The organism is Nocardia sp. NPDC051900 (assembly GCF_044452545.1).
Classification (GTDB): domain Bacteria; phylum Actinomycetota; class Actinomycetes; order Mycobacteriales; family Mycobacteriaceae; genus Nocardia; species Nocardia sichangensis.
The window spans coordinates 1-56,465 of sequence record NZ_JBITBU010000012.1 but is presented as its reverse complement, the minus strand read 5'-3'; the positions used below and the strand labels follow the sequence as shown (position 1 = coordinate 56,465).

57 protein-coding genes are annotated in these 56,465 nt (G+C 68.2%); 30 read left to right on the top strand and 27 right to left on the bottom strand.

All coding sequences use genetic code 11. The features are described from left to right. Nucleotides 1-10 precede the first annotated feature (10 nt). The 13 genes from ACIA5H_RS21470 (at nt 11) to hpf (ending at nt 13,027) form a co-directional block, all read left to right on the top strand. On the top strand, nt 11-529 hold the full coding sequence (locus ACIA5H_RS21470; RefSeq protein ID WP_355077151.1) for an NUDIX domain-containing protein: 519 nt from the start codon (nt 11-13) through the stop codon (nt 527-529). Between the two features lie 187 nt (nt 530-716). Next, nucleotides 717-1,976: an alkane 1-monooxygenase gene (locus ACIA5H_RS21465; RefSeq protein WP_397077147.1), complete on the top strand. Its 1,260-nt coding sequence runs from the start codon at nt 717-719 to the stop codon at nt 1,974-1,976. Next, complete coding sequence (locus ACIA5H_RS21460) at nt 1,973-2,146, top strand: rubredoxin (RefSeq protein ID WP_355077148.1); 174 nt, start codon at nt 1,973-1,975, stop codon at nt 2,144-2,146. Before ACIA5H_RS21465 ends, ACIA5H_RS21460 begins: the two co-directional genes overlap by 4 nt. Then, the gene (locus ACIA5H_RS21455; RefSeq protein ID WP_355077147.1) at nt 2,143-2,325 is read left to right on the top strand and encodes a rubredoxin; all 183 of its coding nucleotides are present in this window, start codon (nt 2,143-2,145) and stop codon (nt 2,323-2,325) included. The genes ACIA5H_RS21460 and ACIA5H_RS21455 overlap by 4 nt, the downstream gene beginning before the upstream one ends. A gap of 40 nt (nt 2,326-2,365) precedes the next feature. Next, the gene (locus tag ACIA5H_RS21450; protein ID WP_355077145.1) at nt 2,366-2,986 is read left to right on the top strand and encodes a TetR family transcriptional regulator; all 621 of its coding nucleotides are present in this window, start codon (nt 2,366-2,368) and stop codon (nt 2,984-2,986) included. Between the two features lie 191 nt (nt 2,987-3,177). Continuing rightward, nucleotides 3,178-4,314 (top strand): alkane 1-monooxygenase, encoded by a 1,137-nt coding sequence (locus ACIA5H_RS21445; RefSeq protein WP_355077143.1) that lies wholly within the window; start codon nt 3,178-3,180, stop codon nt 4,312-4,314. A gap of 105 nt (nt 4,315-4,419) precedes the next feature. Next, nucleotides 4,420-5,898, top strand: a complete 1,479-nt coding sequence (gene ahcY, locus ACIA5H_RS21440; protein ID WP_355077141.1) for an adenosylhomocysteinase — start codon at nt 4,420-4,422, stop codon at nt 5,896-5,898. 136 nt (nt 5,899-6,034) lie between these two features. Then, nucleotides 6,035-6,682: a dTMP kinase gene (locus tag ACIA5H_RS21435; protein WP_397077146.1), complete on the top strand. Its 648-nt coding sequence runs from the start codon at nt 6,035-6,037 to the stop codon at nt 6,680-6,682. A gap of 78 nt (nt 6,683-6,760) precedes the next feature. Continuing rightward, on the top strand, nt 6,761-7,438 hold the full coding sequence (gene mtrA / locus ACIA5H_RS21430; protein WP_039800350.1) for an MtrAB system response regulator MtrA: 678 nt from the start codon (nt 6,761-6,763) through the stop codon (nt 7,436-7,438). Next, a complete protein-coding gene (gene mtrB, locus ACIA5H_RS21425) occupies nt 7,435-9,435 on the top strand; it encodes an MtrAB system histidine kinase MtrB (RefSeq protein ID WP_397077145.1) in 2,001 nt (666 codons plus the stop codon). The genes mtrA and mtrB overlap by 4 nt, the downstream gene beginning before the upstream one ends. Then, entirely contained in the window at nt 9,432-11,255 is a 1,824-nt protein-coding gene (gene lpqB / locus ACIA5H_RS21420; RefSeq protein WP_379254922.1) for an MtrAB system accessory lipoprotein LpqB, read from the top strand. The genes mtrB and lpqB overlap by 4 nt, the downstream gene beginning before the upstream one ends. A gap of 218 nt (nt 11,256-11,473) precedes the next feature. Beyond that, a complete protein-coding gene (locus ACIA5H_RS21415) occupies nt 11,474-12,118 on the top strand; it encodes a ComF family protein (protein WP_397077144.1) in 645 nt (214 codons plus the stop codon). Nucleotides 12,119-12,418: 300 nt separating this feature from the next. Then, nucleotides 12,419-13,027: a ribosome hibernation-promoting factor, HPF/YfiA family gene (hpf, locus tag ACIA5H_RS21410; RefSeq protein ID WP_379254973.1), complete on the top strand. Its 609-nt coding sequence runs from the start codon at nt 12,419-12,421 to the stop codon at nt 13,025-13,027. Here the strand turns inward: hpf and ACIA5H_RS21405 are convergent. From ACIA5H_RS21405 to ACIA5H_RS21390, 4 genes are read right to left on the bottom strand one after another with little or no spacing between them, the layout of a single operon-like run. Continuing rightward, complete coding sequence (locus ACIA5H_RS21405; RefSeq protein WP_397077143.1) at nt 13,003-14,160, bottom strand: MAB_1171c family putative transporter; 1,158 nt, start codon at nt 14,158-14,160, stop codon at nt 13,003-13,005. The genes hpf and ACIA5H_RS21405 overlap by 25 nt on opposite strands. Further along, nucleotides 14,157-14,681: a hypothetical protein gene (locus ACIA5H_RS21400; protein WP_355077130.1), complete on the bottom strand. Its 525-nt coding sequence runs from the start codon at nt 14,679-14,681 to the stop codon at nt 14,157-14,159. The genes ACIA5H_RS21405 and ACIA5H_RS21400 overlap by 4 nt, the downstream gene beginning before the upstream one ends. Nucleotides 14,682-14,728: 47 nt before the next feature. Further along, entirely contained in the window at nt 14,729-15,166 is a 438-nt protein-coding gene (locus ACIA5H_RS21395; protein ID WP_379254927.1) for a hypothetical protein, read from the bottom strand. Between the two features lie 10 nt (nt 15,167-15,176). After that, nucleotides 15,177-15,878 carry a helix-turn-helix transcriptional regulator gene (locus tag ACIA5H_RS21390; protein WP_355077127.1) on the bottom strand — a complete coding sequence of 234 codons (702 nt, stop codon included), beginning with the start codon at nt 15,876-15,878 and terminating at the stop codon, nt 15,177-15,179. A 305-nt stretch (nt 15,879-16,183) separates the two neighbouring features. Between ACIA5H_RS21390 and ACIA5H_RS21385 the strand changes: the two genes are divergently transcribed. Further along, nucleotides 16,184-17,476, top strand: a complete 1,293-nt coding sequence (locus tag ACIA5H_RS21385; protein WP_364432462.1) for an acetyl-CoA C-acyltransferase — start codon at nt 16,184-16,186, stop codon at nt 17,474-17,476. 32 nt (nt 17,477-17,508) lie between these two features. Here the strand turns inward: ACIA5H_RS21385 and ACIA5H_RS21380 are convergent, their stop codons facing one another. From ACIA5H_RS21380 to ACIA5H_RS21350, 7 genes are all read right to left on the bottom strand, one after another. Then, nucleotides 17,509-17,679 (bottom strand): hypothetical protein, encoded by a 171-nt coding sequence (locus tag ACIA5H_RS21380; protein ID WP_356967360.1) that lies wholly within the window; start codon nt 17,677-17,679, stop codon nt 17,509-17,511. 136 nt (nt 17,680-17,815) lie between these two features. Beyond that, nucleotides 17,816-18,436, bottom strand: coding sequence for a 5,6-dimethylbenzimidazole synthase (bluB, locus tag ACIA5H_RS21375; RefSeq protein ID WP_356967412.1), 621 nt, complete (start codon nt 18,434-18,436; stop codon nt 17,816-17,818). Between the two features lie 103 nt (nt 18,437-18,539). Further along, nucleotides 18,540-19,796 (bottom strand): fatty acid desaturase family protein, encoded by a 1,257-nt coding sequence (locus ACIA5H_RS21370; RefSeq protein ID WP_397077142.1) that lies wholly within the window; start codon nt 19,794-19,796, stop codon nt 18,540-18,542. Nucleotides 19,797-19,895: 99 nt separating this feature from the next. After that, the gene (locus ACIA5H_RS21365; RefSeq protein WP_379254932.1) at nt 19,896-21,332 is read right to left on the bottom strand and encodes a fatty acid desaturase; all 1,437 of its coding nucleotides are present in this window, start codon (nt 21,330-21,332) and stop codon (nt 19,896-19,898) included. Between the two features lie 45 nt (nt 21,333-21,377). Then, the gene (locus ACIA5H_RS21360) at nt 21,378-22,532 is read right to left on the bottom strand and encodes a ferredoxin reductase (protein ID WP_397077141.1); all 1,155 of its coding nucleotides are present in this window, start codon (nt 22,530-22,532) and stop codon (nt 21,378-21,380) included. Between the two features lie 125 nt (nt 22,533-22,657). Then, the gene (locus tag ACIA5H_RS21355) at nt 22,658-23,203 is read right to left on the bottom strand and encodes a DUF6912 family protein (protein WP_379254974.1); all 546 of its coding nucleotides are present in this window, start codon (nt 23,201-23,203) and stop codon (nt 22,658-22,660) included. A gap of 10 nt (nt 23,204-23,213) precedes the next feature. Further along, the gene (locus tag ACIA5H_RS21350; protein WP_397077140.1) at nt 23,214-24,635 is read right to left on the bottom strand and encodes a wax ester/triacylglycerol synthase family O-acyltransferase; all 1,422 of its coding nucleotides are present in this window, start codon (nt 24,633-24,635) and stop codon (nt 23,214-23,216) included. A 392-nt stretch (nt 24,636-25,027) separates the two neighbouring features. On the opposite strand from ACIA5H_RS21350, the gene secA reads away from it, so the two are divergent. After that, complete coding sequence (secA, locus tag ACIA5H_RS21345; RefSeq protein ID WP_379254935.1) at nt 25,028-27,892, top strand: preprotein translocase subunit SecA; 2,865 nt, start codon at nt 25,028-25,030, stop codon at nt 27,890-27,892. Nucleotides 27,893-28,169: 277 nt separating this feature from the next. Here secA and rsgA read toward each other — a convergent pair whose 3' ends face one another. The 3 genes from rsgA to ACIA5H_RS21330 form a co-directional block, all read right to left on the bottom strand. Then, nucleotides 28,170-29,051 (bottom strand): ribosome small subunit-dependent GTPase A, encoded by an 882-nt coding sequence (gene rsgA, locus ACIA5H_RS21340; RefSeq protein WP_397077139.1) that lies wholly within the window; start codon nt 29,049-29,051, stop codon nt 28,170-28,172. Nucleotides 29,052-29,167: 116 nt separating this feature from the next. Beyond that, nucleotides 29,168-30,460, bottom strand: a complete 1,293-nt coding sequence (aroA, locus tag ACIA5H_RS21335; protein ID WP_379254938.1) for a 3-phosphoshikimate 1-carboxyvinyltransferase — start codon at nt 30,458-30,460, stop codon at nt 29,168-29,170. Between the two features lie 404 nt (nt 30,461-30,864). After that, entirely contained in the window at nt 30,865-32,373 is a 1,509-nt protein-coding gene (locus ACIA5H_RS21330; RefSeq protein WP_355077108.1) for an aldehyde dehydrogenase family protein, read from the bottom strand. Between the two features lie 165 nt (nt 32,374-32,538). Here ACIA5H_RS21330 and ACIA5H_RS21325 point away from each other — a divergent pair, with 165 nt between their 5' ends. Next, complete coding sequence (locus ACIA5H_RS21325; protein ID WP_356967377.1) at nt 32,539-33,318, top strand: SOS response-associated peptidase; 780 nt, start codon at nt 32,539-32,541, stop codon at nt 33,316-33,318. A 328-nt stretch (nt 33,319-33,646) separates the two neighbouring features. Here the strand turns inward: ACIA5H_RS21325 and ACIA5H_RS21320 are convergent, their stop codons facing one another. Then, the gene (locus tag ACIA5H_RS21320) at nt 33,647-33,946 is read right to left on the bottom strand and encodes a hypothetical protein (RefSeq protein ID WP_379254941.1); all 300 of its coding nucleotides are present in this window, start codon (nt 33,944-33,946) and stop codon (nt 33,647-33,649) included. 72 nt (nt 33,947-34,018) lie between these two features. Further along, on the bottom strand, nt 34,019-34,513 hold the full coding sequence (ybaK, locus tag ACIA5H_RS21315; protein WP_397077138.1) for a Cys-tRNA(Pro) deacylase: 495 nt from the start codon (nt 34,511-34,513) through the stop codon (nt 34,019-34,021). Between the two features lie 297 nt (nt 34,514-34,810). Between ybaK and ACIA5H_RS21310 the strand changes: the two genes are divergently transcribed. Next, the gene (locus tag ACIA5H_RS21310; protein ID WP_051021205.1) at nt 34,811-35,443 is read left to right on the top strand and encodes a sigma-70 family RNA polymerase sigma factor; all 633 of its coding nucleotides are present in this window, start codon (nt 34,811-34,813) and stop codon (nt 35,441-35,443) included. 20 nt (nt 35,444-35,463) lie between these two features. Then, on the top strand, nt 35,464-35,730 hold the full coding sequence (gene rsrA / locus ACIA5H_RS21305) for a mycothiol system anti-sigma-R factor (protein WP_355077366.1): 267 nt from the start codon (nt 35,464-35,466) through the stop codon (nt 35,728-35,730). A gap of 99 nt (nt 35,731-35,829) precedes the next feature. Here rsrA and ACIA5H_RS21300 read toward each other — a convergent pair whose 3' ends face one another. Further along, nucleotides 35,830-35,904, bottom strand: a complete 75-nt coding sequence (locus ACIA5H_RS21300; protein WP_022597109.1) for a 50S ribosomal protein bL37 — start codon at nt 35,902-35,904, stop codon at nt 35,830-35,832. A gap of 90 nt (nt 35,905-35,994) precedes the next feature. Here ACIA5H_RS21300 and ACIA5H_RS21295 point away from each other — a divergent pair, with 90 nt between their 5' ends. Both ACIA5H_RS21295 and ACIA5H_RS21290 read left to right on the top strand, forming a co-directional pair. After that, on the top strand, nt 35,995-36,210 hold the full coding sequence (locus ACIA5H_RS21295) for a biotin/lipoyl-binding carrier protein (protein WP_355077100.1): 216 nt from the start codon (nt 35,995-35,997) through the stop codon (nt 36,208-36,210). A gap of 22 nt (nt 36,211-36,232) precedes the next feature. After that, complete coding sequence (locus ACIA5H_RS21290) at nt 36,233-37,747, top strand: sensor histidine kinase (RefSeq protein ID WP_397077137.1); 1,515 nt, start codon at nt 36,233-36,235, stop codon at nt 37,745-37,747. 527 nt (nt 37,748-38,274) lie between these two features. Here ACIA5H_RS21290 and ACIA5H_RS21285 read toward each other — a convergent pair. Next, complete coding sequence (locus ACIA5H_RS21285) at nt 38,275-38,529, bottom strand: WhiB family transcriptional regulator (protein ID WP_011211115.1); 255 nt, start codon at nt 38,527-38,529, stop codon at nt 38,275-38,277. Between the two features lie 256 nt (nt 38,530-38,785). Then, complete coding sequence (locus ACIA5H_RS21280; RefSeq protein ID WP_379254946.1) at nt 38,786-39,730, bottom strand: diacylglycerol/lipid kinase family protein; 945 nt, start codon at nt 39,728-39,730, stop codon at nt 38,786-38,788. A gap of 193 nt (nt 39,731-39,923) precedes the next feature. On the opposite strand from ACIA5H_RS21280, the gene ACIA5H_RS21275 reads away from it, so the two are divergent. Further along, nucleotides 39,924-40,343 (top strand): hypothetical protein, encoded by a 420-nt coding sequence (locus tag ACIA5H_RS21275; RefSeq protein ID WP_039800324.1) that lies wholly within the window; start codon nt 39,924-39,926, stop codon nt 40,341-40,343. On the opposite strand, the gene ACIA5H_RS21270 is transcribed toward ACIA5H_RS21275, so the two are convergent. The 5 genes from ACIA5H_RS21270 to ACIA5H_RS21250 all read right to left on the bottom strand — a co-directional run bounded on the left by ACIA5H_RS21270 (nt 40,322) and on the right by ACIA5H_RS21250 (nt 45,446). Further along, nucleotides 40,322-41,029: an endonuclease V gene (locus ACIA5H_RS21270; RefSeq protein WP_397077136.1), complete on the bottom strand. Its 708-nt coding sequence runs from the start codon at nt 41,027-41,029 to the stop codon at nt 40,322-40,324. The genes ACIA5H_RS21275 and ACIA5H_RS21270 overlap by 22 nt on opposite strands. 5 nt (nt 41,030-41,034) lie before the next feature. Further along, on the bottom strand, nt 41,035-41,559 hold the full coding sequence (locus ACIA5H_RS21265; protein ID WP_397077135.1) for a GNAT family N-acetyltransferase: 525 nt from the start codon (nt 41,557-41,559) through the stop codon (nt 41,035-41,037). Next, on the bottom strand, nt 41,556-42,161 hold the full coding sequence (locus ACIA5H_RS21260; protein ID WP_355077093.1) for an acid phosphatase: 606 nt from the start codon (nt 42,159-42,161) through the stop codon (nt 41,556-41,558). The genes ACIA5H_RS21265 and ACIA5H_RS21260 overlap by 4 nt, the downstream gene beginning before the upstream one ends. A gap of 279 nt (nt 42,162-42,440) precedes the next feature. After that, nucleotides 42,441-43,667: a hypothetical protein gene (locus ACIA5H_RS21255; protein WP_364439042.1), complete on the bottom strand. Its 1,227-nt coding sequence runs from the start codon at nt 43,665-43,667 to the stop codon at nt 42,441-42,443. Nucleotides 43,668-43,694: 27 nt separating this feature from the next. Further along, a complete protein-coding gene (locus ACIA5H_RS21250) occupies nt 43,695-45,446 on the bottom strand; it encodes a DEAD/DEAH box helicase (RefSeq protein WP_397077224.1) in 1,752 nt (583 codons plus the stop codon). 408 nt (nt 45,447-45,854) lie between these two features. Between ACIA5H_RS21250 and ACIA5H_RS21245 the strand changes: the two genes are divergently transcribed. The 3 genes from ACIA5H_RS21245 to ACIA5H_RS21235 are packed head-to-tail and all read left to right on the top strand — an operon-like array spanning nt 45,855 to nt 48,552. Further along, a complete protein-coding gene (locus ACIA5H_RS21245) occupies nt 45,855-46,712 on the top strand; it encodes a hypothetical protein (protein WP_397077134.1) in 858 nt (285 codons plus the stop codon). 55 nt (nt 46,713-46,767) lie between these two features. Next, complete coding sequence (locus tag ACIA5H_RS21240) at nt 46,768-47,823, top strand: alpha/beta hydrolase (protein WP_397077133.1); 1,056 nt, start codon at nt 46,768-46,770, stop codon at nt 47,821-47,823. A gap of 27 nt (nt 47,824-47,850) precedes the next feature. Beyond that, nucleotides 47,851-48,552 (top strand): ferritin-like fold-containing protein, encoded by a 702-nt coding sequence (locus tag ACIA5H_RS21235; protein ID WP_379254957.1) that lies wholly within the window; start codon nt 47,851-47,853, stop codon nt 48,550-48,552. A 1-nt stretch (nt 48,553) separates the two neighbouring features. On the opposite strand, the gene ACIA5H_RS21230 is transcribed toward ACIA5H_RS21235, so the two are convergent. Then, complete coding sequence (locus ACIA5H_RS21230; protein WP_355077084.1) at nt 48,554-49,393, bottom strand: helix-turn-helix transcriptional regulator; 840 nt, start codon at nt 49,391-49,393, stop codon at nt 48,554-48,556. Nucleotides 49,394-49,495: 102 nt separating this feature from the next. On the opposite strand from ACIA5H_RS21230, the gene ACIA5H_RS21225 reads away from it, so the two are divergent. Together ACIA5H_RS21225 and ACIA5H_RS21220 are read left to right on the top strand one after the other, a co-directional pair. Then, nucleotides 49,496-50,035 carry a YceI family protein gene (locus tag ACIA5H_RS21225; protein WP_355077082.1) on the top strand — a complete coding sequence of 180 codons (540 nt, stop codon included), beginning with the start codon at nt 49,496-49,498 and terminating at the stop codon, nt 50,033-50,035. Between the two features lie 67 nt (nt 50,036-50,102). Continuing rightward, entirely contained in the window at nt 50,103-50,330 is a 228-nt protein-coding gene (locus ACIA5H_RS21220) for a DUF3107 domain-containing protein (RefSeq protein ID WP_355077360.1), read from the top strand. 82 nt (nt 50,331-50,412) lie between these two features. Here ACIA5H_RS21220 and ACIA5H_RS21215 read toward each other — a convergent pair whose 3' ends face one another. After that, nucleotides 50,413-51,069 (bottom strand): TetR/AcrR family transcriptional regulator, encoded by a 657-nt coding sequence (locus ACIA5H_RS21215; RefSeq protein ID WP_039800303.1) that lies wholly within the window; start codon nt 51,067-51,069, stop codon nt 50,413-50,415. A 389-nt stretch (nt 51,070-51,458) separates the two neighbouring features. Here ACIA5H_RS21215 and ACIA5H_RS21210 point away from each other — a divergent pair, with 389 nt between their 5' ends. The 4 genes from ACIA5H_RS21210 to ACIA5H_RS21195 all read left to right on the top strand — a co-directional run bounded on the left by ACIA5H_RS21210 (nt 51,459) and on the right by ACIA5H_RS21195 (nt 56,181). Next, nucleotides 51,459-52,526, top strand: a complete 1,068-nt coding sequence (locus ACIA5H_RS21210; protein ID WP_397077132.1) for a DUF3152 domain-containing protein — start codon at nt 51,459-51,461, stop codon at nt 52,524-52,526. Nucleotides 52,527-52,683: 157 nt separating this feature from the next. After that, on the top strand, nt 52,684-53,868 hold the full coding sequence (gene moeZ / locus ACIA5H_RS21205) for an adenylyltransferase/sulfurtransferase MoeZ (RefSeq protein ID WP_364439028.1): 1,185 nt from the start codon (nt 52,684-52,686) through the stop codon (nt 53,866-53,868). Nucleotides 53,869-53,919: 51 nt separating this feature from the next. Beyond that, nucleotides 53,920-54,771, top strand: a complete 852-nt coding sequence (locus ACIA5H_RS21200; RefSeq protein ID WP_364439025.1) for a TIGR02569 family protein — start codon at nt 53,920-53,922, stop codon at nt 54,769-54,771. A gap of 240 nt (nt 54,772-55,011) precedes the next feature. Beyond that, nucleotides 55,012-56,181 (top strand): CHAP domain-containing protein, encoded by a 1,170-nt coding sequence (locus ACIA5H_RS21195; RefSeq protein WP_379254961.1) that lies wholly within the window; start codon nt 55,012-55,014, stop codon nt 56,179-56,181. Nucleotides 56,182-56,253: 72 nt separating this feature from the next. On the opposite strand, the gene ACIA5H_RS21190 is transcribed toward ACIA5H_RS21195, so the two are convergent. Next, nucleotides 56,254-56,465 (bottom strand): hypothetical protein (locus ACIA5H_RS21190; RefSeq protein ID WP_356967402.1); only part of this gene is annotated, 212 nt, incomplete at its 5' end.

Sequence of the window (56,465 nt, the reverse complement as noted above, 5' to 3'; positions counted from 1 at the left end):
AGTGTCGCCGGTGAGCGTGGAGTCGCTGCACGCTTCGGCCACCGAGTTGCTCGAGACTTGGTGTCCCGGAACGGATCCGGAGCGATCGCTGCGGGAAGCGATGCTGGCCTTCCTCGGTTCGGCCCCGCGTGGTTGCCTGCGTGAGCACGCGCCGGGCCACATCACCGCCTCCGCGGTCGTCTTCTCCCACGACGGCCGCGAGGTGCTGCTCACTCTGCATCCGCGGGTCGGACGCTGGATCCAGCTCGGCGGCCACTGCGAAGAGCGGGACGAGACGGTCGCCGGCGCGGCGTTGCGCGAAGCGACCGAGGAATCCGGCATCGCGAACCTACGGCTGGAGCCAGGGCTCTACGGCGCCCAAGCGCATCCGATCACCTGCTCGCTCGGCGTCCCCACCAGACACCTCGACCTGCTGTTCCGCATCACCGCCCCCGCGGGCGCGATCCCGGTTCGCAGCCACGAATCCACCGACCTGCGCTGGTGGCCGGTGAACGCCCTACCCGCCGACGCCGACGTGCTGCTGCGCTGAGTCGGTCCCTTCATTCCACGCCGAGCCCCGGGCGGAGTTGTCTCCGGCCGGGGCTCGGTTCGTTGGACCCGGAGGGAAGTTTACAAATTGCGTGATTTGTCTAGACAAGCGACAAATGTCCGTATATCGTCCAGAAGTGAGGTAATGCACGTCACATGTGGCGTGCCCTTCGGGAATGGAGACAACGATGTCGACGCACGCGGACATGTCCGCTCAGCCGGTGGAGGTGCCGGCCTGGCGGGATCGCAAGCGCTATATGTGGCTGTGGGGCTTGTTCGCTCCGGCCGGCCTGTTCATCATCGGTCTGCCGCTGATCTGGGGGCTGAACGAGTTGGGCTGGCATCGCCTCGCGCAGGTGCCGTTCTGGCTCGGGCCCATCCTGATCTACGTGTTGATCCCGATCGCGGACATCTTCTTCGGCCCGGACGGCGACAACCCGCCGGACGAGGTGATGGAGTACCTGGAGAACGACAAGTACTACCGCTACCTCACCTACCTGTACCTGCCGTTCCAATACGCCTCGCTGGTGATGGCGGCCTATCTGATCACCGCCAACGACGTGAGCTGGCTCGGCATCGATGGCGGGCTGCACTTGGTGGACAAGATCGGGCTGGCGATCACGGTCGGCATGATCGGCGGCATCGGCATCAACACCGCACACGAACTCGGCCACAAGAAGGTGGACCTGGAGCGCTGGCTGTCGCGGATCGCGCTGGCCCAGTCCTTCTACGGGCACTTCTACATCGAGCACAACCGCGGCCACCACGTGCGCGTCGCGACGCCCGAGGACCCGGCGAGTTCCCGTGTGGGCGAGACGTTCTGGGCCTTCTGGCCGCGCACGGTATGGGGCAGCCTGAAGTCGTCCTGGCAGCTGGAGAAGGCCCGGCTGGACCGGCTCGGCAAGAAGCCGTGGAGTCTGCGCAACGAAGTACTCAGCGCCTGGCTGATGTCGGCGGTGCTGTTCGCGGCCTTGGTCGCGGTGTTCGGCATCGAGCTGCTGCCGTACCTGATCCTGCAAGCCGTGGTGGGCTTCAGCCTGCTGGAGGCGGTCAACTACCTGGAGCACTACGGCCTGGTGCGGCAGCGCACGGCGAGCGGCCGGTATGAGCGGCCCGCCCCGGTGCACAGCTGGAACAGCGACCACATAGTCACCAATATCTTCCTGTACCACCTGCAGCGGCACAGTGATCATCACGCCTATCCGACCCGCCGCTACCAGACGCTGCGCAGCTGGGACGGCGCGCCCAACCTGCCGAGCGGCTATGCCAGCATGATCATGCTCGCCTACTTCCCTCCGCTGTGGCGTCGCGTCATGGACAAGCGCGTACTCGCGCACTACGACGGCGACATCACCCGGGCCAACATAGATCCCGGCAAGCGGGAGAAAGTGCTGGCGCGCTACGGCTCGGGTCAGGCGGAAAACGCTGCCGGAAAGGACGCGGCGTGAAAGCGTATCGCTGCCCCGTCTGTGACTACGTCTTCGACGAGGCGAAAGGTGAGCCGCACGAAGGTTTTCCGCCGGGCACCCGGTGGGAGACGGTGCCGGACGACTGGTGCTGCCCGGATTGCGGCGTGCGGGAGAAGATCGACTTCGAACCGATAGGGGCCACGAAATGAACGAGTACAAGCTTTATCAGTGCATCCAGTGCGGCTTCGAATACGACGAAGCCGAGGGCTGGCCGGAGGACGGCATCGCGCCGGGAACCCGCTGGGACGACATTCCCGACGACTGGACCTGTCCGGACTGCGGCGCCGCCAAGGCGGATTTCTTCATGGTCGAAATCGAACGGTCGTGAGATTTTGACTGCGGCAGGCGCCCGTGACAGTGTCGCGGGTATGCCGCGCACCGGAACCAGGATTCCCTACCAGGAGGCCGCGCGGGACCTGCTGCGGACGTCGGTCCTGGACGCGATGCGCGAGCTGCTCACCGAGCGGGATTGGTCCAAGATCACGCTCGGCGACGTCGCGGCCAGGGCGGGCGTGAGCAGGCAGACCCTGTACAACGAGTTCGGTTCACGCGGTGGCCTCACCCAGGCCTACGCCCTGCGCCTGGCCGACTTCCTGGTCGATCACGTCGACGCCGCCATCAACGGCAACGTCGGTGACGTCCGCGCGGCGTTCCGCGACGGCATGGCGAACTTCTTCTTCGACGCGGCCTCCGACCCGCTGGTGCAGTCGCTGGTCGCGGGCGAGGTGAAGCTGGATCTGCTGCGCCTGATCACCCTGGACGCGGGGCCGTTGCTCGAGCACGCGACCGCGCGGCTGTCGCGCGCCTTCCAGTACAGCTGGGTGGCGTCGACGGCGGCCGAATCGGACGTCATCGCGCACGCGCTGGTGCGGATCGCTCTCAGTTACATTCCCACTCCGCCCGGTCCGGGGCGGGACGCGCCCGCGGAATTGAGCGCGCTGCTGAGTCCCTACGTCGAAGCGATCCTGGCCGCGCGGGTGCAGAGCTGAGCCCGCGCGGGGCAACCGGCGCGCGACTGGCGCATATGCAGCACATTGAAAACCGACTGCGCGGCTTGTAATAGCGATCATGTCTCAACCCACCACTTGGTTGTAACAGACAACAACTCAAGAAGTATTCTCATGCGACGGTGTTCGGGTCTTCTTCGAGTGGGGCAAAAGTGCAAACGGTTGGCAAACCCGTGGGATCGCCCGATCCCAAACGCCATCTGTGGGTCCTCGGCTTGCTTCCGCCTGCGTCCGCGTTGCTGCCCTCGCAGTTGGTGCTGCACACCGGCATCCCGATCTTCTGGTGGATCGGCCCGATCATCGTGCTGATCGTGATCCCGGTGCTGGACTGGTCGATCGGCGTGGACGGCAACAATCCGAGGGACGAGGACTACGAGCGGCTCTCCAACGACCGGTACTACCGGTGGTGCACCTACCTGATGCTCCCCGTGCAGCTGATCGGCTTGGTGATCGCGAGTTACATGTGGGCCGGGGACGAACTGAGCGTGGTCGACAAGCTGGGTCTGGCCGCCACTCTCGGATTCGTCAGCGGTATCGGCATCAACGCCGCCCACGAGCTCGGGCACCGGGTCGAGCGCCTGGAGCGCTGGCTGGCCAAGATCGCGCTCGCCCAGTCCGGATACGGGCACTTCTTCGTCGAGCACAATCGCGGCCATCACGTGCGGGTGGCTACTCCGGAGGATCCGGCCAGCGCGCGCCTCGGCGAGTCGCTGTGGGAGTTCTTGCCGCGCAGCGTGTCCGGAAGTTTCCGCTCGGCGATCGTCTTGGAGCGCGAGCGGCTCGCACGCAAGGGCAAGGGTTGGTGGAGCGTGCAGAACCACATCCTGCAGGCCTGGTCGATGACGCTAGTGCTGTTCGGCGCCTTGGTCGCGGCGTTCGGCTACCAGGTGCTGCCCTGGCTGCTGCTGCAGGCCGTGATCGGCTTCGGCCTGCTGGAGACGGTGAACTACGTCGAGCACTACGGCCTGCTGCGGGCGCGCCGCCCGAACGGCATGTACGCCCGCTGCTCGCCGCGCGACAGCTGGAACAGCGACCATCTGGTCACCAACATCTTCCTGTTCCACCTGCAGCGGCACAGCGATCACCACGCCAACCCGGGCCGCCGCTACCAGACGCTGCGCACCTCCGAGCAGGCCCCGCAACTGCCCGCGGGCTACGCCGCCATGATCGTGCTGGCCGCCGTCCCGCCGCTGTGGCGGCGGATTATGGACGGCCGCGTGCTCGCCCACTACGGCGGCGACATCACACTGGCGAACATTCAGCCGCGTAAGCGGCGTCGCATCCTGGCGGCCCGGGGCGTCACGGCGTGAGCCGAGTCCGAGGCCGGTCCGCCCGTCGGAGGGACGGCCGCGTAAACCGCACCCCGTCGTGAGCGACTAGCCTTGCCTCGGTACTTGCCGAACCAGGAGAGGCTGATGACCACCTCAGAACTTCGCACGTCGTTGACCGCCGATGTCCGCAACGGCATCGACTACAAGGTGGCGGATCTGTCGCTGGCCGATTTCGGCCGCAAAGAGATCCGTCTGGCCGAACACGAGATGCCCGGTCTGATGGCGCTGCGCCGTGAGTACGCCGAGGTGCGGCCGCTGCAGGGCGCGCGCATCTCCGGCTCGCTGCACATGACCGTGCAGACCGCGGTGCTGATCGAGACCCTGACCAGCCTCGGCGCCGAGGTCCGCTGGGCCTCCTGCAACATCTTCTCCACCCAGGACCACGCGGCGGCCGCCGTGGTCGTCGGCCCCAACGGCACCGTCGAGGAGCCGAAGGGCACCCCGGTGTTCGCCTGGAAGGGCGAGACCTTGGAGGAGTACTGGTGGGCCGCCGAGCAGATGCTCACCTGGCCGGGCGAGCCGGCCAACATGATTCTCGACGACGGCGGCGACGCCACCATGCTCGTGCTGCGCGGCGCGCAGTTCGAGAAGTCGGGCGTGGTGCCGCCGGAGGACGAGGACCACTCGGCCGAGTACAAGGTCTTCTTGAACCTGCTGCGCGAGCGCTTCGAGTCCGATCGCGGCAAGTGGAGCAAGATCGCCGAATCGGTGCGGGGCGTCACCGAGGAGACCACCACCGGCGTGCTGCGGCTCTACCAGTTCGCGGCGGCGGGCGAACTGGTGTTCCCCGCGATCAACGTCAACGACTCGGTCACCAAGAGCAAGTTCGACAACAAGTACGGCACCCGCCACTCGCTGATCGACGGCATCAACCGCGGCACCGACGTGCTCATCGGCGGCAAGAAGATATTGATCTGCGGCTACGGCGATGTCGGCAAGGGCTGCGCGGAATCGCTTGCCGGACAGGGCGCCCGGGTGCAGGTCACCGAGATCGACCCGATCAACGCGCTGCAGGCGCTGATGGACGGCTACGACGTGGTGACCGTGGAGAAGGCGATCGGCGAGGCCGACATCGTCATCACCGCGACCGGCAACAAGGACATCATCACCCTCGACCACATGAAGGCGATGAAGGACCAGGCCATCCTCGGCAACATCGGTCACTTCGACAACGAGATCGACATGGCGGCGCTGGAGCGTTCCGGCGCAACGAAATTGACGATCAAGCCGCAGGTCGACCTGTGGACGTTCAAGGAGACCGGCCGCTCGATCCTGGTGCTGTCGGAGGGGCGTCTGCTCAACCTCGGCAACGCGACCGGCCACCCGTCGTTCGTGATGTCGAACAGCTTCTCCAACCAGGTGATCGCGCAGATCGAGCTGTGGACCAAGCCGGAGGAGTACGACAACGAGGTCTACCGGCTGCCGAAGCACCTGGACGAAAAGGTCGCGCGCATCCACGTCGAAGCGCTCGGCGGCGAGCTGACCAAGCTCACCAAGGATCAGGCCGAGTACATCGGCGTCGACGTCGAGGGCCCGTACAAGCCGGATCACTACCGCTACTGAACGCGCTGCCGGTGTCCCCGCCGACGGTCGGCGGGGACACCGGCGCCCGTCACCTCGCGCCCGCCCGCAGCGCCCGGCATCCACGCTGGTCAGCCGCTGCGGGCGTCCGGTGTGCGGCGGGGTAGTGTGCCTGGTCATGGGAGTGCTGATAGCGGTCGAAGGGCTCGACGGCGCGGGTAAGCGGACGCTGATCGAGCGGGTGGTCGCCGATCTGCGTGGTCGCGGACTGCGCGTCGCGACGATGGCCTTCCCGCGCTACCGCGTCTCGGTGCACGCCGATCTGGCCGCCGAGGCGCTGCGCGGCGCGCACGGCGACCTCGCGGGCTCGGTCAGCGGCATGGCTCTGCTGTTCGCGCTCGACCGCGCGGACGCCGCGGACGAGCTGTCGAAACTGTTGGCCGACAACGACGTTGTGCTACTCGATCGCTATGTCGCTTCCAACGCCGCCTATTCGGCCGCCCGGCTGGGGCAGTCGGCGGACGGCGAAATCGTGGCATGGGTGGGCGAATTGGAGTTCGGCAGATTCGCTCTGCCCGAGCCCGCGCTGCAAGTGTTGCTGGACGTGCCCACCGAGCTCGCCGCCGAGCGTGCCCGCAGGCGTGGCGAACTCGACGCCGAACGCGCGCTCGACGTCTACGAACGCGACGGCGGTCTGCAGCATCGCACCGGCGCGGTGTACCGTGAGCTGGCCGAACGCGACTGGCGCGGACCCTGGTGGACATACCGATCCGACGACGGTCCGGCGACGCTGGCCGCGCGCATCGCCGAAATCGTTGGTCGATAAGGTTGGTTGTGCCGCGGGTTCACACCAGTGTTGGCGTGGCGGCCCGATCCTGGCCTGGGAGATGACAACATAGTAGTTATGAAGCCGAAGATTCTGGTCGTCGACGACGATATGGCACTCGCTGAGATGCTCACGATCGTCTTGCGCGGGGAAGGGTTCGACCCGCACGTGGTCGGCGACGGCACACAGGCCCTGGCGGCGGTTCGCGAGATCCGCCCCGATTTGGTGCTGCTGGACCTGATGCTGCCCGGCATGAACGGCATCGACGTGTGCCGTGTGCTGCGGGCCGATTCCGGAGTTCCGATCGTGATGCTCACGGCGAAGACCGACACGGTCGACGTCGTGCTCGGTCTGGAGTCCGGTGCCGACGATTACATCGTCAAGCCCTTCAAGCCGAAGGAGCTGGTCGCCCGGGTGCGGGCCCGTCTGCGCCGCACCGAGGAGGAGCCCGCCGAGCTGCTGTCGATCGCCGATATCGTGATCGATGTGCCCGCGCACAAGGTCAGCCGTGGTGGCGCGCAGATCTCTCTGACGCCGCTGGAGTTCGACCTGCTCGTCGCCCTGGCCCGCAAGCCGCGCCAGGTGTTCACCCGTGAGGTCCTGCTCGAGCAGGTCTGGGGCTACCGGCACGCCGCGGACACCCGCCTGGTGAACGTCCATGTGCAGCGGTTGCGGGCGAAGGTGGAGAAGGATCCCGAGAACCCGGAGATCGTGCTGACCGTCCGCGGTGTCGGTTACAAGGCCGGACCGCCGTGATCCATGGCGTCTTCGCGCGTCTGGAACGATCGCTGGCTCCGGTGGTGGCCTGGTTCCAAGCGGTCGGCATTGCCCTAGGCCACCTGTGGCGTCGTTCGCTGCAGTTGCGCGTCATCGTGTCCACGCTGACGCTGTCGCTGATCGTCATCACGATCCTCGGTGTGGTGCTGACCAGCCAGATCACCGACCGGCTGCTGGACGCCAAGATCAACGCGGCGGTCGAGGAGATGGACCGCGCGCGTAACACGGTCGAGAGCCAGCTGGCCGGTGTGCACGACATCGGTGCTCAACCGCAGCGGCTGGAAGAGGCTCGCAACGCACTGTCCAATCGCGGCGGTAGCGGCCAGTCCACCGGCGCCGCGGGCAGCTTCGTCTCGGCGCTGAGCGTCATCGGCGGGATGCCGCCGCAGCAGATCCCTCGCGGCCCGATCCAGGAGGTGCCCGACGAGCTGCGCCGGTTCGTGCAGCGCAACCAGGTCAGCTACCAGTTCGCCACCGTCGAGGACGCGGATGGTTACAGCGGTCGCGCGCTGATCATCGGCAGCCCGAGCGCCGAGGTTCCGACCCTGGAGATCTACCTGATCTTCCCGCTGGCCAACGAGGAACGCAGCCTGTCGCTGATGCGCGGCACCATGCTGGTCGGCGGCATCGTGCTGCTGGTCCTGCTTGCCGCGATCACCGCGCTGGTCACCAGGCAGGTGGTGCTTCCGATCCGCTCCGCGGCCAGGATCGCCGGCCGGTTCGCCGACGGCAGGCTCAAGGAACGCATGCTGGTACGCGGCGAGGACGACATGGCTCGGCTGGCTCAGGCGTTCAACGAGATGGCCGAGAGCCTGTCCAACCAGATCACCCAGCTGGAGGAATTCGGCAATCTGCAGCGCCGGTTCACCTCCGACGTCAGCCACGAGTTGCGCACACCGCTCACCACCGTGCGCATGGCCGCCGACCTGATCCACGGCAGCAGCGACGACCTCGACCCCGCCCTGGCCCGAAGCGCCGAGTTGCTGGTCAACGAGCTGGACCGGTTCGAGGGCCTGCTCAACGACCTGCTGGAGATCAGCAGGCACGACGCGGGCGTCGCCGAACTCCAGGTCGAATCGCTGGACGTGCGGATGTGCGCGCGGGCCGCGATCTCGACCGTGCGCCACCTCGCCAAGGACGCCGGGGTGGAGATCATCAGCGACATGCCGGAGGATCCACTCGTCGCCGAGGTCGATCCGCGCCGGGTGGAGCGGGTGCTGCGCAATCTGCTCGCCAACGCGATCGACCACAGCGAGGGCAAGCCGGTGCTGATCCGGATGCGGGGCGACGTCGAGAGCAACGCGGTCGCCGTCGTCGTGCGGGACCAGGGCGTCGGCCTGCGCCCCGGCGAGGAGAAGCTGGTCTTCAACCGGTTCTGGCGTTCGGACCCGTCGCGCATGCGCCGCTCCGGCGGCACCGGCCTCGGTCTGTCGATCAGCGTGGAGGACGCGAACCTGCACGAAGGCAGACTCGAAGCCTGGGGTGAGGTCGGGATCGGCGCCAGCTTCCGCCTGACGCTGCCGCTGGTGCGCGGTAAGAAGCTCGGCCCGAGCCCACTGCCGCTGGAGCCCGCGCGCAAGACGATGCACGTGGTGGAGCCGGAACCGCCCGCCGATCGCGACATGACCGATACGGCGTTGCCGGTCGCCGCTGAGCCGGGCGCCGCGCAGGTGACCGACGCCGCGCCACAGGGCGCGCACGCGGGCACATCCGATCCGGTCGGCGTGCGTGCGGAGGGCGCGAGCGAGGCGGCCGAGACCGACAGCGATGAGCTGGACGGCACGGACGTCGAAGGCGACGCGGCCGCGGAGCCGAGCGTGAGCGAGTCGCCCGGAGCGGCCGACGGTACGGCGACGACCACCGACAGCGCCGCGGCCGAAGAGCCGCTCGCGTCCGGGGCGAACGGATCGCCCGCCTCGGAGTCGGCGCAGACCGGGGGCGGCGCGGCGCGCGAACCGGGGGACGTACAGTCATGAGAATGCGTGTCGGATCTGCGCGGATGCGGCGGCTGACCGTACTGACAGCGGCGGTCCTCGCGGTCGTGGTGCCGCTCACCGCCTGTGCCAGCCTCCCCGAGTCCTCCGCGCCGGAGGCGCTCGGCACCATCAATCGTGAGCCCACCTCCGAGGGCCCGCCGGCCCCGCTGGCCAACCGCGATCCGGATCTGCTGCTGCGCGATTTCCTTCAGGCCACCGCCGATCCGGCCAACCGGCATCTGGCCGCAAGGCAATACATGACCCCCGCGGCCTCCACCCAGTGGGACGACGCGGCGGGCACGGTCATCGTCGAGAAACCGGACACCCTGCGGGAGTCGCGTTCCGGGGACAAGGCCAACTATCTGATCCGCGCGCGCAAGGTCGGCGAGCTGTCCGCGGACGGCGGGTACCGGCCCAACGACGACATTCCGTTCGTCGAGAACAAGATCGAGCTGACCAAGATCAACGGCGAGTGGCGCATCGACGAGTTGCCCGACGGCGTGGTCATGGACTCCACCGCGTTCTTCAAGTCCTACCGCCGCTACGCGCTGTACTTCATCGATCCGGGCGGCAATATGGCCGTGCCGGACCTGCGCTGGCTCGCGGTGCCGAAAGCGCAGCTGACCCAGCGATTGATCAGCTCGCTGCTGGAGGGGCCGCAGCCCGCGCTGGCTTCGGTGCTGCACAGTGAGCTGGCGCCGCCGATCGCGGTGCGCGGGGCGATCACCAAGGCCAACGGTGATCCCGACGGCGTCGGCATCGGGCTCGGCGGTGTCCGGATCGATTTCGCGGGCGCGTCGGCGCTGAATCCGCGCGAGCGCGAACTGCTGGCCGCGCAGGTGGTGCTCACCTTGTCCAGCGCCGACATCCTCGGGCCGTACATGCTGTTGGCCGACGGCAAGCCGCTGGACGAGCGCTTCGCCGCGAACGGCTGGAGCGTGGCGGACGTGCAGCAGTTCAATCCGGCGACCGCCGCGCGCAACCAGGTCGGGCTGCACGCGCTGCGCGGCGGCGGGCTGGTGCAGATCGCCGACAACGGCGGTATCACTCCCGCTCCCGGCTACTTCGGCGGAGTGAACAATCTGCAGTCGGCGACGCTGTCCGCGGACGGTCAGCTCGTCGCCGCGGTGGCGGAAGCCGGACGACCGCCGGGCGCGCCGTCGCGGATCTTGATGGTCGGCACTTACGGCGGCAACGCTTTTCCGGTGGCCGATGGCTTCACCATCACCCGGCCCTCGTGGACGGCGGACGGCAGCGCGGCATGGGCGGTGGTCGACGGTGACCGGGTGATCCGCGCGGTCAACGACCGCGGCACCGGAAACGTCTCGATTCAGAACGTCGACATCTCGAGGTTGACGGCGGCATCCTCGGCCACGGCGCCGCGGCTACCGATCACCGAACTCCGGATCTCCCGGACCGGGGCGCGGGCGGCGATGATCGCCGACGGCCGGGTGTACGTCGCGGTCGTCGCGCCCCAACCGGACGGGAAGCTGGCGCTGACCTCGGCGGTGCCCGTCGGTGTCGGACTCAGCACGGCCGCGGTGTCGGTGGACTGGCTGGACGCGGACACGATCATCATCGCGCGCGAGGGGAATGTGGACCCCGTGAGCACGGTGTCGGTGGACGGCTCGGAGCCGACCCCGTTGACGTCGCAGAATCTCACCGCCCCGGTGCGCTCAGTGAGCGCGAGCCCCGACCACCAGTACGTCGCCGACTCACGCGCGGTGCTGGAGCTGACCTCCGCCCCGGACCAAGGCCAGCCCTACTGGCGTGAGGTGCCGGGTCTGGGCGCGAACGCCACGCCCGTCCTGCCCGGCTGAGCGGCGATCTGTCGCGAGTACGCGAGGTCGGCCGCACGTCGGCACTTCGGAAGGCTCGCTAACACTCGGAAGAATCCGGCGCGGGCGCGCATGGCGGTTCGAGCAGGGGAGCGAAGCGCAGCGTAAAAGACTTCGCCGCAAGGCATAACGTTCTGCCAGATGCATCGCTGTCGACATGTTCGAGCGATTCTGTCAGGGGGCGGGCGCACACTCGGTCGATGCGAACCCTGCTCGATCTGGTGTTGCCCGCCGCCTGTGCGGGCTGCGGACGTTCCGGAGCCGATTGGTGCGCCGATTGCGCCGTCACGTTGGCCGGCCCGCCGGTGCGGGTGTGGCCGCGCAACGACCCGGGCATTCCGTGCTGGGCGCTGGGGCCGTACGCAGGGCCCGCACGGCGGGCGGTGCTCGCCGCCAAGGAACGGGGACGGCGGGATCTGGCGCTGCCACTCGGAAAGGCGTTCGCGGGCGCGCTCGCCGAGCTGCGTTCGCCGGGTGTTCCGTTGGTACTGGTGCCCGCGCCGAGTCGACGCGTGGCGGCGCGGCGCCGGGGCGGCGATCCGGTGTTTCGCTCGGCGTCGGTAGCTACCCGATGGCTGCCCAACTGCAGAGTGGTGCCGGTGTTGCGAGTGGGGCAAGGGGTGCGCGATTCGGTGGGCTTGACACCCGCCGAGCGCGCTCGCAACCTGAAGGGGCGGGTGACCACGACGCGGGGCCCTGCCGCGGACTGGGGAGTACCGGCGAATGCCGAGGTAGTGCTGGTCGACGACGTGCTGACCACCGGTGCGACGGCCTTCGAGTCGGTGCGCGCGCTACAGCGCGCCGGGTTGCCGACACGTGGCGTTCTGGTTACTTGTGCTGCTTGACTCCGGGAAATTTGCGTGAACACTGGCGATCAGCCCGTCGGCGGACTAGCGTCGCGGACACACACCCGAACCGCAAGTTTGGAGGTGGCGCCTCGGACGTCTAGTGCCGAGCAATCGTCGTTCGGCACGGTTCAATCCCGCCGCACTGGAATCGGTCGGTGCGGCCAGATCCGGGAGGTACGCGTGACGACTTCTTCACGACCTTCAGTGAAAGATCCCGCCGCTTCGGTGCTGGAGCCCAGCACCCAGGAAGCACTCGAGCAACCCACTGCGGAACGACCACGAGCGCCGCGCGGCGACATCGTGGTGAAGGGCCGCAACGTCGAGGTGCCCGATCATTTTCGTATCTACGTCGCGGAAAAACTCTCCCGATTAGAACGCTTCGACCCGTCGATCTTCCTCTTCGACGTCGAGCTGTTCCACGAGCGCAACCGTCGTCAGCGCAAGAACTGTCAGCGCGTCGAAATCACCGCGCGCGGAAAGGGTCCCGTCGTGCGGGCCGAAGCCTGCGCGGACAGCTTCTACGCCGCATTCGAGTCGGTGACCGCGAAGATGGAGAGCAGGCTGCGCCGCACCAAGGACCGGCGCCGGGTGCACTACGGCGACAAGACGCCGCTGTCGGTCGCCCAGGCCACTGCCGATCTGGTGGACGACTCCCTGTTCGACCGGCTCGCCGAGTCCGGCGCCGCCCACGCGCACCAAGAGCGGGAACCGGATTACCAGGAGGGTCCCGGCCACATCGTGCGCACGAAGGAGCACGCGGCGACACCCATGTCCGTCGATGACGCCCTGTACCAAATGGAGCTCGTCGGCCACGACTTCTTCCTGTTCCAGGACAAAGAGACCGACCGGCCTTCGGTGGTCTACCGTCGTCACGCCTTCGACTACGGCCTGATCCGCCTGGCCTGACGAAACGGAAACCACCCGTCCCCACTTCTCCGGGCATTCGGCTCACCGGCCGGATGCCCGGAGATTTTCGTCGATGCGCCGTCGGCGGGCCAGCGGCGGGCCAGCGCGAGCAGCAGCCGCAGATCCGAGTCGATGTCGCCGACGGGCAGCCGCACGGGCTGGTCGAACTGCCGCGGGGTCACGGCCGCGCCGTTCGTCTTCGCGGCGATGGCCCGCACGATCTGTTCCACGTAGTCCGGCCGGCTCGTCTCCCCGGGCAGGTAGTGCCGCAGGTGCATCAGGGCGTCGCGGATCTCCACCGTCATCCGGATCAGCCGCGCTTCGGATCCGAGGGGGATGTCCGGCTCGAGCACGACCTCGGGCACGGCCGCGGTGAGATCGCGCCACAGCGGCCGCAGGCGACGGCAGTACCGTCCGGCGCGGTCCAAGCCCGCGCGGGCCCGCAGCCAGGCGAGCAGCGGCACGGCGAGCAGCGCCGCGCCGAGCGTCGAGGCGGCGAAAGTCGGTGCCGCCCAGCGCACCATGGCCGGGTCCGCGGCCGTACCAGGCGCCGCCAGCCGCACGGCGGAGACGCCCAGGCCCGCGGAACCGACGACCAGCGTCACCAGCAGGGTCGCGTAGACGATCCGTTCGGCGGCGGTGGATTCGGCCGAGCGCAATTCGCGCAGTGCCGCGCGCCAGGCCAGCCGACCGGCGGCGAGCAGCGGAAGCCACAGGATCGACCAGACCACTACCGTCGGCCAGTCCGATGCTTGCCCCAGCAGCCTGCCCTCCTGTCGCGCCGGAGTGCCGACGGCGAGGATGATCGCGCCACCCACCAGTCCGGTGAGGTCGTAGACCCGCTGCCGAGCCGATGCGGAGACCGGGTCGGCGCCCGACCACAGCCGGGCCGCACCGTACAGACCGGCCACCTCCATCAGCAGTGTGACCATCGAAAGCTGGTGCAGCAGACTGCCGATCCCCGGAGCGACGCCGCGCTCGAGCAGGACCAGCGTGGCGGTGCCCCACAGCAAGGCTCGATTGAGCAGCCGGTCGACGGCGGCGTGGTGCAGCACGATCAACCGTCCGAGGACGACCACCGCGACGAAGACGATCAGCGGTATCGCGATCGGCGCGGGGATCGGCGAGTTCACCGCCGCCGGTCGCGGAAGAACGTGCGGTGCAGCAGCGAATCGCGACGCGGTGGACGCATGGCGTGCAGCATCACCATGTCGGCGAAGGTCTCCGCGTCGCGCTCGCGCAGGGTGCCGTAGTCGGTGCGGCCGAGCACGTGGGCGATCGACTCGGGCGAGATCGAGGGCAGCAGGTCGGCGACCGCCGCCACCGTCGGCGTGCCCGCGGGCGGCTCACCGGGCCGGTGCTGCTCCGGGCCGTGCCCGAGCAACATGTGCCCGAGTTCGTGCACGATGATGTGCTCGGCATGCCATTCGGTGGTGTCCGCGCCGTAGACGATGACGTCGCTGTCCTGCTTCGCGATCCACAGGCCGCTGCCCGTGCCGCAACCGGTGCCGGCGAGCAGCGCGGTATCGATCGGCAACAGGCTGATGCTGCGACCACGGTGGGCCGCGACGGCATCGAGGTAGGTCTGCAGATTCCATGGGTGGGGTATCGGGAGGTCCCGGGTCAAGCTCCGGAACCGGGCCTGGATGGCCATGTGATCGGTCTCCTACAAAAGCTCAGTGGCCCATGTAGGGAAGCATGTTACCGACTCGGCGGCACCGATCCTTCGGTGCTCTGGATGATCCTGGCGAGCATGGCCCGATCGATATTCGAACCGCGCAGCGCGACGCTGGCGACGTTCGCGTCGCGCATGGTGGCGAGGAGTTCGAGTTCCCGGTCGATCGCGTCCGCCGCAGGTCCGCGGGTGAGCAGATAGTCGGCCGCCACGCCGAAACTGCGCGCCACCGCCGCGAGGATCTCGACATCCGCTGTGGCGCCCGCGTTCCGGTCGTCGAACTCGCCGTCGCGCAGGCGCTCCAGGTAACCGGGCGGCACCGTGCGACCGAGGGATTCGCCGATCTGCTCGGCGACGGATTCGGTGCTGCGTTCCGGTGCGTTGCGCGGATGCACGACGGAGAACAGCCGATTGATCTTGTGGCTGAGGGTCAGCTCCGTGCGATTCGATCCGTGGTCGGTCATGGCTGCCTCGTCACTCGCCGTTTCGAACCGCTGTCGTGGCCAGGTTGGCCGCCAGCCAGCGTGCGCGGAATCGGGCTTCGGTCGCTGCATCGATATCCTCCGATCGACCGGCCAGCCAGCGGCGGTACCGGCGTTCCTGTAGCTCGTCGGGGTCGCTGGACTCCGCGGGGACCGCGAGCAAGTGCGCGAAGGCCATTTCCACCAGCGGATGCAACTGCTTGCCCGGTCCACCGTTGCGTTCGAGCATGGCGGTCGCGTAGCGCGCCGACAGCTTGGAGACCACCCGGTTGAGTTCCGCGATCGCGGCGACCACCTGCGGGTCGGTGGTGCGGCCGTGCTCGACGGCGTCGTTGAGACTGCCCGATGCCGCGAGAAGGCCGGTCAGGTCGGAGATTTCGAAGCGGATCGCGTCCGGCCCCGCCACCACCGAGTCGCCCGCGCCGCGCGCGGAGTTCGCGGGTTCGTCGGCGGCGGGTACGCCGCCCGCGTAGGTGCGTGCGGCACTGCCCGGCAGCCATCGCAGCGGCGCGTCGAGCTTGTTCAGCGTCTGCATGCTGATGGTCGCTTCGCCGTCCTCGATCTTCCTGATGGTCGGCGCCGAAGGTCCCCCGAGGTCGCCGATCTGTAGCTGGGTAAGGCCGAGCTCGTCCCGGCGTTCTTTGATGATTCGCCCGAATCTCTTCTGCCGCGACAGCTCCGAAGGGCTATGCATAGTGCGTTCATGGTAAGCCGATGGGAGGCGCAAGGCAAACAAATAGAAACTATTTGGAAAGTTGGTCGAAAGTTTGTTACGGTTCTTTGCGTCGGATGACGGAGTGCATGCGACGGTTCCGGAACGGGCAGGGGCGTTCGCCGGGACGGGCGTCTCGGTCCGTCGCGCAACGGCGCGCGGCGGACCGGATCAGCGGCGGTGGAGGGGATCGTCGCTGCGTCGGGGTTCACCGTCGGCGAAGGGGGTCGACGGTGAACTTACTTTGAAGTAAGTTTGGTGGTCCCAGGCTTTCGAAAGGAAATCGCATGGCCACCAGAGCTGCTCGCCGTGCTGTGATCGTGTCCGGTGCGCGCACGCCGTTCCTGCGTGCGTTCACCGGATACACCCGGATGGACTCCATCGCGCTGGCCGACGCCGCGGTCCGTGGACTGCTGGAGCGCACCGGGCTGCCCGGCGCGGAAGTGGAGGCGATCGTGTGGGGCGGGGTCATCCTGCCCAGCGCGGCGCCGAACATCGCCCGCGAAGTCGCGTTGGACCTGGCGCTGGACCCGGGCTGTGAGGGCTACACCGTGACCAGGGCCTGCGCCTCCGGTCTGCAGGCGGTCACCTCGGCGGCGGCCGCGATCGAGCGGGGCGAATACGACGTCATGATCGCGGGCGGCAGCGATTCCACCTCCAACGCCGAGGTCAAGCTGCCGCAAAAGGTCGTGCACGCGGCGGCGCCGCTGGCGCTGGGCAAGCCGAAGCCGAAGGACTACTTGTCCGCGGTCGCGCGCTTGGCGCCGTTCACCGACCTGCTACCGAGCAGGCCCAAGATCGCCGAGCGCACCACCGGCGAGGTGATGGGCGAGTCGGCCGAGAAGATGGCTCGTATCCACGGCGTGAGCCGCGCGGACCAGGACGAGTTCGCCGCCCGCTCGCATCACCGCGCGGCGGCCGCCATCGACTCCGGCCGGTTCGATGACGAGGTGCTGCGGATCCGCACGCCCGAAGACGCGGAGATCCGGCGCGACGGTCTGGTGCGCGGCGACACCAGCGTCGCGAAACTGGCCGCGCTGAAACCGGTTTTCGCCGCCGACGGCAGCGTGACCGCTGGCAACGCCAGCCCGCTCACCGACGGTGCCGCCGCGGTGCTGCTGATGAGCGAAGAGAAAGCGCACGCCCTCGGATATCGGCCGCTGGCGGCGTTCCGGTCGTGGAGCTACGTGAGCGTCGACCCGGCCGATCAGGTGCTCATCGGGCCGGCCATCTCGATGCCACGCGCGCTGGAGAAAGCCGGAATGTCCTTGGCCGACGTCGATCTCGTGGATATCCACGAGGCCTTCGCCGCCCAGACATTGGCGGTGCTTACCGCACTGGCCAGCGACGAATGGGCCAAGACCAGGCTGGATCGCGATACCGCCGTCGGCGAGGTGGACGTCGACAAGCTGAACGTGCACGGCGGCTCGATCTCGCTCGGTCACCCGTTCGGCGCCACCGGGGCGCGCATGGTGACCACCATGGCCAACGAACTGACTCGCACGGGCAAGAACGCGGCCCTGCTCGGTATCTGCGCCGCGGGCGGCATCGGCGCATCGGCGGTGCTCGAACGCGTCTGAGGCGACTATAAGTGGCCCTGCCGGAGCCTCTCTCAGGCCTTGCCTGTGAAGCCCCGGCGCTTGCGCCCCTCGTCCGCGAGGATGCGCAGACAGGTCTGGTGCTTGGTCTCGCCGGGGACGCCTTCTCGACGCAGGCGCAACGTCGCCTGTGCCAGATCGATGCCCAGCTCGCTGGACAGCCGAACAGCATCGACATTGGCCATTGCACAAACCTCCTGGAACCGACGAAAACCACGATGAAGCGCACTGCGTAAGTGACAGTTTCGCCCTTGTCGTACCCAGTGGGGATCCGATTGAAGCATGAACGATCCGCACATTTGGGTAACGATGCGCGGAAGGTCAGCCCCGATAGGTCTCGCGGTGCACCGCGTCCGTGAGGGGTCTGCCCGCGCGCCAGCCGAAGCGCTCCAGATCCGGAATGCGCTGGAACTCGCGCACCGGCCCGACGCACAGCCAGGCGACCGTGCGGACGCCCTCCGGGAGGCCGATCAGATCGGACAGGAAACCGGGATCGTAGAACGACACCCACCCCACGCCGATGCCTTCGGCGGTGGCGGCCAGCCAAAGGTTCTGGATGGCGAGAACCGCGGAGTAGATACCGGTTTCGGGCACCGTGGCCCGGCCGAGCACCTGCGGCCCGCCGCGATCGTGGTCGTAGCAGACCACGATCCCGGTGCCGCTCTCCGAAATGCCCTCGATCTTGATCGGCTCGAAGGTGGCGGCGCGCTCGGGTGGCAGCGCGTCGCGGAACTCGATGCGCTTCTGTGCCACGTGATCGGCGAACTCGCGCAGCGTCGCCGGCTCGCGGACCACCACGAAATCCCAGGGCTGCGAATTCCCGACGCTCGGCGCCCGGTGCGCGGCATCCAGCAGCCGCCACAGTGTCGCATCGTCGACGAGTTCGCCGGTGAACTCCGCGCGTACGTCACGACGGCGCCGGATGGCCTCGTAGACGCTCAGAACTTCAGCATGCACCGCCCGAGTCAATCAAACCCGGCGAACTCGCCGCACACGGCGTGGGCTCCTGCGTCGCCGACCGACCGCGGCGTGGCGGGAGTGGAAGTCAGCGTGCCGCGGACACGCGGCGCCGGGCCAGCCGCCGCCGTCCCCCGGCGAGCGCGGTGCGCAGACCGCGGCGGCGGCCCGTCACCGGATCGATGGAGGCGGCGGTGTTGCCCCCGAACTTGCGTTCCGAGGCGGTCTCGGGCGCATCGTCGGCGGTGGCCCGCAGGTACTTGTTCGGCAACGCCAGTTTGAGGATGGTGCGCCACGCCTTGAAGTACTGCACCGGCAGCGAGCCGGTGGTGTAGGGCAGGTCGTACTTGTCGGCCAGCTCGCGCACCCGCACGGCGATGTCGGCGTACCGGTTGCTCGGCAGATCGGGGAACAGGTGGTGTTCGATCTGGTGGCTCAGATTGCCGGTCATGAAGTGCATGACCGGGCCGCCGGAGATGTTGGCGCTGCCGAGCATCTGGCGCAGGTACCACTGGCCGTGCGTTTCGCCGTCGATGTCGGCCTTGGTGAACTTCTCCGCCCCGTCTGGGAAGTGCCCGCAGAAGATCACCGCGTTGGACCAGATGTTGCGGATCGCGTTCGCGGCCAGGTTGGCCGTCAGCGTGGAGAAGAACGCGGGACCGGTGAGGGCGGGGAAGACCACGTAATCCTTGAGGACCTGCTTGCCCATCTTGGTGAGCGCCTCGTCGCGCTTGCGCTCGAACTCGGCCCGTTCGGGGGAACCGGGCTTGTACCGGCCCGCCACCAGTTTGCCCAGCTCCAGGTGCTGGATGGCGACGCCGTACTCGAAGAACAGCTGCAACAGCAGGTTGTAGACCGGGTTGCCCAGGTTGAACGGCTTCCAGCGCTGGTCGCGGGTCACCCGCAGCAGGCCGTAGCCGATGTCGTCGTCCATGCCGAGCACGTTGGTGTACTTGTGATGTAGGTAGTTGTGGGTGTGCTTCCAGTGCTTGGCCGCGCCGGTGTTGTCCCACTCCCACGAGCTGGAGTGGATCTCCGGATCGTTCATCCAGTCCCACTGCCCGTGCATGACGTTGTGCCCGATCTCCATGTTCTCGATGATCTTGGCGGTGGCGAGCAGTGCGACGCCTGCCAGCCACGCGGGGCGCTTCGGGCTCGCGAAGAGCACCGAACGGCCGCTGATCTCGAGAACGCGCTGCAACCGGATGACGTTGCGGATGTACTTCGCGTCGCGTGCGCCGCGCGAGGCTTCGATTTCCCGCCGGATCGCGTCGAATTCCGCGCCGAGTGCTTCCACGTCGGCCTCGGTGAGGTGCGCGTATTCCTTGACATCCGAGATCGCCATGCGGGTTACTTTACCGTAAGTTACGAAACCGTAGGTTGCGAGGTGCGTCGCACGGATGTGTCAAATACCTTATTGCGATCCCGGCTGTCGAATGGTAAGTTAGCGCGCCCTGCCCGGAAAGCGAAAACGCCTGTCCCGCTTCGCTTTTTCGCGCAGCGCCGCTTGTTCATGACGGGCCCGTTCCTGGAACGCGAGCTTGGCCTCGCGCAGCACCTGCCGCTCGTGTTCGGCCTTCTCCTGTAGGGCCGCCTTGGCCTCGCGGAGCATCTCCTTCTCCTGCCGCGCCTTCTCCCGCAGCGCGATCTTCGCCTCGTGCAGCGCCGAACGCAGGCCGCGCCGCTCGCCGGTCTCCGGATCGACGCGCAGCCAGTGCGTGGACTCCGCGCCGAGCGACGGCAGCGTGATACCGGCGAACTTGCGCTCCGAGGAGGTCTCCGGCGCGTTGTCGGCGGTGGCCTTGAGGAACCGGTCCGGCAGGGCCAGCTTGTGGATCGTGCGGAAGGCCAGCAGGTACTGCTTGCCCAGCGACCCGGTGGTGTAGGGCAGGTCGTACTTGTCGCACAGCTCGCGGACCCGTACCGCGATCTCCTGATACCGGTTGCTCGGCAGGTCGGGGAACAGATGATGCTCGATCTGGTAGCAGAGGTTGCCGCTCATGAACGCCATGGCGGGCCCCGCTTCGAAGTTCGCGCTGCCGAGCATCTGGCGCAGATACCACTCGCCGCTGGTCTCGTTCTCCAGCTGTTCGACGGTGAACTTCTCCGCGCCGTCGGGGAAGTGCCCGCAGAAGATCACCGCGTACGCCCACAGATTGCGCACCAGGTTCGCCATCGCGTTGGCCTTCAGCGTGTGCTTGAACGCCGGACCCGTCAGCGCGGGATGGATGAGGTAGTCCTTGGCCACCTGACGGCAGATCTTGCGGGCGAACTCCACGTTCGGACCGGAGGCGACCTCCCAGCGCGGGGTGTCCGACAGCTCCTTGTCGATGCTCCAGTCGTGCAGCGCGATGCCCCACTCGAAGGTCGCGGCGAGCAGCAGGTTCGCCAGCGGCTGCACCAGATGGATCGGCCGCCACTGCTCGTCCCGGGTCATCCGGAGGATGCCGAAACCGAGGTCCTCGTCCTTGCCCAGCACATTCGTGTAGGTGTGGTGGGAGTAGTTGTGCGCCCGGCGCCACTGCGCGGAGGGGCCGGTCATATCCCACTCCCACGAACTGGAGTGGATCTCCGGGTCGTTCATCCAGTCCCATTGCCCGTGGCTGACGTTGTGCCCGAGCTCCATGTTCTCGATGATCTTGGCCACCGACAGCATCGCGGTGCCTGCCAGCCAGGCCCAGCGGTTGCGGCTGCCGAACAGCACCGCCCGGGCGGCTACCTCGAGACCGCGTTGCGCCGCGATGGTGCGCCGGATGTACTTCGCGTCGCGCTCGCCGCGCGACAGCTCCACCGAACGCCGGATGGAATCGAGTTCCTGCCCCAGTGTCTCGATATCGGCCGCCGTGAGATGCGCGAACGCCTTGATGTCGGTGATGGCCACCGGGGTCCTTTCCCTACTCGATACACCTCGAGGGTACCTGCCGGACTAGACGTCCAGGGTGCAGTCGCCCGCCGCCGCCGAGATGCAGGTCTGCACCTTGTCGCCTTCGCGGCGCTCCTCACCGTTGCGCAGGTCGCGCGCGTGTCCGGAACTCAAGGTGACCACGCAGGTCTGGCAGATGCCCATCCGGCAGCCGAACGGCATCTGAACACCGGCGGACTCACCGGCCTCGAGCAGGCTGGTCGCGCCGTCGGCATCGACGCTGCGACCGGTCTTGCCGAAGGTGACCGTGCCGCCCGCACCGACCGCGGAGCGTTCGATCTCGAAGCGCTCCACGTGCAGCCGGTCCGACAGCCCCGCGTCGCGCCAGTGGTTCTCGATCTCGTCGAGCATTCCGGCCGGGCCGCACGCCCAGGTCTGGCGTTCGCGCCAGTCGGGGATCTCGGTGTCGAGATCGGCGAGGGCGAATTTGCCCCGCTCGGCGGTGAGATGCAGGCGGGTGTCGAAGCCGGGATTGCGGTCGCGCAGCGCGCCCAGCTCCGCGCCGAACATCACGTCGTCGGAAGTGCGCGCGGAGTGCAGGTGCACCACGTCGGTGAACACCTCGCGGCGGTCCATCGCGCGCAGCATGGCGATCACCGGCGTGACGCCGCTGCCCGCGGTGAGGAACAGCACCTTCTCCGGCGGCGGGGACGGCAGTACGAAACCGCCCTGCGGGGCGGCGAGCCGGACGACGGTGCCGACCGGCACGCCGCTGACCAGGTGGCTGGACAGGAAGCCTTCCGGCATCGCCTTCACGGCGATGGAGATCAGCCGCTTGCCGCCGTGGCCGGGGTCGGACCAATTCGGCGGACAGGTCAGCGAATACGAGCGCCAATGCCAGCGGCCGTCCACCAGGATGCCGATGCCGATGTACTGGCCGGGCTGGTATTTGAAGTCGAAGCCCCATCCCGGCTGGATCACCAGCGTCGCGGAATCGGCGGTCTCCTTGCGTACCTCGACGATGCGTCCCCGCAGCTCGCGAGCCGACCACAGCGGGTTGGCCAGGTGCAGGTAGTCGTCGGGCAGCAGCGGTGTGGTCACGCGCGCAAGGGCTCCGCGCAGCACGTTCAGCTTGCCGCCGCGCTCGGCGACGCTCGCGGCGGGCGCCTCCAGCCACGCACGGACGCTTCGCACGGAGCTCCCAATTTTCGAACCCATCGCTGCCGTTGGTCTCCCTGTCGTCGGATGCGCGGGCCGCCGTCTCGCCGATCGGAGGCCTCGCCAGCAAGGTTACGGCATCGTAGGTTACGGCGGCAGGTCAGTGGGGCGCCCGCCGCGGCGATTCAGAGGAGCTCGAGCAGAAACGGCAGCTCTTGGGCCGCGTACCAGGCCAATTGATGGTCCTCGGCGTCGCCGAGGACGAACTCGGCGTCGGTGTCGCCGAGATCGGCCGCGTCCACCACGTCGACGGCCTTGGCAACCTGTGGTTCGGCGTCGGCCAGGTCGACGTGCACCGAGGCGATCTGCTGGTAGCCGATCGGGCCCGCCAGCCGGACCACCGCGTCGTCGAGGTCGGGCCGCAGCTTCGCGCCGGTCACGTCGGCGGCGATCACCGCACGGCGGTAAACCGGGTTACCGCCCGCCGCCGGCGCGGCCTCGTCGTCGGAGTCCTCCGATCCGATCGCCTCGCGTTCGGCGGCCAGCAGTCGCAGCGAGGCGCGCGCGGCCTCGTTCATGGCGACTTCGCCGAGTTCCTCGTCGTCGCCGGAGGCGTAGGCCTCGCGCAGCGCGGGCGTCACCGCGAACGCGGTCCCGCCGACGGGGGCCAGCTCACGGTTGCCGACCAGATCGCGCAGCATCGGCACCGTGGCCGGGATGTAGACCCGCAGCTTCTTCTGATCAGACGCAGGCACCGAGCATCTCCTCCATGGAATCGCGCACCGCCGTGGCGAGCACGCCGATGTCGGCCATCGCGTCGCGGTCGGCGTTGAGACCGTAGAAGACACGCCCGTCGTAGGACGTGATCCCGATACTCGACGCCTGATTGCGCAGCAGTGGCGACACCGGGTACATCTCCAGCATCCGCGCGCCGCCGATGTACATCGGCGCCTGCGGACCCGGCGCGTTGGTGATCACCAGATTGAACGTGTGTTCTGCGAACGTACTCGCCGCTCGCACACTCATCGCATGCAGGCTGGCCGGAGCGAAACCGGCCAGGTGCACGAGCGTACGCGCGCGGACGCCGCGCCGCTGACGACCGTTGAGTTCGGAGGCGTGCGCGATGTGCGACAACCGCATCACCGGGTTCGGTTCGCCCACCGGCAGATCGATCAGGAACGACGACACCTCGCTCGCCGAGTGCGTCTGGTCGCCCTCGTTTCCCTCGACGTACACCGACATCGGCACCACAGCTCGCAGCGTGGTGGACTCGGTGAGCGCTTCCCCGCGCGACAGCAGCCAGTTGCGCAGAGCGCCGGTGACCACGGCGAGGATGGCGTCGTTGGTCGAGCAGCCGAACCGCTTGCGGATCGTCCGGTAATCCGCCAGGTCGGTGCGCACCACGTCGAAGCGCCGGTTTCGCGAGGTACGCGTGTTCAGGGGGCTGGCGGGCGCACCCGTCGCCGCGGTGCGCACGGCGGCGACCACCGACTCGACCGCCTTGCCCGCCGTCCCGACCACCGCGAACGCGCCCGCGCTCGCCTCCCGGGCGACCTCGAGGGCTTTGCGCGGCTGTGCGGCGAGGTGTGCGAGCGCCCCGACCAGCAGTTCCATCTCACCGGGTTCGCGCGGCGCGATCCAGTCGTCGCCGGCCAGTTCGCGGGGAGCGGGCCCCGCGTCGAGGATCACATGGCCGATCTCGAGCGCGGTGTCCCCGTCCACCAGGGCGGAATGCGTCTTGGTGAAGATGGCGCAGCGGCCGTCGGACAGCCGTTCGATCAGGTACATCTCCCACAGCGGCCGGGCCGGGTCCAAGGGGTGGGAGACGAGGCGGGCGACCAGGTCGTGCAGCTGTTCGTCGGTGCCGGGACCGGGCAGCGCCGAACGCCTGATGTGGTAGGTGATGTCGAAACGGCTGTCCTCGACCCAGACCGGCCGCCCCAGCGACAGCGGGATCTCCCGCACTTTGCGCCGGTATCTGGGTACCAGCGAGAGCCTGCTCTCGACGAGATCGACCAACCGGTCGTAGTCCAGGATCGGCGCGCCCGAGCTGTCGCCGGGATCGCTGTTCCGCACGATCGCGAGAGAGCCGATATGGATCGGGTTGCTACTCGACTCGAGCCGGTAGAAGGCCGTGTCTTGCGGCGTCAGTCTCGTGATCACGCTGCCCGGTACTCCTTTTCCCGATGCCGCCCCCGCTTCATTGTGCTGCCGCATCAACCGTTGCCCCGGCGGTTGTGGCATTTCTGATGAATTCCGTACACGTTTTTCCGCGCCGGGGGCCCATGACACGCTGGTCGACTCGAGTTCTGCGAACCGATTCGATCACAGGGCGGACCGGGATGCATGGCCGAACCATCCGGGTCGCCCGGCGGACACCTTCTCCAGCCGGGCGCGACCACTTCGTGGCAGGTCCACGCAGCGCCGCAGGCGCTGCACATCCAACAGACCATTACCATGGGGCATGCAGCGGATTCCGCGCAACCGCGTGGGCCGCACCGGCCCGGGGGCCGACGACACGATTTGACACACCGACCAGAGGACTGACGAGACCCGTGCCTGCGCTGACACTGACGAGGTTGCTACGGATTGGTGAGGGTCGCATTGTCAAGCGGCTCTCGCATTTCGCCGACCAGGTCCTCGCCCTCGAACCGGAGTACGAGGACCTCAGCGACCTGGAGCTACGGGCCAAAACCGACGAGTTCCGCGAGCGGTACGCCGAGATGGTCGAGGACGGCGAGACCGATCCGCTCGGCCAGCTGATGGCGGAGGCGTTCGCCGTCGCGCGGGAGGCGTCCTGGCGGGTGCTCAGCCAGAAGCACTACAAGGTGCAGATCATGGGCGGCGCCGCGCTGCACACCGGCAACATCGCCGAGATGAAGACCGGTGAGGGCAAGACCCTCACCTGTGTGCTGCCCGCCTACCTGAACGCGCTCAGCGGCGACGGCGTGCACGTCGTCACGGTGAACGACTACCTCGCCAAGCGCGACGCGGAGTGGATGGGCCGCGTGCACCGCTTCCTCGGCCTCGAGGTCGGCGTGATCCTGTCCGGCATGAGCCCCGCGCAGCGGCGGGTGGCCTACAACGCCGACATCACCTACGGCACGAACAACGAGTTCGGCTTCGACTACCTGCGTGACAACATGACGCACTCGCTCGACGACCTGGTGCAGCGCGGGCACAACTTCGCCATCGTCGACGAGGTCGACTCCATCCTCATCGACGAGGCGCGCACCCCGCTGATCATCTCCGGGCCCGCCGACGCCTCGTCGAAGTGGTACGCCGAGTTCGCGCGGATCGCGCCGCTGCTGAAGAAGGACCTGCACTACGAGGTCGACATCAAGAAGCGCACGATCGGCGTGCACGAGGCCGGCGTCGAGTTCGTCGAGGACCAACTCGGCATCGACAACCTCTACGAGGCCGCCAACTCGCCGCTGGTGAGCTACCTGAACAACGCCGTCAAGGCCAAGGAGCTCTACACCCGCGACAAGGACTACATCGTCCGCGACGGCGAGGTGATCATCGTCGACGAGTTCACCGGCCGCATCCTGGTCGGCCGCCGCTACAACGAGGGCATGCACCAGGCGATCGAGGCCAAGGAAGGGGTGGAGATCCAGCCGGAGAACCAGACCCTGGCCACCATCACCCTGCAGAACTATTTCCGCCTCTACGACAAGTTGTCCGGCATGACCGGTACCGCCGAGACCGAGGCCGCCGAGCTGCACCAGATCTACAGCCTCGGCGTGGTCCCCATCCCGACCAACAAGCCGATGATCCGCGCCGACCAGTCCGACCTGATCTACAAGACGGAGGAGGCCAAGTTCTCCGCCGTGGTCGACGACGTCACCGAGCGCCACGAGAACGGCCAGCCGGTGCTGATCGGCACCACCAGCGTCGAGCGCTCGGAGTACCTGTCCAAGCAGTTCACCAAGCGCGGCATTCCGCACAACGTGCTGAACGCGAAGTTCCACGAGAAGGAAGCGGAGATCATCGCCGAGGCGGGCCGGCCGGGCGCGGTGACCGTCGCGACGAACATGGCCGGCCGCGGTACCGACATCGTGCTCGGCGGCAACCCGGACATCATCGCCGACATCCTGCTGCGCAAGCAGGGGCTGGACCCGGTCGAGACGCCGGAGGAGTACGAGCGCGCCTGGCTGCCCACCCTGGACCAGGTCAAGGCCCAGACCGCCGAGGACGCCGAGTTGGTGCGCGAGGCGGGCGGCCTCTATGTGCTCGGCACCGAGCGGCACGAGTCGCGCCGCATCGACAACCAGCTGCGCGGCCGCTCCGGCCGACAGGGCGACCCGGGCGAGTCCCGCTTCTACCTGTCGCTGGGCGACGAGCTGATGCGCCGATTCAACGGCGCCGCGCTGGAAGCGATCATGACGCGGCTGAACCTGCCCGACGACGTGCCGATCGAGGCGAAGATGGTCTCCAAGGCCATCAAGAGCGCGCAGACGCAGGTCGAGCAGCAGAACTTCGAGATCCGCAAGAACGTCCTCAAGTACGACGAGGTGATGAACCAGCAGCGCACCGTCATCTACGGCGAGCGCGATCGGATCCTGCGCGGCGAGGACATGGAGGGCCAGGTCCAGAGCATGATCACCGATGTGATCACCGCCTACGTGGACGGCGCCACCGCCGAGGGCTATGTCGAGGACTGGGATCTGGAGAAGCTGTGGACGGCGCTGAAGACGCTGTACCCGGTGAGCCTGGACTACCGGGACCTGACCGGCGAGACCGAGGTCGGCGAGGCGGGCGAGCTCACGCGCGAGGAGTTGCTCGAGGCGCTGCTGGACGACGCGCACGACGCCTACGAGCGCCGCGAAGCCGAGATCGACGGCCTGGCGGGCGAGGGCAGCATGCGCAATCTGGAACGGCAGGTGCTGCTGTCGGTGCTCGACCGCAAGTGGCGTGAGCATCTCTACGAGATGGACTACCTCAAGGAGGGCATCGGCCTGCGGGCCATGGCGCAGCGCGACCCGTTGGTGGAGTACCAGCGCGAGGGCTTCGACATGTTCACCGCGATGCTCGACGGCCTCAAGGAGGAGTCGGTCGGCTTCCTGTTCAACCTGCAGGTCGAGGTGCAGCAGCCGCAGCCGGAAGGCGTCGCCGTCGGCCAGGGTCTTCGTTCGCCGGTGGGAGCGATGACCGCTCCGCGCCCGCTGCCCACCGAGGAGGCTCAGGTCGCCAACGGCCACGCCGCACCGGCGGCCCTGCGCGCCAGGGGTATCGATGACACCGCCCCGCGCGGTTTCAGCTACTCCGGCCCCGACGAGGGCGGCCGCGCCGCGGTACACAGCGACGCCGAGGAGTACGGCGTGGACGGTGGGCCGCAGCCCACCCGTCGCGAGCGCCGCGAGGCCGCCCGCGCGGAGGCGAAGGGACGTCGCGGCCCGAAGTCGCGCCGTCGTCACTGATCCGCTGAATCACGAAGGCGCTCAGGATTTCCTGGGCGCCTTCGTTGTTTTCCGTATGTCGAAGCGTCTTCGCAAGGGGGATTTACCGTCGTGTCTGCGTGTTACCCCGAACCACACCCGAACGGTGGGCGAGTCAGGAGGACCACGACGGCCTGGCCCCGCCGACGAAGTTGGAGTGCTTCTGGATTCCGCTGACCGCCGCGCATGTGCTGCAAAGTGGGCAGAGCGCGATGATCGGTCGGCTTTTCGACTGAGTCTCGACGGCCTGCCGAGGCGATTACCAGGGATCGTTGGAGTTCAGGGCGACCAGCAGGCGGCGGATGGCCGCCACCCGGTGTTCCTTGCCCGGCAATTGGTCCAGCGCGCATTCGGGATCGGCGGGCGGACCGAGATGGGTGCAGCCCCGCGGACAGTCCTCGATAGCGTCGGCGAGGTCGGTGAACGCGGCGATGACGTCGTCCGGCGTGATGTGCGCCAGACCGAACGACCGCACGCCCGGCGTGTCGATGACCCACCCGCCGCCGGGTAGCGGGAGCGCGACCGATTGGGTGGAGGTGTGCTTGCCCTTGCCCACCCCGGATACCTCGCCCACGGCCCGCTCCGCCTCCGGCACAAGGCGATTCACCAGCGTGGACTTGCCCACGCCGGAGTGGCCGATCAGCGCGGTGAGGTGATCGGTGAGCAGATCGAGTACCGCATCGAGCGGATCGTCGATGCCGCCGTAGACGATGGTGAGGTCGAGATCGTCGAAAGCGGCGGCGAATTCGGAATCGGCCGCCAGATCGTGTTTGGTCAAGCACAGAACCGGTTGCAGCCCACCGGCGTACGCGGCGACCATGGCGCGTTCCACGAAGCCGGTGCGCGGAGGCGGGTCGGCGAGCGCGACCACGATGAACAGCCGCTCCGCGTTGCCGACCACGATGCGCTCGAACGGATCGGTGTCGTCGGCGGTGCGGCGCAGCACCGTCCGGCGGTCGGCGACCCGGACGATGCGCGCGAGGGTATCCGGTCGCCCGGACAGGTCGCCGACCACGTCCACCTGGTCGCCGACCACGATCGGAGTGCGGCCCAGTTCGCGGGCGCGCATCGCGACGATGCGGCGATCCGGATCGCCGCCGAGCACACATCCCCACCGGCCCCGGTCGACCGAGACCACCATGGCCGGCTCGGCGTCGCTGTGCTGCGGCCGGGTCTTGGTGCGGGGACGGGAGCTACGCCCCGGACGAACCCGGACATCGGATTCGTCGTAGCTGGACGCGGATCGTCGTCCCCGGCTCAGTGCGCCGCTCCTTCGTCGGATAGCGCGGGCGCGAGCATCTGCTCCCACAAAGCGACGAAGTTCGGCAGCGTCTTGGCCGTGGTCCCGATGTCCTCGATCTCGACGCCGGGCACCCGGAGGCCGAGAATGGCTCCCGCCGTGGCCATCCGGTGATCGGCGTAGGAGTGCCACCTGCCGCCGTGCAGTTCGGTGGGCACGATCTCCAGTCCGTCCTCGGTCTCGGTCACCTTGCCGCCGAGGCGGTTGATCTCGGTGGACAGCGCGGCCAGCCGGTCGGTCTCGTGCCCGCGCAGATGGGAGATGCCGCGCAGCACGGACGGGGAGTCGGCCAGCGCGGCCAGCGCGGCGACGGTGGGCGTCAGCTCACCTACGTCGTGCAGGTCGATATCGATGCCTGCGAGCCGGTCGGGGCCGTGCACGGTGAGCACGCCGTCGAAGATTCGCGCTTCCGCGCCCATCCGCACGAGGATCTCGCGGATGACGTCGCCCGGCTGGGTGGTCAGCCGCGGCCAGTGCGGGATGCTGACCGTGCCGCCCGTGATCGCGGCCGCGGCCAGGAACGGGGTGGCGTTGGACAGGTCCGGCTCGATCTCCCAGTCCACGGCGCGGATCGGCCCGTGCTCCACGGTCCAGGTCTGCGCCTTGAAGCTGTCCGCGGGCGCCTGCACCCGCACGTCGGCGCGCCGCAGCATCTCCACGGTCATCTCGATGTGCGGCATCGAGGGCAGCGCCTTGCCGTCGTGGTGCACCACCAGTCCCTCGTCGAAGCGCGCGGCCGACAGCAGCAGGCCCGAGACGAACTGCGACGACCCGGACGCGTCGATCGTCACGGTGCCGCCGCGCAGGGCGCCCTTGCCGTGCACGGTAAACGGCAGTGCGTCGCCGTCGATATCGGCGCCGAGCGAGCGCAGCGCGTCCAGGATCGTGCGCAGCGGCCGGATCCTGGCCTGTTCGTCACCGTCGAACGCGACATCGCCCGACGCCAGGGCGGCGACCGGCGGCAGGAAGCGCATCACCGTGCCGGCGAGCCCGCAGTCGACCGTGCCGCCGCCCAACGGCGCCGGGGTGACGGTCAACGTGTCGCCCGCGCCCTCGATGCCCGCACCGAGCGCGCGCAGCGCGGCGATCATCAGGTTCGTGTCCCGGCTGCGCAGCGCACCGGTGATGGTGGACGGACCGTCGGCCAGTGCGGCCAGGATGAGCGCCCGGTTCGTGATCGATTTCGATCCGGGCAGGGTCACGGTCGCGTGTACGGGGACCTCGACATGGGGCGCTGGCCAGAAGTTCACTCGTCCATCATCACACGGTGCTAGTTTTCCAGCGCCTGCGGCGCTGGGTGTTCGCGGCCCTCTTGTGGCGCGCGTGTGCGCGCCCGACGCTTGCTCCTTCGTCGCGTACGCGGCGGCCGTGCACACGCGAGCCGGGCCGCGAACGGGCGGATGCTCGGTCTCGCTTCGCTCGAAACTGGGAGTTGCGGTGCGCTGGGAGCGTAGGTGTCGGAGCTTGCTATCGAGTGCATGCCGTTTGTTATGGCCGGCACCGGCTCAGTCCGACTGCCGCTTGTTCCTTTGTCGCCTGCTGTGCTGGTGTTCGCGGCTGCTTGGTGGCTCGCCGGCACCGATCGGCGGGTGTCACCTACGGCACGGGCCGGGTGCTCGACGAGGTCGAGTGCCCGGCCCGTGCCGTGGGATTCCTACTTGTGCCGTCCGTGCAGGAACGGGACGAGCTTGCGCAGCAGCTTCATCGTGGAGTCGGTGCGGCTGTAGCTCAGCAGCGCCATACCGGGAACGGTGAAGCGCTGCACCGCGATCGAGTGCGGACGGGTGAACTCGCGCAGACCCGGTTCGCCGTGGATGCGGCCGATGCCGGAATCGCCGACGCCGCCGAAGGGCAGGCCGGGGATGGCGGCGAAGGCGAGCACCGAGTTCACCGAGGTGGCGCCGACGCGCAGCCTGCGCGCGATGTCCAGGCCGTTCTTCTTCGAGTAGACCGCCGAGGACAGGCCGTACTTGGAGTTGTTGGCCAGTTCCACCGCCTCGTCGACGCCGTCGACGGTGCGGATGGTGATGGTCGGGCCGAAGGTCTCCTCGGCCACCGCCTCGGAGTTCTCGTCCACGTCGACCAGTACGACCGGTTCGATGAACGGCGCCTTGACCGACTCGGGGCCGCCGAGCACCGCGGTGCCGCCGTTCTTCAGCGCGTCGTCGATATGGCGGCGCACGATGTCGATCTGGCTCGGCATGGTCATCGGGCCGTAGGCGGCCTTGTCGCCGGAGCCGGGCTTGATGTCGGTGAGGATGCGCTTGACCTCCGCGACGAACTCCTCGCGCACCGAGCGGTCGACGTAGACCCGCTCGACGCCCGCGCAGGTCTGACCGCTGTTGGCGGTGGCGCCCCAAGCGACCGCGTCCGCCGCGGCCTTGATGTCGGCGTCGGCGGCGACGATCACCGCGTCCTTGCCGCCGCACTCCAGCAGCACGGGGGTGAGCCGTTCGGCGGCGGCGGCCATGATCCGCTTACCCGTGGCGGTGGAGCCGGTGAACGCGATTTTGTCGACGTCCGAGCGGACCAGCGCCGCACCCGTGGCGCCATACCCGTTGATCGTGCTGAACACGCCCTCGGGCAGTTCACGATTGGCTTCGGCGAAAGCGTCGGCGAGGAAATTGCCGATGCCGGTGGAGTACTCGCTCGGCTTGAACACGACGGTGTTGCCCGCGGCCAGCGCGTAGGCGATGGAACCGTTCGGTGTGTAGACCGGGTAGTTCCACGGGCCGATCACGCCGACGACACCGAGCGGGCGCTGCTCGAGCCGGGCGCTGAAGTTCGACATCAGCGCGCCAGGGGAGACCCGCTTGGGGCCGAGCACCTTCTTGGCGTTCTTGGCCGCCCAGGAGATGTGCTCGAGCGCGAGCATCAATTCCAGGAAGGCGTCGTCGAGCGGCTTGCCGTTCTCCGCGTGGATCAGGGCGCAGAATTCCTCCGATTTCTGCACCAGCTTGCTCGACCAGCGCAGCAGATGCGTGCGCCGCTCATCGAAACTCAGCGCGCCCCAGGTGGCGGCCGCTGCGCGAGCCTTGGCGACCGCGGCGGCCACCGCGGCGTCGTCGGCGATGACGTGCGTGCCGATCACCTCGCCTGTCGCCGGATTGACCGACGTCAGTGCCGTATCGTGATCGGCCGGTTTGGTGTCGGTGGATGTCACAGTGGTTCTCCTCTTGCCGTCTGCGGTCGACGGTCGATGCGCATGTCCGAGTGGACGGGCAGCCCGTCCTCCGATGAGAGAATGCTATGCCACAACTCTCAACAGGTCACCAGCTATGCACCAATTGTCCCCGACGCTGTCGGTGGCGAGTGGGACTATCGGGATATGTGCGGACGATATGCGACCACGACCAATCCCGGCAGGCTCGCGGTGGAGTTGGATGCGCTCGACGAGACCGGCGCGGCCGACGAGAGCTCGTTCACCAATTACAACGTCGCTCCGACGACGCAGGTGCTCACCGTGGTCGAGCGGCACGACCGAGACCACGAAGACGACGACCCGAAACTGCGTATCCGGCGCATGCGCTGGGGCCTGATCCCGGTATGGACCAAAGCGGCCGAGCCCGGTGTACCGGTCAAAGGCAAACCGCTGTTCAACGCCCGCGCCGACAAGGCCGCCACCACGCCGTCCTTCCGTGACGCGGTGAAGTCCCGGCGCTGCCTGGTGCCGATGGATGGCTGGTACGAGTGGGTCGTCGAGCCGAACGGCGAGAAAGGCAAAGCCGCCAAGCATCCCTACTACATGGCCAACGCGGACGGTTCCCGTCTCTACATGGCAGGCCTGTGGTCGGTCTGGCGCGACCGGTCGCAACCGGAGAGCCGACCGCTGCTGTCGTGCACCATTCTCACCACCGACGCGGTCGGCGACCTCACCCGCATCCACGACCGGATGCCGCTGCCCATGCCACGGGAACACTGGGACGCGTGGCTGGACCCGGATCACCCGGCCCCGGCGAGCCTGCTGGAGACGCCGTCCGAGGAGACGGTCGCCGCCATCGTGCCCCGCCCGGTCCCATCCCTGGTCAACAGCGTGCGCAACAACGGCCCCGAACTGCTCGCCCCGGTGGACGATCAAAAGGAAGCAGAGCAGATCACCCTGCTGTGAGCGCCGGCTACCCCACCGCCGGATCCCGCGCCGCCGCAGGCACATGGGGCGTGCCGTGCTGGATCGGCGTGCAATCGGACATCCGCACCGCTTGAATCTCCACCACGAACGAGCGCCCGGGTCCGACAACGGAATGGCTTGCTGCGCCCAGGTGATGGCGGCCGTGGCTCGTCCGCAGTCGGCTCAACGCGTCCGAGCGGCTGCCGCGTTCGCGGCCCGGCTCGTGTCCGAGTGGCCGCCGCGTAGGCGACGAAGGAGCAAGCGGCGGTCACTCGGACACGAGCCATAAAGGGGCCGCGAACACGCAGCGCCGAAGGCGCTGCAAAAATCACAGACTGCACTTGACGCTGGGTGAAGCGATATTCAAGCCGCACTTGATGATTCCGGCGACCAAGTCGATCAGCTTGGTGGTGACATTGCCGCTGAGCTTCTCGGCTTTCCCGGACTTGTCGTCGCTCTTCGAACCCTGACCGCCGAAGTCGAACACGGAATCGCTGACCTGCGTGATCTGCGGGCTGTCCGGCGCGGCGGCTGCCTCGGGGGCGAGGAGCGTTACCGAACCGAGAGCCAAGACGAGAGCTCCGAACAACGCGACGATCACGGTGCGCACACGCTGCTGCGTAGACATTCGCATCACATCCTCGAGTCGGGTCTATCTGGCCAGTTCAGTAACGCACAGATCGCGGCGATCGTGGCGGAATTACGCGGATGTCACGGGCGCGGTCACCGCGGCGGTCAGCCGGACCAGGTCGGCGGGCGCGAGCTCGATCTCCAGTCCGCGCCGTCCGGCGCTGCACAGCATCCGGTCCCAGGCCAACGCCGAGTCGTCGATCACGGTGGGCAGCCGTTTGCGCTGACCGAGCGGGGAGATGCCGCCGAGGACGTATCCGGTCGTCTTCTCCGCTCGCGTCTTGTCCGCCATGCTCGCCTTCGACGCGCCCAGCGCCGCCGCCGCGGCTTTGAGCGACAACGTGTTCGGCACCGGAAGCACGGCCACCGCGAGCGCGCCGGTGGCCAATTCGATGACCAGGGTCTTGAAGATCTGCTCGGCCGCGACTCCGAGTTCGGCGCCCAGCGCGTCGACCGCCTCGGTGCCGTAGGAGTCGGAGCGCGGATCGTGCTTGTAGGCGTGCACGCGATGGGACACCTTCGCCTGGGTCAACGCGCGGATCGCGGGAGTCGAGCCTGCTGCCATGGGCCAAACCCTAACGGCGGCTGTGACCCTGCCCGCAACGGGATTTCCTGCAAATTCGCCGGGAGCCGGTGGCGGGTGGGAACACCGGACGCGTCGCGCATGTTGTAGCCGGTACACCGCGCTCGGAATGATTTCCACCGCGTGAGCAGGCCCTATGGAGACGTGAAGGAGATGCCTGTGCCCGTGCTGCTCGATGACCGCCCGGTAGGGACCGACGTGTCCCCGACCGACGGCGGATTCTCCTTCGATGTGCCGATGCCGGTAGATTTGGCAGGTACGGCGATCGAAGGGACAGGTGTGACGAGCGACGATGACGTGGCGGCCGACGATGTCGCCGCCGTCGACGATGCCGAGCTGGCGCAGCGGTTCGAACGGGACGCGCTCCCGCTGCTCGACCAGCTCTACGGCGCCGCGCTGCGCATGACCAGGAACCCGGCGGATGCCGAGGACCTGGTCCAGGAGACCTACGTGAAGGCCTACCAGGGCTTCAAGTCGTTCCGGGAGGGCACCAATCTGCGTGCCTGGCTGTACCGGATCCTGACCAACACCTACATCAACTCCTACCGCAAGAAGCAGCGCCAGCCCGCGCAGTATCCGACCGACGAGATCACCGACTGGCAGCTGGCGGCGACCGCCGAGCACACGTCGCAGGGGCTGCGCTCGGCCGAGGTCGAGGCGCTGGACGCGCTACCGGACGACGACATCAAGGCCGCGTTGCAGGAACTGCCTGAGGAGTTCCGCATGGCGGTGTACTACGCCGACGTCGAGGGTTTCCCGTACAAGGAAATCGCCGACATCATGGGCACTCCCATCGGTACGGTGATGTCCCGGCTGCACCGCGGCCGGAAGCAACTGAAGGGTTTGCTCGCCGATGTCGCGCGCGAGCGTGGATTCAACCGTTCGGGGGAACGCCAGGAGGTCAAGCAGTGAGTACCGAGCGGGACCCCGACATGGAGCTCGACTGCACGGCGGTGCTCGCCGACGTGTGGCTGATGCTGGACGGCGAGTGCGACGACGCGACTCGGGAACGATTGCAGCACCACATGGAGCACTGCAGTCCGTGTATCGAGGCCTACGGCATCGAGGAGAAGGTCAAGAGCCTGCTGAGCCGCAAATGTGGCGGTGATCGCGCACCCGAGTCGCTGCGTGAGCGCCTGACCATCGAGATCCGCCGGACGACCGTGACCACGGAGACTTCGGTCGAGACCTCCGACTGAAGAAGGCGAAGGTACGCATCGCCGATCCGCGAAACGCGAGCGGCACGCCTCCCTGCTGGAAGTGCGTGCCGCTTCGTGCTTGCGGGCCGAGCGTAGCGCTCAGGCGTTGGGCCGCTTGCCGTGGTTGGCCGCGTTTCCCTTGCGGCTACGCTTCTTACGTCCGCGCTTACCCATGAGTAGTCTCCCTTCTGATTGAAGGCCATTCTTTCACGTGTGGTTGGCTGTACCGTCAGCGGATGCAGGCCAACGAGGATATGGGGTGTCATGGCTGAGCAAGTACTCGCCGAGCTGGTGTCGGTCGTCTACCAGGTGGTCGCCGAGGAAGGCGACGAAGTCCAGGAGGGCGACACCCTGGTGATCCTCGAGTCGATGAAAATGGAGATCCCGGTGGTCGCGGAGTCCAGTGGCACGGTGACCTCGATCGGTGTCAAGGAAGGCGACGCGATCAAGGCGGGCCACCTCATCGCGGTCATCTCCTGATCGATTGCGGCGGTAGATCTGCATGGCGACACTGAGCGAGCTGCTGGCCGAGCACACCGACCTACCCGGCGTCGCCGTGGATCATCTGCAGCGCGTGGTGGGCGATTGGCAGTTGCTGTCCGATCTGTCCTTCGCCGATCTGCTGCTGTGGGTCGGTGCGGGACCGGTGACGGACGGCGCGGACATCGTCTGCGTCGCGCAGTGCCGTCCCACCACCGCGCCCACCGTGCACCAGGAGGACCTGGTGGGCACGGTCGCGCTGCGGACCGACCATCCGCAGGTGTTCGAGGCGCTGCTCACCGGCAAGACCGTACGAGCCGACAGTGAGGTCGAGGCCTCCGGCGTCTATCACCCGCATCCGGTGCCCGCGGTCCGCGAGGCCATACCGGTGCGCTGCGGCGACGACGTGATCGCGGTGCTGAGCAGGGACACCGATCGGCAACGCTCCCGGGTGCGCAGTCAGCTGGAGAGCGCCTACGTGGCGTGCGCGGACGATCTGTGCCAGATGATCGCCGACGGCACCTTCCCGACCACCGAGGATCGCGCGGCCACCCATTCCAGCCCGCGCGCGGGGGACGGATTCATCCGGCTCGACACCGAGGGCATCGTCGTCTACGCCAGCCCGAACGCGCTGTCGGCCTACCACCGGATGGGTTTGCAGGCCGACTTGGCAGGCCAGGATCTCGCCGTCACCACCCGTTCGCTGATCACCGACCCGTTCGATGCCCAGGAAGTGGTCGGCGACATCCAAGCCGCCCTGGCCGGGCGGACCGGACGCCGGATGGAGGTGGAGGCGCGCGGAGCCACCGTGCTGCTGCGCACCCTCGTGTTGCGCCCGCACGGTGAGCTGGCCGGCGCCGCGGTGCTCGTCCGCGACGTCACCGAGGTCAAGCGGCGCGATCGCGCGCTGCTGAGCAAGGACGCCACCATCCGGGAGATCCACCACCGGGTCAAGAACAACTTGCAGACCGTCGCCGCGCTGCTGCGCCTGCAGGCTCGCCGCACCGAGAACGAGGAGGCGCAGGTCGCGCTCACCGAATCGGTGCGCAGGGTCACCTCCATCGCCTCGGTGCACGAGATGCTGTCGATGTCGGTGGACGAAGAGGTCGATCTCGACGAGGTCGTGGACCGGCTGCTGCCGATCATGGCCGACGTGGCCACGGTGCACACCACGCGCATCAAGGTGCGCCGCGCCGGTTCGCTCGGCGTCTTCTCCGCCGAACGCGCCACCCCCTTGGTGATGGTGCTCACCGAACTGGTGCAGAACGCCATCGAGCATGCCTTCGACTCGGGCGAAAACGGCACGGTGACAATCCGTTCCGAGCGTTCGGCCCGCTGGCTCGACGTGATCATCAGCGATGACGGCCGCGGTCTGCCGCCCGGGTTCAGCCTGGAGTCCTCCGATCGGCTCGGCCTCCAGATCGTCCGCACCTTGGTGACGGCCGAACTCGGCGGCTCCATCGGCTTGCACCCCGGCGCCGACATCGGTACCGATGCCGTCCTTCGCGTTCCGCTGGGCCGACGTTCCGGCCGCTGACCAGTGCGTTCGGGCCGTGAGCTGCGGCTCGCGTTGATCATCGCGTCAAGTCGTGCCGGGCAGCGCCGTAGTTTCGATAGCCGGGAGCGGGCGGTGCCGGATCCGTCGCCCGCGCTATCGGTCGTGCCCGCTGCGCGCTGTTGCTCGGATGTCGCGGAAAGGCCATTCTCGGACGCGGTGTGCGGCTTGCGGCACGGTTACTTCCCGAATGTCCGCAACGAGTGGAATGCGAGGTGTCGCACTGATTCGCGACCGTCCCAACCCGCTTGGAAACCAACCACTTTCCCACAAGTTCCGCTCGTCCGCGAGTCGAACCGCGGCCCGCGCCGCGCTCTGATCCGCGCTGCCGATATTGCCGTCCGGCGAACCGCATTGGTCGGCTTCCGGATTCGTCGCGAAGCGAGACCGGTCATTTCCAGTTCGCGGACGAGCGTGCAAAAACAACACAGCCCGGCACCTTTGGGTGCCGGGCTGAAATGCGTTACCGGGCCGGGCTGAATGGCCCGGTAAGGCCGGTCGTCTGGAGATCAGACGACGGTGCGGGTGCGGGTGCGCGCGTTGCGACGCTTGAGCGCGCGGCGCTCGTCCTCGCTCATACCACCCCACACGCCGGCGTCTTGTCCGGACTTCAGGGCCCAGGACAGGCAGTCGGCGGTTACGGGGCAGCGAGCGCAGACCAGCTTGGCATCGGCAATCTGCGCGAGCGCCGGACCACTGTTACCCACGGGGAAAAACAGCTCGGGGTCCTCATCGCGACAGATGGCCTTGTGGCGCCAGTCCATTCCTCTGCTCCTTTGCTGGGCGCCGCGCAGGGCGCCGATGGTTTGTGGTTCGTTCACTTGTGCGACTCGAATGTTTCCGCACGGTTGCTTGTGAATGCTTTCACGAACACCGTAGATGTCAATAGGCACGCGGTGCACCGTGGGGAAGCTCACGCTCTGAAGGCCCCCGCTGTGGGGAAGCCTGCCCGGTCCTTTGTACTCGCTCTATCGGGATTTCGCACCACTAACCGCGATGTTTTTCCCGGTGTTTCGCCGCTCAGCGCGGTCTCGGCGCGACGACGGCCAGGACATCGGGCACGGCAGTGAAATCCACCACGTTGCGCTTCCCGATGAAGTCGCCATCGATTTGCAGGCCGATCGGTTCTTTGGACTCGATTCGTACGGCGGGAACGTCGTCTTCGCGAAATAAATTGCGGGACTTGGGATTCCCGTTGGCCGCCAGGAGCTGGCGCGCGAGCAGGAGCGTCGGGAGGACGGCCATGGAGCGCACCGCAAACACTCCGAGGCCCGTTTCGAACCGGGTGCCGGGGTTGGTGTGCACCGGCGTGGCATTCAGATATGTCCACGGTGTGGTGTTGGTAACGAAGGCGTAATGCACCTCGTCCACGGGCTCCCGGCCGGGAATTTCGACCCGAACGCCGGGTTCCTTGCGCTTTGCCCGGAAGAATTGTCGCACGGTTGTTCGAACGTAGCGTGCCGGAGTGGCGGCGCGGCCGCGGGCGCGGCTCGCGTCGATCGCCTCGCAGACGTCGGCGTCGAGTCCGACGCCTGCGCTGAAGCAGAACCAGCGGTCGTCGGCCAGCCCGAGACCGATCCGGCGATCGGCGTCCAGCGTGAGCAGGTCGATGAGCTGGTTGGTCGCGGTCACCGGGTCGGGGGAGATGCCGAGCGCCCTGGCGAAGACGTTGGCCGAGCCGCCCGGGATCACGCCCAGGCGTGGCAACCAGGCTTGACCGTCGTCGAGGACGGGCAGCGGCAGAAAGCCGTTGACGGTCTCGTTGACCGTCCCATCGCCACCGTGCACGACGATCAGGTCCATCTCGTTCGTGGCTGCCCATTGGGCCAGTTCCGCGGCGTGGCCGCGATGCTGGGTATGCGCAACGGTCAGCTGAGTGCGGCTCTCCAACGCGTGCGCGAGTAGGTCCCGGGTCGCCGGTGTCGTCGAGGTGGCATTCGGGTTCACGATCAGCAGCGTCCGCACGATGGCAGCCTAGTTGGCGGCCGACCGGCCCTGGAAAAGCGGCGAGCGATGCGCCGGATGCCGTTGCCCGGCATACGCCAGGACGATGACGCGGACCAGCGGGGTCGTAGGCTTGCCGCGTGAACGAGCGTCAGCAAGGAAAGCGAGGACACCGTGCGCTGCGGCGCACGACGGAGCCGAGCGAGGCGCGATCGTGAGCGACAAGAGCGCGGCCGCGGGAACGGCGCCGACGACGGTGCGGGCGGCCGGTGGATTGGTGACGCTCGAAGGCGTCGTCGCCGTCGGCTTCGCGATCGTGCTGGTGGTGCGGGGACTGCTCGGGCACGACCAGTCCGCGACCAGCGGCTACGGCACGGCGGCCTGGTTCGGCATCCTCGGCGGGGCGGTGCTGGCCGCAGGCATCGGGCTCCTGCTGGGGAAACGCTGGGGTCGCGCCATCGCCGTCATCGCGCAGCTGCTGTTGCTCCCGGTCACCTGGTCGCTGCTCACCGACTCGCATCAGCCGGTCTACGGCACGGTGCTCGGGGTGGTCGCGGTCGCCGCGCTGGTGCTGCTGTTCGCGCCGCCGTCCACCCGCTGGATGGCGCAGGACTACGGCGTCGAACCGGAATAGTTCCCGGTGGCCGTGCGCAGCGCCGCGCGGCAGAGGTGGTCGGCGTGCCGGGTGGTCTCCGGTAGCCGGTAGCGCGGGGTCAGTGCCAGCACCTGTGCGCAGGCGGTGTCGAGGTCGATGCGGTGCCCCACGGAGACGAACACCGGCTTGACGCCGGTTCTGGTGCGCAACGCCCGTCCCACCACCGCTCCGTCGATGGTGATGTCGGTGGCCGCGCCGCGTTGCGGGCCCGGTTCGGCGTAATCGCCCCACACCGTCTTCGCCACGCCGATCGTCGGCACGCCGGTGAGCAGTCCGAGATGGCAGGCGAGGCCGAAGCGGCGCGGATGGGCGAGTCCCTGGCCGTCGCAGACCAGCAGATCCGGTGCGCTGTCGAGCTTTTCGAGCGCGGCGAGGGTGGCCGGGATCTCCCGGAAAGCCAGCAGGCCGGGCACGTACGGGAAATCGGCGACGCCGTGCGCGACCGCGGAGGCGACCGGTCGCAGGGTGTCCGCCGCCAAGACGACGACGGCCGTGGCCACGGCGCCGGTGTCGTCGTAGGCCGAGTCGAGTCCGGCCATCGTGCGGAAACGGGTACCGGGCGGGGCGACCGGAGTGACCAGCGGCCGCAATTCGTCCTGCAGGGCCATGGCCGATTCGGCAGTGGTGGGCCAGGACGCGAGATCGAGCGGCGGGAACCAGGACATCCGCGCTACCGCGCGTCGGCGGCCAGCTTGCCGAGCGCGTCGCCGGCCAGCCGATAGCCCAGCCATTCGTCCTGGGCTACGGCGCCGATCGATTCGTAGAAGTCGATCGAGGGCTTGTTCCAGGTCAGCACCGCCCAGGAGACGCGGCTGTAGCCGTGCTCGACCGCTTCCTTCGCCAGGGCTGTGAGCAGGGCCTTGCCGTAGCCCTTGCCCCTGGTCTCCGGCCGGACGTAGAGGTCCTCCAGGTAGATGCCGTGCACGCCGTCCCAGGTGGAGAAGTTGAGGAACCAGATGGCGCAGCCGAGCAGCCTCGACTCGTCCGCCACCACGTGCGCGAACACCTTCGGTTCCGCGCCGAACAGCGCGGAGCGCAGCTGCTCGGCGGTGACCGTGCACTCGTGCCGTGCCTTCTCGTAATCGGCGAGGTCGTAGATGAGGTCGACCAGGCCGGGCACGTCGGACGGGACGGCGCGGCGCAGGACGGCGGCGCCGAGGTCGACGGCGGTGGGGTCGGTGGCAGGTCGGGTCACAGTGACGCTCCGTTGTGTACCAGGTTGTGCGTGCGAATCGTGCGCGCGTCGTGTTCGTAGCCGAGCACGGTCAGCGCGCCGGTCGACATGGCGAATCGGCGGCCCTCCCGGACGTCGAATTCGGCCCAGCGGGCGATCAGCGCGCGGGAGAAGTGGCCGTGCCCCACCAGCACGATATCCCGCTCCGGCAGCGCGGGCGCCACGTCGGCCAGCACCCGGTCGGCGCGCTCGCGCACCTGCTGTGCGGTCTCACCGTCCGGGACCGGGCCGGTCCAGATGGTCCATCCGGGCGCGGACTCGCGGATCTGCGGGGTGGTCAATCCCTCGTAGGCGCCGTAGTCCCATTCGGCGAGGTCGTCGTCGACCACGGCGCCGGTGAGCCCGGCCAGCTCCGCGGTGCGCATCGCCCGTAGTCGGGGGCTGGTGCGCACCAACGGATTCCGCAATTTCAGCGTGGCGAGCAACTCGCCTGCCGTCCTGGCCTGTTCTTCGCCGCGCTCGGTGAGCGGGAGATCGGTGCGGCCGGTGTGCCGCCGCTGTGTTGACCAGCTGGTCTCGCCGTGCCGAAGCAGCACAACGCGGGCATCGTCGAGTGCGGACATGCCTCCATGATGGTCCACCGTTGATCATGGAGCGGCACTGTGGTCTCCCCGCGACGGTGACGAAGCGGACTACGATCCTGTCGGCCGCTCGATCTCGAGCACTGTCAGCGGCACCGGCCGCCAGACCTCGGCCTGGTAGTTCGCGAGCAACGGATCGCTCGTGGTCACCCATTGCGAGCTCGTCGTAGTCGGACTTCCGCGCCGTGCACCGGCAGGTGGTCGATTTCAGCTCGATGGTGACGTCGGAGCTCGGCGGCACCAATAGATTCGCCGCGTGCCTCAGCCGAAGGCGTGCAATTCTCCGTCGCGCAGTTCCAGCACGGTGCTCCCGATCACGGTGAGCGAGATCGGGTTTCCGGTATAGCCAGGCCGGTCCACCGGAATCCGACCGGTTTCGGTTCCCGTGGCCGGGTCGAGGACGGCGAGCGCGCCGGTGGTCGGCAGCAGCAGTTTGCCCGCCATCAGCGCGGGCGACCCGAGCGCGCCGCCCGCGGTCCACAGCGGGTCGAAAGTGCTGCCGTTCAAAGCGATCACGCTGTTCCCGGTGAAGACCAGATAGGCCGATCCGATGCGCGTGGTCGTGGCCGTCTGGCTCAGCGGTGCCGAAAGCTGATGCACCACAACGGCGTTGCCGTTCCCGTCATAGACGGCCAAGCGAGGCGGTACCGGCTCGGCGCCGGTCGCGGCGGGGAAGTAGAGCACGATGCGGTTGTCGGAGACCGCGAGCACCCGTGCTTCCGTGGAATCCGACCCGGGACCGGTCAATACGTGCGAGCCGAACTCCTCCGGCACCGTGTTGTCCTTGGGAGCCGGGTTGAGCACCGTCAGCCGCTCGGCCGGGTCGGTGGGGCAGCGTTCCAGCACGGCGAGCCGAGACGGACTGGAACCCGACGACAGCAGCGTGCACCCTTTGCGCGGCTGCGTCCTGACGTTCACCGGGGCGTCGACGAAGCCGTACTCCACGGTGCGCACCAGATCCGAACGCCACATCTCCAGTCGCTGCGGCCCCTGCGCCAGTAGGTAGGTGCCGTCGGCCGACAGCCGCACCTCCCGGTCCATGTAGCTGCTGCGCGCGGTGCGGCGGGCGCCGCTGTCGCCGGCCAGCATGGTGGCCTGGCTGCAGCCGCGCTCGTCGCGGTAGACCGCGATCACCATGCCGTACTGGCCCTCGACCCCGCACAGCGGCAAGTCCCGCCGGTACTTCCAGAGTTGATCGCCGGTGCGTGGGTCGCGGCCGGTGACCGTGTCGTCGTCGCCGGTCACCGCGACCCCGCCGGACACCAGCGCCCGCGTGATCGCACGGTCGGGCGCGTGCCACACCTCACGCAGCGCGGTCGGCAGCTGATCGGCCGCGACCGGGGTCGGCACCGTGGACGACGCGGTCACCGATTCGGTGCCGTGCGCGTCGCCGCGCACCCACACCACGGCTGCCGCGATCACGACGAGAACCGCGATCGCGACTGCGGAGATGATATCGGCGCGCGTCCGCCGCTCGGGTGCGAGCACGAATGCGAGACTAGCCGATCCGGGCGGTCAGGCCGACGCGGCGGCCGCGGGCTCGGCCGCGCTCCCGGCGTCCTCCGCCGCGACGTCTCCTTCGCTCGACCGACGCCGCCTGCGCCTGCGGCGAGCGGGACGGTCGGTCGTGTCGGTTCCCTCGGCGGCGCCGTGGTCGTCCGAGGCGTCTGGGCTCGACTCGTCGGTGGCGGCGCTGTCGGCGGTGTCGCCGGTCGCCTTGCGCCGCCTGCGCCTGCGGCGGGCGGGCTTGTCGGCCGCGTCGGCCTCGGGGGCTTCCTGCTCCGTGTCGATGACCTCGTCGTCCACGGCGGAGTCGGTGTCGGCCGAATCGGTGACGTTCGGTGCGCCGTCGATCGGCTTACCGCCGCGGGTGCGCTTGCGGTTGCGCTTGCGCGGGGCGCGGGCCTGGCGTTCGACCACCACCGCGTCCGGGTCGCGTTCCGGCTTCGGCTTGCGGATCACACCGGTGATGCCCTCGGGAATGCCGAGGTCGGTGTACAGGTGCGGCGAGCGCGAGTAGGTCTCGACCGGCTCGGGGATGCCGAGGCCGAGCGCGCCGTCGATCGCCGACCAGCGGTTGAGCTCGTCCCAGTCGATCAGCGTCACCGCGACGCCGGTGCGCCCGGCGCGGCCGGTGCGCCCGATCCGGTGCACGTAGGTTTTCTCGTCCTCCGGGCACTGGTAGTTGATGACGTGCGTGACGTCATCGATATCGATGCCGCGCGCCGCGACGTCGGTCGCCACCAGCACGTCGATGGTGCCCTTGCGGAACTTGGTCAGCGCCTTCTCCCTGGCGATCTGCCCCAGGTCGCCGTGCACCGCGCCGACCGCGAACCCGCGCTCGGCCAGTTCGTCGGCCACCTTCTGCGCCGTGCGCTTGGTGCGCGTGAAGATCATCGTCGCGCCGCGGCTCTCGGCCTGCAGGATCCGCGCGATCAACTCCCCTTTGTCCAGGGCGTGCGCGCGGTAGACGAACTGCGCGGTGCGGTCGTGCACCGCCGAGTCGTGCGGCTCCTCGGCCCGGATGTGCGTCGGCCGGGTCAGGAAGGTGCGCGCCAGGGTGATGATCGGCCCGGGCATGGTCGCGGAGAACAGCATGGTCTGGCGCTTGTCCGGGACCATGCCGAGAATGCGCTCGATATCCGGGAGGAAGCCCAGGTCGAGCATCTCGTCGGCCTCGTCCAGCACCAGCACGCCGATCTTGCCGAGGATCAGGTGCTGCTGGTCGGCGAGGTCCAGTAGTCGGCCCGGCGTGCCGACCACCACGTCGACGCCCGCGCGCAGCGCCGCGATCTGCGCCTCGTAGGGGCGGCCGCCGTAGATCGACGCCACGCGCAGCGGCCCCTGGTGGTTGGTCAGGTACTTGCTCGCGTTCTCCAGGTCCTGGGTGACCTGGATGCACAGCTCGCGCGTCGGCACGATGACCAGCGCGCGCGGCGTGCCGTCCAGCGGCGTCGTGCCGGATTCCGCGGTGGCGATCCGGTGCAGCAGCGGCACGCCGAATCCGAAGGTTTTACCCATGCCGGTGCGGGCCTGACCGATGAGATCTTCTCCCGCGAGCGCCAGCGGGAGGGTCAGTTCTTGAATGGCGAAAGTACGTTCGATTCCGATCTCGCCGAGTGCGCGGACGATTTCCGCGCGCACGCCCAATTCGGCGAAAGTCGGGGCGGTATGCGTTGCGTCCAGTTCGGCCGTCAACAGGGTCTCCGCCAGACCTGGTTCCTGATCGACTGTGATCTTGCTCAGGGTTCGTGCCTTCCTCGTAATCACGTCCCGCGCGCACGAGGTGGGGCGGACCGGGCGGTCCACGACGACCACGACTCCGCAGGCGATACTTCACCCGGCCACGCTCCGGATGCCGGGCGCCTGCCACAAAAGCGGCGGCTACCTCGCAAAACATCGGCGCGGCGCACTGGTGACGCGGATTGGTGCGCGCACATTTTCCTGTCCAACGAAAACTTCGCACTCGAAACCGGTCGGCAGTCGCAGCGGCGTCCCCGCGGTGTGCGTGAGCGCGACGTCCGGCGACTCTGTCGAGCGAAACTTTCCGTTGTCCGCCGCGATTGTAGCGTGATATTGTGCCGCGTTCGAATTGCCACCACGGCGCGCTATCGAAAATGCTCCGGACCCGCAGCGCGCTTTCGCCGCGCAGGGCGCCCACGTACGCTGCGCCACATGGGAATTCATCCGGCGCGGCAAATCTGGGCGACGCTCGAACCGCTACACGATGTCGTCTATTTCGGCACCGGCGTCAAGGAGGCGGGCGTCGGGATCGGATTGCGCGGCTACTGGCAGACCTACTTCGCTTTCCGCGCGGCGCCGCTGGGCGCGGTGACGCCCGCTACCGTGCAGGCGGCTTTCGCCGGTTTCCACCCCGGCATGGTGCGTCGCGCGCTGCCGGAGGCGTGGGAGCGTGCGACGCCGCAGCGCTGCCTGGCCGCTCGGCTCGAGCTGGCCACCGGTCTGCTGCGCGGCGTCGGCGCGGGTGACGCGGTGTCGGCTCGCGCGGTCGAGCTGCTGGCGCCGGTGCAGCTTGCCGCCGATCCGACGGGGCGGGCGCTGTTCGCCGCGAACGCGGCCTTGCCGCTGCCCGCCGACCCGGTGGCCGCGCTGTGGCAGCTGGCCACCTCCCTGCGTGAGCATCGCGGCGACGGCCATGTCGCGGCCCTGGTCACGCACGGTCTCAGTGGACGCCATGCGCTGGTCGTGCAGGTGGCCGCGGGAAAGGCGCCCGAATCGGTGATGCGGCCCGCGCGCGGGGTGTCGGAGGCGGAATGGGCGGACGCTTTCGACGAGCTGCGGGCCCGTGGGCTGGTCGCGGGGGAGCCGGTCACTCCGACTCTCACCGGCAGCGGCGCGGAACTGCTGGCCGCGGTAGAGGCCGAGACCGACGAAGCGGCGTGGACCGGTGCGCTCGCGGTGTTGTCGGCCGACGCGATCACCGAGCTGGCCACCTCGCTCGCGCCGCTGGTGCGCAGCGTGCAGGAGTCGGTGGTTCCGCCGCTCAACCCCGTCGGCATGGGGCCGCGGTAGCGCGGCGGGCAGTTGCCTGTTACCGGCGGTACCGAGATGTGAGACTCTCTTCGCTGTGAGCCTTGCCGACACTGTCACCATCGCCGCGCGCAACGCCTGGGCGCTGACCTTCGGCTCCGGCATCGAGGCGCCGGACCCGACCCCCGCGACGATCCTGTGGGACCAGCCGCATCGGCAACTGCGGCGGTTCGAGCGCGCGGAGGGGGATGCGGCGGAAGCGGATTCGGCCGTCCTGCTGGTCCCGCCGCTCGCCGCGCCCGCCACCTGTTTCGATCTGCGGCCCGACCAGAGCCTGGCGCGCTTCCTGCTGGAGATCGGCCGCAGCCCCTACGTCGTCGACTACGGCGAGATCACCTTCGCCGACCGGCGCATGGGCTTCGAGGACTGGATCGACGACATCCTGCCCGAGGCGGTGCTGCGGACCAGCGCCGACCGCGACGGGCGCGCGGTGGATCTGGTGGGCTGGTCGCTCGGCGGCACGCTGGCATTGCTGACCGCCGCGGCGCACGCCGAACTGCCCATCCGGTCCGTCACGGCCGTCGGCTCGCCGCTGGACTACGACCGGATGACCGGCGTGCCGCAGCTGCGCGCGGTCGCGAAACTCACCGGTGGCCGCGGCGCCTCTACCGTCATCCGCGCGGCCGGTGGCGTTCCTGCGACACTGACTCGAATCGGCTACAAGGTCACCGCCTGGGATCGTGAGCTGACCCGGCCATGGTTCGTCGCGAGCAATATCGCGCGTACCGAGGCGCTGGCGAAGATGGAGACGATCGATCGGTTCATGGCCGAGATGCCCGGATATCCGGGGCGTTTCTACGGTCAGCTGTGGGGCCGGTTCATCCTGAACAACGACATCGGTCGCGGTGTCGTGCGGCTCGGCGAGCGCCGGATCGAGCTGGCGAACGTGACCGCGCCGGTGCTGCTCGTCGGCGGGCCGTCCGACGTGATCGCCCCGGCTCCCGCCGTCGAGGGAGGCGTGCCCCTGCTCACGGGATCGGCCATGGTCCGTTACGAGACCGCGCCCGGCAGCCACCTCGGCATCCTGGCCGCGCCGACCGCACGTGACACGACATGGAGTTACCTCGAGAAGTTCCTTGCCGAGACCTCCTGAGTCGCGGTGAGTATTACGCTGGGGCGCATGGGAGCACAGTCACCTGCCGCGTTAGGTGTTTCGTCGACCGACCCAGCAAGCCTTTCCATCCCCGCGAGCCATCCCGGCGTGACCGACCTGTTCGCGGTGCTCGCCTACGGCGAGATATCCGCGTTCTACCGGCTGGCCGAGGAGGCCAAGCTGTCGCCGTCGCTGCGGGGCAAGGTGGCGGTCGCGAAGATGGCCGCGGCCGAGATGGAGCATTTCAAGACGCTGGAGTCCGCGCTGGCCGCGCGCGGCGCCGGCGTCTTCGACGCGATGGCGCCGTTCGTGCGCGCGCTGGACGACTACCACGCGTCCACCGACCCGTCGACGTGGCTCGAGTCGATGGTGAAGTTCTACGTCGGTGACGGCATCGCCGCGGACTTCTACACCGAGATCGCGGGCGCGCTGACCCCCGACGTCGCCGCGGTGGTCCGCGATGTGCTCGCCGAGACCAGGCATTCCGAGTTCGTCGTCGAGGAGGTGCGCCGGGCGGTCACCGAGAGCCGCTCCGAGCGCGACCGGCTCACGCTGTGGGGCAGGCGGCTGCTCGGTGAGGCGATCACCCAGGCGCAGTTCGTCATGGCGCAGCGCGACGAACTCACGGATCTGGTGCTCACCGCCACCGGCGATCTCAACGGCATCGCGGCGCTGTTCGAGCGGATGCAGGACAGCCACGCCGAGCGCATGGCGGTCCTCGGCATCTGAGCTACTCGTTCGCCGCGCGGTTGGGCACCAGCCGCAAACCGGGCGCGTGGATGCTCGCCCGGTCGATCAGCCAGACCACGACGCTCTGGTCCCTGCGGTCGGCTTCCAACATCTCGAACGGGACCTCGACCATGCCGTGCACGGGATGGTCGAGGTGCAGCGTGCCGGAGCCGGGCGCGCCGACCCGATGCGGCTTCCAGCGGCCGGCGAAATCGGGGAGCCCGCGCAGCGCCTCGATCGTCTCGAGCAGCGCCGCATCGCCGGGCCAATGGAGTTTGGCGCGGCAGAGGGCGGCGGTGAAGGTGTCGGCGGCTTCCTCCCAGTTGCGCAGGACGCGCCGCGCGGCGGGATGCACGAAGGTGTACCAGGCGAGATTGGGCTGATCCGGTCCGTCCAGCAGACCCAGCGGGGCGACGAAATCGGCCCACGCCTGGTTCCAGCCCAGCACGTTCAGTCTGCGGCCGACCACGAAGGCCGGTGTCGGCTGCAACGCGTGCAGGATCGTCTCGATCGTCGGGGCCACCTGCTCCGCGGCGGATTCGCTCCCGGGGCAACGGGTTTCGTTGCCGGAGGTCATCGCGAGCATGCCGAAGTACTGGCGGTCGTCGCCGCGCAGCAGCAGTGCGTCGGCCAACGCGTCGATCACCGCGAGCGACGGATTGGTGTCGCGGCCCTGCTCCAGCCGGGCCAGGTAGTCGGCGCTGACGCCCGCGCGCACCGCGACCTCCTCGCGACGTAGCCCAGGTGTCCGGCGCCGGCCGCCCTCGGGCAAGCCGACATCCGACGGCCGCAGCTCGGCGCGCCGGGCGATGAGGAACTCCGCGAATCCGTTGCTTGCCATAGATCCCATCGTGCCCGGTCCGAGGACGGTTATCCGCGCCCTGTCAGGTCCAGGATAACGGCGGTCTGGCTACCGGACCGCGGTCCGGTCATTGTCGGAGGCATGACATCTACCTCGGAATCCACCACGCTGAAAACCGGTTCGTGGGCACTCGACGCCGCGCACTCCTCGGTCGCCTTCACCATTCGCCATCTCGGCATCTCCAAGGTCCGTGGCGGATTCAACCGGTTCGAGACCGAATTCGTGGTCGACGAATCGGGCGCGGCCACCGTCGGCGCGACGATCTACCTCGACTCCTTCGACACCGGAAACGCCGATCGGGACGCGCACATCCGCACCGCCGATTTCCTCGACGTCGCCAATCGCCCCACGCTGACCTTCCGCGCCGACCATCCCGTGGTCGTCGCCGAGACCTTCGAGGTCGAGGGGCAGGCCACGCTCGGCGCGATTACCAAGCCGGTCACGCTGGAGGTCGAGTGGGGCGGTGTGCAGGACTTCGGTCCCACCGGCGACCGGCACGCGGGTTTCTCCGCCACCGGCACCATCAAGCGCACCGACTTCGGCGTCGGCGGAGCCCTGCCCGGCATGCTGAGCGACACGGTCAAGATCGAACTGGAGATCCAGCTCGTCGAGCCCAAGTGAGCGCCCCCGGCGGCCCGCACTAGCCTTGGAACCGACAGCACAGGACTCTCAGGTTCGGAGGTTGGCCGTGGAGGTCAAGATCGGTATTTCGGATAGCCCGCGCGAGCTGGTGATCAGCAGCGCGCAGACCCAGGAAGAGGTCGAGGCGCTGGTGTCCGGTGCGCTCGGCGGCGACGATGGCGTCCTGACGCTCACCGACGAGAAGGGCCGCAAGTTCCTGATCCAGGCTTCGAAGGTCGCCTACGTCGAGATCGGCTCGACCACCGGCGGCCGCGTCGGTTTCGCCGCCGTCTGACTTCCGGCTTCCCGCCGAAACGCAGCGAGCCCCTGCCCCCGATCGGTCGGGGGCAGGGGCTCGCTCGTCGTCGTGACCGCGCTCAGTCGATCGGGTGCAGCGGCACGTGCTTCAGTCCGCCCCAGGCGAGCGAGACGGTGGTGTCGACCGCCTCTTCCTTCGGGATCGGCCGGTCGGCCTCCAGCCAGTACCGTGCGGTGAACTGGCTCGCGCCGACCAGGCCCACTGCCAGGATGCGGGCCCGGTAGGGATCGAGGCCCGAGTCGTGCGCGACGAGGTCGAAGACCGCGTCCACACAGGCCTCTGTGGCCTGCTCGACGCGGCGCTGCACCTGCGGCTCGCTGGTCAGGTCGGACTCGAAGACCAGGCGGAAGCCTTGCATCTCGTTGTCCACGAAATCGAAGTACGCCTGCACCGCCGCGCGCACGCGCTGCTTGTTGTCGGTGGTGGAGCGCAGCGCCTGGCGCACGCTGGACACCAGCATGTCGACGTAGTTCTGCAGCACCGCGAGATACAGCTCGAGCTTGCTGGTGAAGTGCTGATACAGCACCGGCTTGCTCACTCCGGCGCACTGCGAGATCTCGTCCATGCCGGCGGCGTGATAGCCGCGCTGCACGAAGACTTCGCTTGCCGCCGCGAGTAGCTGTAGACGTCGCTCGTCGCGCGGAAGCCGGGTACCGCGTTTGGCGGGCTCGGACGACGATCTACGGGACGTCATCCGGTCCACGAGGTCAGTCATTTCGGCTCTCCCAGTCGATTCCCCGGCAAAGGGGTGTGCACCGGGTTATCTCAAGAACGATACCCGGTTGTCGCCCGCCCGCGGATCGGGGCCGGGCAACTGGTGCCACCCGGAGACACATTGTCGCACCGACGGGCCCGTTGGTATGCCCGCAGGTGGGGATTCGCCGCTGTGAGACGCTGGTGAACGTGACCGACCGACCGGAAAGACCCCCCGGCGGGCGGCGCGGTGCGCGTCGCCCGGCTGGCTCCGGCGCGCCAGGTTCCGTAGGGTCGGACGGCGTGGCGAGAACCTGGCCAGTGGCGCGATCCGGTGAGGCGGCTCGGACCGGCGCAGCCAAGCGGTCCGGGGCGGGCGGCGGGTCGCCCGGCCGGGAGACAAGTGAACGCATGCGCGGCAAACCGCCTGAACCTGCTGCGCCCCAGCTGGATTCAGCCTTGGAGCAGCTCGAACACGATGGCGCCGAGGTCTACGATCCGCTCGGTCTGTACTCGCACAAGGCCGAGCGATCCCACCAACCGCTGCGCGCCCGCTGGGATCCCACCGCTCCCGACGAGGGCAGGACGAGGTCGCGTCCCGAGCGGGATGCCAAGAAGCAGAGCGCACTGGGCAGATTCGTCTCGACCTACGGCTGGCGGGCGTACGCGTTGCCGGTGCTGGTCGTGATCACCGTTCTGGTGGTGGTCGACGCGATCCGCGCCACCGACGACATCAACGCCGCGGGCTCGGATCCTGGGCTCGGTCGACTCAGTCCGGCCACCGCGACCGCGGGCATCATCGGCGCTCCGCCGGGTGACGGGCAGTTTCCCACCGACCTGCCGACCGGGGCTCTTCCGGAAGGCGGCGCCTTCGCCGAGTCCGGTGCGGGCGTCTGGCATGTAGTGCCCGGCACGACCGCCCAGATCGGCACCGGCACCGCGACCGCCTTCCGCTACACCGTGGAAATCGAGAACGGCGTGGACACTTCCGGCCTGGGCGGGGACGAGGCCGTCGCCAAGATGATCGATTCCACGCTGGCCAACCCGAAGAGCTGGACGCACGACCCCAAGTTCGCGTTCCGCCGGGTCGACCAGGGCGAGGTGGACTTCCGCGTCTCGCTCACCTCACGGGGATCCAGCCGCAAGGAATGCGGTTTCGACATCCCGATCGATACCTCCTGCTACAACGCCGACGATCGCCGCGTCGTGCTGTCGGAGGTCAGGTGGGTGCGCGGCGCGCTCGCGTTCGAAGGCGATATCGGGTCCTATCGGCAGTACCAGATCAACCACGAGGTCGGCCACGCCATCGGCTACCACCAGCATCAGGCGTGCGACACCGACGGCGGGCTGGCGCCGGTGATGATGCAGCAGACCTTCGGCACCCGCAACGACGACATCGCCGCACTCGATCCGCACGGCGTGGTGCCGATGGACGGCAAGCGCTGCCGGTTCAACCCCTGGCCCTACCCCCGGGGATAGTGATTGCGCCGGACGGGGTGCTTGTCGCGGTGCGGCGGGTATACGGAACGATGGGCGGGAAGAACGGCCCGGTCGTCGGTGTTGCACAGTTGAACCAACCCGCCGAGGGCGTCATACCGCCGCAGCGATCGGCCAAGCGATTCGAGGAGTCCTGGACGTGTCATCACCCAAGTCCCTGCCGCCACTTGTCGAGCCGGCCGCGGAGCTGACCAGGGATGAGGTAGCCCGCTACAGCCGACACCTGATCATCCCCGATCTCGGCGTGGACGGGCAGAAACGTCTGAAGAACGCCAAAGTGCTGGTGATCGGCGCGGGTGGCCTCGGATCGCCCGCCCTGTTGTACTTGGCCGCCGCGGGCGTGGGCACGCTCGGCATCGTCGAGTTCGACGAGGTCGACGCCTCGAACCTGCAGCGTCAGGTCATCCACGGCGAATCCGACATCGGCCGCCCGAAGGCCGACAGCGCGCGCGACTCGATCCTGGAGATCAACTCCGGCATCGATGTGCGGTTGCACAAGATCCGGCTGGAACCGGAGAACGCGGTGGAACTGTTCCGCGAGTACGACCTGATCGTCGACGGCACCGACAACTTCGCCACCCGGTACCTGGTCAACGACGCCGCAGTGCTGGCGGGCAAGCCGTACGTGTGGGGCTCGATCTACCGCTTCGAGGGCCAGGTCTCGGTGTTCTGGGAGGACGCCCCGGACGGGCGCGGCATCAACTACCGCGACCTGTACCCGGAGGCCCCGCCGCCCGGCATGGTTCCGTCCTGCGCCGAGGGCGGCGTGCTCGGCGTGCTGTGCGCGTCCATCGGTTCGGTGATGGTCACCGAGGCGATCAAGCTGATCACCGGCATCGGTGAGCCGCTGCTCGGCCGTCTGATGGTGTACGACGCACTGGACATGAACTACCGGACCATCAAGCTGCGCCGCGACCCGGAGCGTCAGCCGATCACCGAGCTGATCGACTACGAGGCGTTCTGCGGCGTGGTGTCGGAGGAGGGCCAGGCGGCCGCGGCCGGGTCCACCATCACCGCGCGCGAGCTCGAGGAGCTGCTGGCGTCGGGCAAGGACATCGAGCTGATCGACGTGCGCGAGCCGGTCGAGTGGGACATCGTGCACATCGAGGGCGCGAAGCTCATTCCCAAGGACCGCATCCTGTCCGGTGAGGCGCTGTCCGAACTGCCCCAGAACCGTCCGATCGTGCTGCATTGCAAGACCGGAGTGCGCTCCGCCGAGGCCCTGGCCGCGCTCAAGCGCGCGGGCTTCTCCGACGCCACCCATCTGCAAGGCGGCGTGATCGCCTGGGCCAACCAGGTGGACAAGTCGCTGCCGGTGTACTGAGTCACGGCGCGCCGGAGGCGCGCCGAAATCGACGCAGCGTAGCGTACGGCCGTGACTTCTGTGGAACCTCCCGAGCATGTGCGTGCCACGTTCGGTCTGCGCGAAGTGACCCCGGTTTCGCTCGGCGACTGGGAAGGCGGCTGGCGCTTGGGCGACGTGGTGCTCAGTCCGGTCACCGATCACGCGCGTGCGGCGTGGTCGGCGAAGGTCCGTGAGGCGTTGAAGGTTGACGGCCTGCGGCTGGCCCGTCCGGTGCGGGCGACCGACGGTCGCTATGTGGTGTCCGGCTGGCGCGCGGACACCTACCTGGAGGGCATCCCGGAACCACGCCACGACGAGGTGGTCTCGGTGTCCCTGCGCCTGCACAAGGCGACGGAGAAGCTGGAGCGTCCGCGCTTCCTCGCTCAGCCGCCGGTGGTGCCGTGGGTGGACATCGACGTGTTCGTCGCGGCCGATCGCGCCGCCTGGGAGCCGGTGCCGCTGCGCAGTCTGCGCGCGGGCGGCGCGTCGCTGTCGACCTCCCCGGACGGGCGGCGCAGCATCGAACTGATCGGCCAACTGGCCACCCTCCGCAAGCCGGTGCAGTCGCCTCCGCAGCTGGTGCACGGCGACCTGTTCGGCACCGTGTTGTTCGCGGGCGCGCAGACCCCCGGGCTCACCGACCTCACCCCGTACTGGCGGCCGGTGCCCTGGGCAGCGGCGGTGGTCGTGGTGGACGCACTCTCCTGGGGCGGCGCGGACGACGGCTTACTCGATCGTTGGTCGGACTTGCCGGAGTGGCCGCAGATGTTGTTGCGCGCGGTGATGTTCCGGCTCGCGGTGCATGCGCTGCATCCGCGCTCGACCCCCCAGGCGTTCCCCGGCCTGGCGCGCACGGCGGATATGGTACGACTCACCCTTTGAGAGTGAAGTTGCTCTCGGACAACATATTCGGCACCACGGAACCGGCTCGCAGGTCCGGTGGGCAGCTCATCCGGCTTTCGGACGGACTTGTCGGCATTGCCAATGTCGGGAATGCCCGATACTCGCGATGAGGCATGTGCGCCGCATGTGCCGGGTGACTCTCGCCGAGAGAGGTTTACGGATGCTGTTTGTTGTCCTGCGGGAATCGGCCGTGTGGACTGCGCGGAGCGGAGGGCGTGCATGACGACGCTCGCCGACCTGGATCTCCCCGACCTTCCGCATCCCGCCTATGCCAGTGGCGGTCTCAACGCGGTCGTCGACGCGGCGAATGTGTACATGCAGAATGCGGTCTTGCTGTTCGCGTCCGGCTGGGAGGGCGGGCAGCCGGACATGATCGCTTGGCTGGGGGACAAGAAGCTGCTGAGCGCGGACGGCAAAAAGCTCACCAAGGATGGCGCTCAGACGCTCGAGTCCGGATCGTCGGTGCTGGTCGACAACTACGACAAGCAGCGCGGTGCGTTCCTGGACAAAACGTCACAACTGCAAGCTCAGAACGACGGCGTGAATGAACGGGCCATCGCGAGCTTCGACACCTCGAATAAGGCGTTCCAGGATGTCAAAGAGATCGTGAACGGGCTCAAATCCGAACTCAGCCGCGAACCCGGGGAGCACCAGTTGACCCGGCTGCCCGATGGCAACTTGCACCTGACCCCCGCCGAGGAGAACCGGCTGCTACAGCTGATCCTGGAGGGCGTGGACCGTGTGCACGACACGATCGAAGACGCGGACGACGGCATGCGAAGGGACGCGGGCAATATCTACAAGATGATTCCGGACCTCCCGCGCAACCCCTACGGAAATGCGCCGGACGCGGGGAACCGGGCTGCGTGGGCGCTGCCCGCGAGCGATGCCACCTGGACCAACGGCACCGGGACCACGGACGATATCGTCGCGAAGGCTCGGGAGCAACTAAAACTCGGGGTATCCGAACGTAATGGCGACAATTCCCCGGTGTACTACGACAAGGATGGCGTGGCCCACAAGGTTCCGTACAACATCGGTGACGCGTGGTGCGCTGCCTTCTCCACCTGGGTATGGGATAAGGCGGGTTACAACGTCCATTGGACCAATCCGAACTACGTGCCCTCCATCTGGAACGACGCCAAGCACATGGGGTTGGCGGCGAATATCTCGAGTGCGCAAAAGGGGGACATGATCATCTTCGACTGGGAGGGCGACGGAACCCCCGACCATGTCGGAATCGTGGAGTCCGTGGATCCCAGAACCGGCCAGATCACCACCATCGAAGGAAATTCCAGCGACCGCTTGAAATCCAACCACTATTCCATGAACGCGGGATCGCTCGTCGGCGTGGTCAAACCACCGTCCAACCAGGCAAGAGCGTCCTGACGGTACCGGTGCGCCGCGCACGGGCCATTGCGACAGCTTCGTGCGCGGCGCGCCGATCAATGTGCTGCAGGATCAACTCGAGAGGTCGTTCACCGAAGCGGACTCATTGCCGGACAGCTTGATTCCCAAATTGGCGGCGGTGCGATCCACCTCGTCGTCGGCGTGCTGGAACTCGATGGCCGAGCCCGCCGACAGCACTTCGACGTTGAGGCACAGCGACTGGAGTTCCTTGAGCAGGACCTTGAACGATTCCGGAATGCCCGGCTCCGGGATGTTCTCGCCCT

Excerpts from the sequence above, each read along its gene's own strand:
- ACIA5H_RS21465 (WP_397077147.1), top strand. The coding sequence starts at position 717 with ATGTCGACGCACGCGGACATGTCCGCTCAGCCGGTGGAGGTGCCGGCC.
- ACIA5H_RS21455 (WP_355077147.1), top strand. The coding sequence starts at position 2,143 with ATGAACGAGTACAAGCTTTATCAGTGCATCCAGTGCGGCTTCGAATAC.
- ACIA5H_RS21450 (WP_355077145.1), top strand. The coding sequence starts at position 2,366 with ATGCCGCGCACCGGAACCAGGATTCCCTACCAGGAGGCCGCGCGGGAC.
- ahcY (WP_355077141.1), top strand. The coding sequence starts at position 4,420 with ATGACCACCTCAGAACTTCGCACGTCGTTGACCGCCGATGTCCGCAAC.
- ACIA5H_RS21435 (WP_397077146.1), top strand. The coding sequence starts at position 6,035 with ATGGGAGTGCTGATAGCGGTCGAAGGGCTCGACGGCGCGGGTAAGCGG.
- mtrA (WP_039800350.1), top strand. The coding sequence starts at position 6,761 with ATGAAGCCGAAGATTCTGGTCGTCGACGACGATATGGCACTCGCTGAG.
- lpqB (WP_379254922.1), top strand. The coding sequence starts at position 9,432 with ATGAGAATGCGTGTCGGATCTGCGCGGATGCGGCGGCTGACCGTACTG.
- ACIA5H_RS21415 (WP_397077144.1), top strand. The coding sequence starts at position 11,474 with ATGCGAACCCTGCTCGATCTGGTGTTGCCCGCCGCCTGTGCGGGCTGC.
- ACIA5H_RS21400 (WP_355077130.1), bottom strand. The coding sequence starts at position 14,681 with ATGGCCATCCAGGCCCGGTTCCGGAGCTTGACCCGGGACCTCCCGATA.
- ACIA5H_RS21395 (WP_379254927.1), bottom strand. The coding sequence starts at position 15,166 with ATGACCGACCACGGATCGAATCGCACGGAGCTGACCCTCAGCCACAAG.
- ACIA5H_RS21390 (WP_355077127.1), bottom strand. The coding sequence starts at position 15,878 with ATGCATAGCCCTTCGGAGCTGTCGCGGCAGAAGAGATTCGGGCGAATC.
- ACIA5H_RS21385 (WP_364432462.1), top strand. The coding sequence starts at position 16,184 with ATGGCCACCAGAGCTGCTCGCCGTGCTGTGATCGTGTCCGGTGCGCGC.
- ACIA5H_RS21380 (WP_356967360.1), bottom strand. The coding sequence starts at position 17,679 with ATGGCCAATGTCGATGCTGTTCGGCTGTCCAGCGAGCTGGGCATCGAT.
- ACIA5H_RS21370 (WP_397077142.1), bottom strand. The coding sequence starts at position 19,796 with ATGGCGATCTCGGATGTCAAGGAATACGCGCACCTCACCGAGGCCGAC.
- ACIA5H_RS21360 (WP_397077141.1), bottom strand. The coding sequence starts at position 22,532 with ATGGGTTCGAAAATTGGGAGCTCCGTGCGAAGCGTCCGTGCGTGGCTG.
- rsgA (WP_397077139.1), bottom strand. The coding sequence starts at position 29,051 with ATGGTGGTCTCGGTCGACCGGGGCCGGTGGGGATGTGTGCTCGGCGGC.
- ACIA5H_RS21325 (WP_356967377.1), top strand. The coding sequence starts at position 32,539 with ATGTGCGGACGATATGCGACCACGACCAATCCCGGCAGGCTCGCGGTG.
- ACIA5H_RS21320 (WP_379254941.1), bottom strand. The coding sequence starts at position 33,946 with ATGTCTACGCAGCAGCGTGTGCGCACCGTGATCGTCGCGTTGTTCGGA.
- ybaK (WP_397077138.1), bottom strand. The coding sequence starts at position 34,513 with ATGGCAGCAGGCTCGACTCCCGCGATCCGCGCGTTGACCCAGGCGAAG.
- rsrA (WP_355077366.1), top strand. The coding sequence starts at position 35,464 with ATGGAGCTCGACTGCACGGCGGTGCTCGCCGACGTGTGGCTGATGCTG.
- ACIA5H_RS21295 (WP_355077100.1), top strand. The coding sequence starts at position 35,995 with ATGGCTGAGCAAGTACTCGCCGAGCTGGTGTCGGTCGTCTACCAGGTG.
- ACIA5H_RS21290 (WP_397077137.1), top strand. The coding sequence starts at position 36,233 with ATGGCGACACTGAGCGAGCTGCTGGCCGAGCACACCGACCTACCCGGC.
- ACIA5H_RS21285 (WP_011211115.1), bottom strand. The coding sequence starts at position 38,529 with ATGGACTGGCGCCACAAGGCCATCTGTCGCGATGAGGACCCCGAGCTG.
- ACIA5H_RS21270 (WP_397077136.1), bottom strand. The coding sequence starts at position 41,029 with ATGTCCTGGTTCCCGCCGCTCGATCTCGCGTCCTGGCCCACCACTGCC.
- ACIA5H_RS21260 (WP_355077093.1), bottom strand. The coding sequence starts at position 42,161 with ATGTCCGCACTCGACGATGCCCGCGTTGTGCTGCTTCGGCACGGCGAG.
- ACIA5H_RS21245 (WP_397077134.1), top strand. The coding sequence starts at position 45,855 with ATGGGAATTCATCCGGCGCGGCAAATCTGGGCGACGCTCGAACCGCTA.
- ACIA5H_RS21235 (WP_379254957.1), top strand. The coding sequence starts at position 47,851 with ATGGGAGCACAGTCACCTGCCGCGTTAGGTGTTTCGTCGACCGACCCA.
- ACIA5H_RS21230 (WP_355077084.1), bottom strand. The coding sequence starts at position 49,393 with ATGGCAAGCAACGGATTCGCGGAGTTCCTCATCGCCCGGCGCGCCGAG.
- ACIA5H_RS21225 (WP_355077082.1), top strand. The coding sequence starts at position 49,496 with ATGACATCTACCTCGGAATCCACCACGCTGAAAACCGGTTCGTGGGCA.
- ACIA5H_RS21215 (WP_039800303.1), bottom strand. The coding sequence starts at position 51,069 with ATGACTGACCTCGTGGACCGGATGACGTCCCGTAGATCGTCGTCCGAG.
- ACIA5H_RS21210 (WP_397077132.1), top strand. The coding sequence starts at position 51,459 with ATGCGCGGCAAACCGCCTGAACCTGCTGCGCCCCAGCTGGATTCAGCC.
- ACIA5H_RS21195 (WP_379254961.1), top strand. The coding sequence starts at position 55,012 with ATGACGACGCTCGCCGACCTGGATCTCCCCGACCTTCCGCATCCCGCC.